This window comes from Collinsella sp. AM38-1BH, from assembly GCF_003467545.1.
Lineage (GTDB): Bacteria > Actinomycetota > Coriobacteriia > Coriobacteriales > Coriobacteriaceae > Collinsella.
Genome location: NZ_QSHC01000016.1, coordinates 1 through 50,508, shown reverse-complemented (window position 1 = coordinate 50,508; position 50,508 = coordinate 1). Strand labels below are relative to the sequence as shown.

Annotated in this window: 42 protein-coding genes and 5 tRNA genes; 30 read left to right on the top strand and 17 right to left on the bottom strand. The window is 59.4% G+C overall.

All coding sequences use genetic code 11. From position 1 onward, the window contains the following. Window positions 1-60 precede the first annotated feature (60 nt). Window positions 61-279: a hypothetical protein gene (locus DW870_RS07830; RefSeq protein ID WP_022094153.1), complete on the bottom strand. Its 219-nt coding sequence runs from the start codon at window positions 277-279 to the stop codon at window positions 61-63. A 21-nt stretch (window positions 280-300) separates the two neighbouring features. Then, window positions 301-3,447 carry a hypothetical protein gene (locus DW870_RS07825; RefSeq protein ID WP_117877327.1) on the bottom strand — a complete coding sequence of 1,049 codons (3,147 nt, stop codon included), beginning with the start codon at window positions 3,445-3,447 and terminating at the stop codon, window positions 301-303. 198 nt (window positions 3,448-3,645) lie between these two features. On the opposite strand from DW870_RS07825, the gene DW870_RS07820 reads away from it, so the two are divergent. Continuing rightward, the gene (locus tag DW870_RS07820; RefSeq protein ID WP_117877326.1) at window positions 3,646-4,668 is read left to right on the top strand and encodes a YafY family protein; all 1,023 of its coding nucleotides are present in this window, start codon (window positions 3,646-3,648) and stop codon (window positions 4,666-4,668) included. Further along, on the top strand, window positions 4,655-5,572 hold the full coding sequence (locus tag DW870_RS07815; protein WP_117877324.1) for a YafY family protein: 918 nt from the start codon (window positions 4,655-4,657) through the stop codon (window positions 5,570-5,572). Before DW870_RS07820 ends, DW870_RS07815 begins: the two co-directional genes overlap by 14 nt. Here the strand turns inward: DW870_RS07815 and DW870_RS07810 are convergent. Further along, entirely contained in the window at window positions 5,569-8,463 is a 2,895-nt protein-coding gene (locus DW870_RS07810) for a helicase C-terminal domain-containing protein (protein ID WP_117877322.1), read from the bottom strand. The two genes, DW870_RS07815 and DW870_RS07810, sit on opposite strands and share 4 nt — an antisense overlap. Continuing rightward, window positions 8,457-9,422, bottom strand: coding sequence for a D-alanine--D-alanine ligase (locus tag DW870_RS07805; RefSeq protein WP_117877320.1), 966 nt, complete (start codon window positions 9,420-9,422; stop codon window positions 8,457-8,459). Before DW870_RS07805 ends, DW870_RS07810 begins: the two co-directional genes overlap by 7 nt. An 85-nt stretch (window positions 9,423-9,507) precedes the next feature. Between DW870_RS07805 and rlmN the strand changes: the two genes are divergently transcribed. After that, complete coding sequence (gene rlmN, locus DW870_RS07800) at window positions 9,508-10,560, top strand: 23S rRNA (adenine(2503)-C(2))-methyltransferase RlmN (protein WP_055251319.1); 1,053 nt, start codon at window positions 9,508-9,510, stop codon at window positions 10,558-10,560. 199 nt (window positions 10,561-10,759) lie between these two features. On the opposite strand, the gene DW870_RS07795 is transcribed toward rlmN, so the two are convergent. The 9 genes from DW870_RS07795 to rpmH all read right to left on the bottom strand — a co-directional run bounded on the left by DW870_RS07795 (window position 10,760) and on the right by rpmH (window position 15,800). Continuing rightward, complete coding sequence (locus DW870_RS07795; RefSeq protein ID WP_117848459.1) at window positions 10,760-11,014, bottom strand: hypothetical protein; 255 nt, start codon at window positions 11,012-11,014, stop codon at window positions 10,760-10,762. Next, window positions 11,004-11,909 carry a ParB/RepB/Spo0J family partition protein gene (locus tag DW870_RS07790; RefSeq protein ID WP_198019880.1) on the bottom strand — a complete coding sequence of 302 codons (906 nt, stop codon included), beginning with the start codon at window positions 11,907-11,909 and terminating at the stop codon, window positions 11,004-11,006. Before DW870_RS07790 ends, DW870_RS07795 begins: the two co-directional genes overlap by 11 nt. Next, entirely contained in the window at window positions 11,902-12,702 is an 801-nt protein-coding gene (locus tag DW870_RS07785) for a ParA family protein (protein ID WP_022093800.1), read from the bottom strand. Before DW870_RS07785 ends, DW870_RS07790 begins: the two co-directional genes overlap by 8 nt. A gap of 134 nt (window positions 12,703-12,836) precedes the next feature. Further along, a complete protein-coding gene (rsmG, locus tag DW870_RS07780) occupies window positions 12,837-13,502 on the bottom strand; it encodes a 16S rRNA (guanine(527)-N(7))-methyltransferase RsmG (protein ID WP_233547406.1) in 666 nt (221 codons plus the stop codon). Window positions 13,503-13,671: 169 nt separating this feature from the next. Continuing rightward, a complete protein-coding gene (locus DW870_RS07775; protein WP_022093802.1) occupies window positions 13,672-14,241 on the bottom strand; it encodes a R3H domain-containing nucleic acid-binding protein in 570 nt (189 codons plus the stop codon). 44 nt (window positions 14,242-14,285) lie between these two features. Continuing rightward, complete coding sequence (locus tag DW870_RS07770) at window positions 14,286-15,056, bottom strand: YidC/Oxa1 family membrane protein insertase (protein WP_055251326.1); 771 nt, start codon at window positions 15,054-15,056, stop codon at window positions 14,286-14,288. 29 nt (window positions 15,057-15,085) lie between these two features. Further along, window positions 15,086-15,310: a membrane protein insertion efficiency factor YidD gene (gene yidD, locus DW870_RS07765; protein WP_022093804.1), complete on the bottom strand. Its 225-nt coding sequence runs from the start codon at window positions 15,308-15,310 to the stop codon at window positions 15,086-15,088. After that, a complete protein-coding gene (gene rnpA, locus DW870_RS07760) occupies window positions 15,307-15,645 on the bottom strand; it encodes a ribonuclease P protein component (RefSeq protein WP_082435526.1) in 339 nt (112 codons plus the stop codon). Before rnpA ends, yidD begins: the two co-directional genes overlap by 4 nt. A gap of 20 nt (window positions 15,646-15,665) precedes the next feature. Next, entirely contained in the window at window positions 15,666-15,800 is a 135-nt protein-coding gene (gene rpmH, locus DW870_RS07755) for a 50S ribosomal protein L34 (protein ID WP_019127408.1), read from the bottom strand. Window positions 15,801-16,145: 345 nt separating this feature from the next. Here rpmH and DW870_RS07750 point away from each other — a divergent pair, with 345 nt between their 5' ends. From DW870_RS07750 to typA, 14 genes are all read left to right on the top strand, one after another. Next, window positions 16,146-17,498: an ATP-binding protein gene (locus tag DW870_RS07750; protein ID WP_117877318.1), complete on the top strand. Its 1,353-nt coding sequence runs from the start codon at window positions 16,146-16,148 to the stop codon at window positions 17,496-17,498. A gap of 15 nt (window positions 17,499-17,513) precedes the next feature. Further along, a complete protein-coding gene (locus tag DW870_RS07745; protein ID WP_117877316.1) occupies window positions 17,514-19,238 on the top strand; it encodes a DnaA ATPase domain-containing protein in 1,725 nt (574 codons plus the stop codon). Between the two features lie 238 nt (window positions 19,239-19,476). Then, window positions 19,477-20,580, top strand: coding sequence for a DNA polymerase III subunit beta (dnaN, locus tag DW870_RS07740; RefSeq protein ID WP_099432409.1), 1,104 nt, complete (start codon window positions 19,477-19,479; stop codon window positions 20,578-20,580). Between the two features lie 9 nt (window positions 20,581-20,589). Further along, the gene (locus DW870_RS07735; RefSeq protein WP_117877314.1) at window positions 20,590-21,696 is read left to right on the top strand and encodes a DNA replication/repair protein RecF; all 1,107 of its coding nucleotides are present in this window, start codon (window positions 20,590-20,592) and stop codon (window positions 21,694-21,696) included. Continuing rightward, window positions 21,683-22,246, top strand: coding sequence for a DciA family protein (locus DW870_RS07730; protein WP_117877312.1), 564 nt, complete (start codon window positions 21,683-21,685; stop codon window positions 22,244-22,246). Before DW870_RS07735 ends, DW870_RS07730 begins: the two co-directional genes overlap by 14 nt. A 105-nt stretch (window positions 22,247-22,351) precedes the next feature. Beyond that, window positions 22,352-24,382, top strand: coding sequence for a DNA topoisomerase (ATP-hydrolyzing) subunit B (gyrB, locus tag DW870_RS07725; RefSeq protein ID WP_117877310.1), 2,031 nt, complete (start codon window positions 22,352-22,354; stop codon window positions 24,380-24,382). 208 nt (window positions 24,383-24,590) lie between these two features. Continuing rightward, complete coding sequence (gene gyrA / locus DW870_RS07720) at window positions 24,591-27,302, top strand: DNA gyrase subunit A (protein WP_199573630.1); 2,712 nt, start codon at window positions 24,591-24,593, stop codon at window positions 27,300-27,302. A gap of 298 nt (window positions 27,303-27,600) precedes the next feature. Further along, window positions 27,601-27,677, top strand: a tRNA-Ile gene (locus DW870_RS07715). A 67-nt stretch (window positions 27,678-27,744) separates the two neighbouring features. Further along, window positions 27,745-27,820 (top strand) — tRNA-Ala (locus DW870_RS07710). Window positions 27,821-27,824: 4 nt separating this feature from the next. Beyond that, window positions 27,825-27,901 (top strand) — tRNA-Ile (locus tag DW870_RS07705). Between the two features lie 182 nt (window positions 27,902-28,083). Continuing rightward, window positions 28,084-28,584, top strand: a complete 501-nt coding sequence (locus DW870_RS07700; protein WP_117877308.1) for a bifunctional nuclease family protein — start codon at window positions 28,084-28,086, stop codon at window positions 28,582-28,584. Further along, window positions 28,585-28,974, top strand: coding sequence for a hypothetical protein (locus tag DW870_RS07695; RefSeq protein WP_117584034.1), 390 nt, complete (start codon window positions 28,585-28,587; stop codon window positions 28,972-28,974). It begins immediately after the preceding gene. A 30-nt stretch (window positions 28,975-29,004) separates the two neighbouring features. Then, window positions 29,005-29,454: a hypothetical protein gene (locus tag DW870_RS07690; RefSeq protein ID WP_089572580.1), complete on the top strand. Its 450-nt coding sequence runs from the start codon at window positions 29,005-29,007 to the stop codon at window positions 29,452-29,454. 117 nt (window positions 29,455-29,571) lie between these two features. After that, window positions 29,572-31,410 carry a translational GTPase TypA gene (gene typA / locus DW870_RS07685; protein WP_055287536.1) on the top strand — a complete coding sequence of 613 codons (1,839 nt, stop codon included), beginning with the start codon at window positions 29,572-29,574 and terminating at the stop codon, window positions 31,408-31,410. A 128-nt stretch (window positions 31,411-31,538) separates the two neighbouring features. Here typA and DW870_RS07680 read toward each other — a convergent pair whose 3' ends face one another. Together DW870_RS07680 and DW870_RS07675 are read right to left on the bottom strand one after the other, a co-directional pair. Then, entirely contained in the window at window positions 31,539-32,684 is a 1,146-nt protein-coding gene (locus tag DW870_RS07680) for a polymer-forming cytoskeletal protein (protein WP_117877307.1), read from the bottom strand. 106 nt (window positions 32,685-32,790) lie between these two features. Then, window positions 32,791-33,480, bottom strand: coding sequence for a trimeric intracellular cation channel family protein (locus tag DW870_RS07675; RefSeq protein WP_233539158.1), 690 nt, complete (start codon window positions 33,478-33,480; stop codon window positions 32,791-32,793). Between the two features lie 304 nt (window positions 33,481-33,784). Here DW870_RS07675 and DW870_RS07670 point away from each other — a divergent pair, with 304 nt between their 5' ends. Then, window positions 33,785-34,792, top strand: coding sequence for a hypothetical protein (locus tag DW870_RS07670; RefSeq protein WP_117877303.1), 1,008 nt, complete (start codon window positions 33,785-33,787; stop codon window positions 34,790-34,792). 160 nt (window positions 34,793-34,952) lie between these two features. Here DW870_RS07670 and DW870_RS07665 read toward each other — a convergent pair. Further along, a tRNA-Ser gene (locus DW870_RS07665) sits at window positions 34,953-35,043 on the bottom strand. A 48-nt stretch (window positions 35,044-35,091) separates the two neighbouring features. Further along, window positions 35,092-35,182, bottom strand: a tRNA-Ser gene (locus tag DW870_RS07660). Between the two features lie 504 nt (window positions 35,183-35,686). Here DW870_RS07660 and rpsF point away from each other — a divergent pair. The 12 genes from rpsF (at window position 35,687) to carB (ending at window position 50,418) form a co-directional block, all read left to right on the top strand. After that, window positions 35,687-35,980 carry a 30S ribosomal protein S6 gene (rpsF, locus tag DW870_RS07655; RefSeq protein ID WP_006235831.1) on the top strand — a complete coding sequence of 98 codons (294 nt, stop codon included), beginning with the start codon at window positions 35,687-35,689 and terminating at the stop codon, window positions 35,978-35,980. Window positions 35,981-36,028: 48 nt separating this feature from the next. Next, window positions 36,029-36,481, top strand: a complete 453-nt coding sequence (locus DW870_RS07650) for a single-stranded DNA-binding protein (protein ID WP_006235830.1) — start codon at window positions 36,029-36,031, stop codon at window positions 36,479-36,481. A 72-nt stretch (window positions 36,482-36,553) separates the two neighbouring features. Continuing rightward, window positions 36,554-36,820 carry a 30S ribosomal protein S18 gene (rpsR, locus tag DW870_RS07645; RefSeq protein WP_006235829.1) on the top strand — a complete coding sequence of 89 codons (267 nt, stop codon included), beginning with the start codon at window positions 36,554-36,556 and terminating at the stop codon, window positions 36,818-36,820. A gap of 15 nt (window positions 36,821-36,835) precedes the next feature. Then, window positions 36,836-37,375, top strand: coding sequence for a 50S ribosomal protein L9 (gene rplI / locus DW870_RS07640; protein ID WP_117877301.1), 540 nt, complete (start codon window positions 36,836-36,838; stop codon window positions 37,373-37,375). 220 nt (window positions 37,376-37,595) lie between these two features. Beyond that, window positions 37,596-38,993 (top strand): replicative DNA helicase, encoded by a 1,398-nt coding sequence (gene dnaB / locus DW870_RS07635; protein ID WP_117634693.1) that lies wholly within the window; start codon window positions 37,596-37,598, stop codon window positions 38,991-38,993. A gap of 93 nt (window positions 38,994-39,086) precedes the next feature. Then, complete coding sequence (locus DW870_RS07630; RefSeq protein WP_117877299.1) at window positions 39,087-40,373, top strand: adenylosuccinate synthase; 1,287 nt, start codon at window positions 39,087-39,089, stop codon at window positions 40,371-40,373. A 118-nt stretch (window positions 40,374-40,491) separates the two neighbouring features. After that, window positions 40,492-41,796, top strand: a complete 1,305-nt coding sequence (gene purD, locus DW870_RS07625) for a phosphoribosylamine--glycine ligase (protein WP_117877297.1) — start codon at window positions 40,492-40,494, stop codon at window positions 41,794-41,796. 21 nt (window positions 41,797-41,817) lie between these two features. Further along, entirely contained in the window at window positions 41,818-42,513 is a 696-nt protein-coding gene (locus DW870_RS07620; RefSeq protein ID WP_199573628.1) for an NUDIX domain-containing protein, read from the top strand. Window positions 42,514-42,697: 184 nt separating this feature from the next. Next, window positions 42,698-44,470, top strand: coding sequence for an ABC transporter ATP-binding protein (locus DW870_RS07615; RefSeq protein ID WP_117877295.1), 1,773 nt, complete (start codon window positions 42,698-42,700; stop codon window positions 44,468-44,470). Between the two features lie 19 nt (window positions 44,471-44,489). Continuing rightward, window positions 44,490-45,455 (top strand): hypothetical protein, encoded by a 966-nt coding sequence (locus DW870_RS07610; RefSeq protein WP_055251358.1) that lies wholly within the window; start codon window positions 44,490-44,492, stop codon window positions 45,453-45,455. 207 nt (window positions 45,456-45,662) lie between these two features. Continuing rightward, window positions 45,663-47,102, top strand: a complete 1,440-nt coding sequence (gene carA, locus DW870_RS07605; RefSeq protein ID WP_117877293.1) for a glutamine-hydrolyzing carbamoyl-phosphate synthase small subunit — start codon at window positions 45,663-45,665, stop codon at window positions 47,100-47,102. A 1-nt stretch (window position 47,103) separates the two neighbouring features. Next, window positions 47,104-50,418 (top strand): carbamoyl-phosphate synthase large subunit, encoded by a 3,315-nt coding sequence (gene carB / locus DW870_RS07600; RefSeq protein ID WP_117877291.1) that lies wholly within the window; start codon window positions 47,104-47,106, stop codon window positions 50,416-50,418. The last annotated feature ends 90 nt before the right edge of the window (window positions 50,419-50,508 follow it).

Sequence of the window (50,508 nt, the reverse complement as noted above, 5' to 3'; positions counted from 1 at the left end):
AAAAAGGGGGGGGAGCCAGTCCCCCGGCTCGCCCGCTTTCAATCATTTAAATCGCTGTATCTACTCTGCAGACGAAGATCCACCATCAACGATTGCTTGCTCGGACTCAGGAATCCCATCGGCACCCGTGCTCTGTTCTTGCTCCACCTCTTCGCTGATTGCGGAGGCGGGGGTCGAGCCCTTCGCGCCCACGATATAGGCGGCTCCAAACCCCAACGCAATGGCAATCAAGGTCAAAATCACGTAGACAGGCCAATGGCGCTTAATATACGAAAACACGTTGACTCCTTAGAGCTCCGTCTACGAACGGCGGATAACCTCGGTCACGACCTCGGATACCGTGGCAATGTTCGTCGGGTTGACATTGTGGGGCAGGTCGTCCTCGGTACGAGCACAAGCCAGGCGCGTGCCGTCCACGCCGGCGATGGTGAGGGCTCGGCGGCTCGCCTCGAGCGCGGCATAGGCATCGGTCTTGGCATAGGGCATCTCGAGCGCGCCACAATCGACATGGAACGACTTGCACACCTTGCTGACCAGGTTCATGATGCGGCGATCGCCCTTGAGCAGCTGCTGTTCGCCCTCAACCGTCACCACCGAAAGCCTACCGGCGCCGACGGATTCAAGATTGATGAAGAATACGCCGCGGAGCTTATCGCGATGCGAAGCCAAGAAGGCCTTCACACCGGCGCCATCACAATCCGAGGCGCCCGTTGCCACAAACCAGATATCGTGACCGAGCAGCTCATCGTCACCCATAGAGGCAACAGCCGAGAGCATATCTTCGGAAGAAGCGCCGTCGGAAGACGTAGCGCCGCCCTTCCAGCCATCGTTATCGTCCTCGAAATTATCCCACGAACCGATGCCGCGACCGGACTTCTTGGCATCGTAATCGTCTTCGACGCCCAGCCAGTCACTCATGCTGTCCTGTTCGTTTTTCTTTTTACGACCGAACAGGCCGCCCAGGCCGCGCTTGCGAGACTTGGGTGCCGCCGGGGCGGGAGCCGAAATGGTCTCGATCGGCTGTGCGCCCGACGCAACGGGCCTAGGAGGCGCAACGGGTGCCGATGTGGGTTCGGGACCCTGAGCGGTAGCAAAGGGGTCGTTGACCTGTGCGGAGGGGTCGGGAAGGTCGAACAGCGACGTGCGAGACGCAACGTTTGCCTGCTTCATCGACGGCAGCGACGGATCGGGGACCGAAGCTAGCGGAGACGAGGAAGGTGCAGGCGACGGAGCCGACGCCGGATCGGGAACATTCACCTGCGGACGCGGTGATGCCTGGGAGGAAATCTGGGCCATAAGGGAATCGACCGTTTCGTCCTGGGTGGGAGCAACATCGGCAACCGTGGCACCGGAACCACTCGGGGTCGGCATGGTGAAAATCTGCGTGGAGTAAGGCCTCGACTCATCTGTCTCGGGAGCCTCGGAAACCGCAGGCACCTCCTCCTGCTCGACCTCGGTCGAATCACCTTGATCGGCTGCCGCGTATTGCTCTTCGTCACAGTTGACCTCGACGGGCTCGTGCCCGGCGACATCTTGGATTTCGGCAGCATCAATAGGCTCGTCATCGTCTGCCGCGTCGCCCTGCTCATCGGAAACAGGAAGGGGCTCGGCAATCGCGGTGCCTTGCTTTTCAAACGTTATCGTGGAATCGAACTGCGCGGCATCAAACGACATGGTGCTATCGACGTGCTGCTGAGCCTCAAAGGACGTCGTAGCTTCGGCGGCGTCGACAGGCACGGACTGCATAGCCTCGTTCTGCTCGAACTCTTGCGCCGCGCGCTCACGTGCCGCCTCGGCTGCCTGCTGCTGAGCGATAGCCTCCTGCTCGGCAGCCTCGCGTGCGGCAGCGCGCTTCCCCTCGAAATCGTCGACAAATTTCCTGCCCTTTGCAAGCGCACCCTTAAAGAAGTTGGAAGCGCTGGCGCCAATCGAAGAGAACGCGGATGCAATATCGGCATGGGGCGTTGCCGCGGGAATCTCGGCCGAGAAATCAGTATCGCTCTCGTAAGACACGCGCCTCGGCTGTTCAGCGTAATCGTCGTCAGGCTCGTCCGTAACGTCTTGCGTCGGCGCGGCGGGAGCCAAAATGTCCAGTCCTGCCGCGGGATCGATCGCGGACACCGCCTCGGGCTCGGCAACGGCAGCGGCAACCGCGGCAGACTCATCATCCACGGCGACAACGGGCGCAGATGCAGTCACGACGGGGGCAGGCTCGGGCTCAAACGTCGGCTCCTCGCCTTCCTCGTAATCGAGCGTGCAGGACTCGGGAAGCATTCCGAGCGCACGGATGGCATCCGAACCAAAGCGGATGTTGCCGGCGGCATTGCGATAGAGCCTGGGCTCGGGCTCGGCCGCGACAGGCTCCTCCGCCGGCTCGGCAGTGGGAACCTCGTCATTGAACTCTTCGGCCTGGACAGCCTGATTCTGATCCTCGGGCACGATGGCGCCAATCAGCGTCTCGTCGGCAGACGCACCCTCAAAGCCCTCGATCTGCTCGTCGAAAGCCTCGCCCTGTTCGGGCTCGGTCTGAGCGTCGGGAGCAATCGGCTGACCGAACTCGTCCTCGGCGTAGGTAGGCTCTTCATACTCGATGGTGTTGCCGTAGTCGTTTTGCTGTTGGGCCGCGGCATACTCCGCTGCTGCGCGCGCCATCTCCTCGGCACGACGCTTCTGCTCCCCAAAATAGGTATCGAACGGAACATCGTCGGGAAACTCGTTTTCGCCCTGGAAGGGAGCAACGTTGTCCATAACGCCGAGCATAGCGGCGACAGAAGACTTGTTGCACACTGCGCCGGACGTATAGGGAAGCACAAAACGGTTAGAAATGATGTTTGCCGCGTTGGCGAGCGCAACGAGGGAAGCGAGGATCGCGACAATCCACAGCAGAACCTTGAGCGCGCCGGGGAGCGGCAGGATACGCAAGATGGCAACGGCAGCAGGGGCAACCGTGGCAACGGGCAACAGCTTGGCGATGAGCGCACGATACGAAGCATAGGGCTCGCGGGCGAGCAGCTCAGCACGGGGAGAGTCGTAGTGTGCGACAACGACCACCGGGCGGTTGCGCGGAGACGCGAGCGGGCCCGAGGCCTTGTGGTAGGCGATGACATTTTGGCTCACGCCCGTCTTGCCCAGGCGCGAAACCACGGGGTGGCCCGTGCGCTCGAGCACGTAAAGAACGGCACCGACAATGGCCAGCAAGGTGCCGACCAAGCCGATGCCGCCGCCGATGCCCATCAGCAGGGCGCCGGCAAACGCAAGAATACCGGTAACGGCAAATGCCAACCTGCTGGGCGCCGGGGCATTGAACTCCTGAACCTCGGGATCAAAGCCGTGGTTGCGGAAGATCTGAGCGATATCCTCGGCAGCCAAGCGCTCTTCTTCGCTGCATGCCGGCGTGATGCCGGTGTTCTGCAGCAGGTGGTTAATATAGTTCTGGGTGTTCGCCATGTGCGCTCCACATCCATAATCCGACAAATAGGCCCAATGCATGCACATTAGAACCGTATATAGTCGAAAGTATACCCCGAGCGAGCGCAAACGACCGAATTCGGGCCATCTTAACGCCCCGAGCGGACAAGGATATAGCCTAATCTCCATATCGGACTAAAATCATGGCAGCAAACCACCTTCTCATGCGAGGACTCTATGACGGCAAGCGACGCGACCGCGACAATTAAAAAGGGGAATTCGGAGCCCAGTTTCGATAAAACGACTCAGCGCATCCTCAATCTTTTCTTTGTGCTCAACAGCTCCCCCAAACCGCTGACGACCGAGCAGATCGTCTTGGATTCTGACCTGGGATATGGCTCGGGCAATATCGACTCGGATAAGCGCAAGTTTCGGCGCGATCGTGACAAACTGCTCGAACGCGGCATCTTAATCAAGGAGGTTCGCCCCGCCGGCGCGCAGGAGACCGAGGAAAGCTCATGGACAATCGACCGCGAGCACACGTTTGCGGCAGGCGGCCTCATCACCGCAGACGACGCCGATATCCTGCTCAACGCTATCGACCAGACAATAGCGGCCGGCTCATCCACTTTTGCCGCGCCGCTTGCCGATATTCGTTCCAAGATTGCCTACCTCACCGGCAGGACGACGGCGGACGAAGCACCGATCCGCCGCTCTCCCACCGTCGATGCGGTATGGAGCGCCTTTGCCGAGCGATGCGCGCTGCGATTTTTATATCAGAACGGACGCGGTGAGCAGAAAGAGCGTACCGTCTGCGTCTACGGCATGTTCGAGCGCGAGGGCGTTGCGTACTTCTGCGGCCTCGACAATGCCACCGACGACATCAGGACATTCCGCTGCGACCGTATCGTTCGCGCTTGGCGTCCTTCGAAGGCCTACGCCATCCCTGCAGACTTCAATCTCAACGACTACCTGTTCTTTGAATTCGATTTTGCCGACCGCCCGCCCGTTGCGGCTACGTTCTCGTTCGCCCCGCAGACGCAGATCGATATGATCAACGGCCTCACGCGCGGGCGAGGTGAGCTCGCACACACCGATGCGGGATGGATCTGGACCGTTGACGTGCGCGACCTTGAAGCCGCCGCCTCATTTTGCATGGCCCGCGCCATGGACGGCATGAGGCCCATGGCCCCCAAATCGCTCAAGCAGGCGTGGAACCGCCTCATTGAAAGGACGGTGCACGAGCATGCCCGTGCGTAAACTCACCAGCGAGCAGAGACTCTCGCGCGCCATCGACATCATGGAGGCCCTCTACGCCTCCGGCGAGAGCGGCATGACACGAACCGAAATTTGCGGCCGCTTTGACATCACGGGAATATCGCTCGACGAGATTCTCGAGATCGTCTCGACGCTCGCGGACCGAGAATCGGGTGCGCGCATCATCTGCGAATGCCACGGCGAGCGTGTGGTCCTCACCGGTGACGCCGGACGTGTGCTACCGCTGCGCCTGAGTGCCGCCGAGGGCGCTGTGCTCAACCACGAACTTGAATCGTTGGGGATCGAGCCGCAGACGGCAGCTCGGATTCGACACGCTCTTCTACCCGAAGAGCTCGGCTATAACCAGTGCGTCTTTGACACCGTCAACCACGGGTCGCACTGGCAGCAGCTGAGCTGCGCCATTCAGGACGGCGTTCGCTGCCTCATCTCGTATCGCTCGATGGACGATGCACGGCCACGCGAGCGTCTGGTCGACCCCTTGCGCATTACGGCAAACGGCGACCAAACATACCTGATTGCCTGGGACATCGCAGTCGATGAGCAGCGCACCTATCGCATGGATAAAATCGAGGGACTCACCTTGACGGAAGACTCCGTCGTGCCTCACGCACCGGACGTCGCATCCCTCCACGATTCCCTTGCCCGGACGCAGCGTAGCGCAAAGCTCTTGATGCCATTCGATATGGCGGAGCATCTGGACTGGGCCGGCATCACCCTCATCGAGCGCAGCGGGGCAGACATGGCAACGGTAACCGTGCATTACGGCTCCGAGCGTTGGCTACTGAGCCAGATAATCGCAGCGGGCGGAGCCATCCGCATCTTGGATGACCCCACCCTGTCAAAGCGTCTGTGCGATATGGCAAAAACTCTCGTCTGTCCGCTTTAGCGCCGCCGCTCGTGGCGTGCGCGCCACAGTTGCAGATAGTGACCGATCTGTGCCGATTCGATGCGCTGGTAGGAGCTCGTGGGCAGCGACGTTAAGAACTTCTTTCCGTAGCCCTTCGTCACCAGGCGAGGATCCGCCAAGATCAGCACACCGCTATCGGTCGACGAGCGAATCAAACGCCCCGCGGCCTGCTTAACCTCGAGCACCGCCTCGGGCAGCGAATAGCGCGCCCATGCGCGGTCTTCGCGCAGGTTGCGCTCGCACGAGAGCGGGTCCGTGGGGCTCGAGAACGGCAACTTGGGAATGATGACGCAGCGCAGCGTCTCGCCGCTGGCATCAAACCCCTCCCAGAAGGCCTTGAGCGCAAAAAGCGACGAGGTCGGTTCGTTGATAAACCGGTCGCGCAGGCGACGAGGAGATGAGTTGCGCTGCTGGCAGTTGAGCTCCAGACCCGCACGGGCCATCTTGGGCTCAACGCGGGCGTATAGGTCCTCCATGTCGCGCCGATTGGTGAACAACGTGAGCACCGATCCGCCCATGGCAAGATGGGCGTCGACCAGTACGCGCTCGAGCGCCGTAAGATAGCTCTCACGATCGCGCGGATCGGGGATATCGCCCGCAACGACTACAGCCATGTTCGAATCGAAGTCGTAGCTCGAATCCAAGTGCAGCGATGACGACGTTGAAGCACCGATGCGATCAAGGCCGACCGCATGGTTAAAGTGCTCAAAGCTTTTGGACACCGTCATGGTCGCCGAGGCAAAGATAGCCGTGTGAACCTCGGGCAGCCACTCGGTTGCCAAGGCCTCGCCAATGTCGATGCGCTCTGCGGTCATTGACTCTCCGCCGGCACGCAGCCTGCGATTGACCTGCAGCGAATACACGTAGTGTTCATCGGTACCATCAATGATGAGTTTTAGGTTCTCGGCCAGCTCGTGCAGGCGGCGCGAGATATCACCCAGGTCGACAACAACCTCTGGCTTGTCGGCGGCGACGGCTTGCACCAGCGCGTCGACGCTCTTGTCAGCTTGTTCCAATGCGTCGATGCCAGTGTAGGCCGACTGTAAGAAATCATGCCAGTCGTCAGATTCGCGCAGCTCGGGGCCAATCCATAGATTGGCATTGTCATAGCCCCCACGGGCACGGCGACCGAGCTCGCGAACGCCATCGAACACGCCGGCGATCGCCATGCTCGCGCGCGCAACCGTCGACGTCGCCTTGGCGGTAAGGCCCAGATAGAGCGTAGAGCCCTCGGAGGTTGCCAAATCACGGGAAACCTGGCTTAGCGCGCCGGTGCTCGAGCCACCCAGACGCTCAAACAGAACGCGTGATTCGTCCGCCGACACCACACGCGCCCACTGACGGCGCGCCTCGCGCTCGATGGAATGGGCCTCGTCGATTACCCAATGACGAATCGGCGGCAAAATCCTGCCCTCGGCCGCGACGTTGCGGAACAGCAGGGAATGGTTGGTGACCACCACATCGGCATGCGCCGCACGACGGCGAGCGCCGTGGACCAAACATTTATCAGGGAAAAACGGGCAGAGGCGACGAGCACACTCGCGCGAGGCCGTCGTAAAGTCGGGACGGTTGACGCTGCGCCACCGAATGCCGAGCGAGTCGAGGTCGCCATCGGCTGATTGGCAGACGTACGCCATAATGACCGCGACCGCCGTGAGCGTGTCCGCCGGATCGCGCTTGGTGGTAATCTCGACCTGGCCGCGGCTCATGCGCTCGAGCTTGCGCAGGCACGGATAGTGGTCATACCCCTTGAGAGCGCAAAATGACAGACCACCGTCCAGTTGCTCGGCAAGTTTTGGCAGCTCATGGTACATGAGCTGGTCGGCAAGATTGTTCGATTTGGTCGCAATACCAACCGTGATGTTGTTACGGCGTGCTGCCTCGGCAAAAGGCACCAGATAGGCCATCGATTTGCCGACGCCTGTGCCTGCCTCAATTACTCGATGAGTGCCCGTGACCAGCGCATCGCGGACCTCGAGCGCCATCGCGATCTGCTCATCACGCGGCTCGTAGGTGGGATACATGCGATTGACCAGGCCACCTGGCGCATAGTCTGCCTCGATCTCCTCACGACTCGGCATCTTGAGAACCGGCAGCTCATCGGCGTCCACCCGATCGTCGGCGCGATCGGCCTTGAGAACGTCAGCACGAGCGGCGCTGAGAGAGAAGATAGAACCAGGGTTCTGCCCTGCCAAGAATGAGAAGATAGGACGATAGGACCAAGGCACGTCCGGATGCATGTCGGCTAGGCGCGCCATGAGGCCCTGGGGCAAGTCGGTGAGCGCCACGAGCAACACGCGCCATACGCCACACAGGGCGTCGACGTCGGCATTGGCACGGTGTGATACCGAGTCGCAGCCAAACAGATCGGCCATAAAAGACAGCTTGTGCGAGGCCAGGCGCGGAAGCGCGATGCGCGACAGCGCCAGCGAATCGATCCAAATATCGCTCACGTTGACGCCGCCTTTGATCGACTCGATAAACGAGCGGTCGAACGTGGCGTTGTGTGCGATCACCGGGCAGCCACCGACAAAATCGGCGAGAGCGGCGACGGCCTCAACCGCCGACGGGGCATCTGCCACATCGGCATTTGTAATGCTCGTGAGCTCGGTAATCTCGGCGGGAATCAGCTGTTTGGGATGCACGAAGGTATCGAAGCGGTCGATGACCTCGCGGCCCGAAAGACGGGCCGCCGAGATCTCGATCAGCTCGTTGTCCTGCACCGAAAGACCCGTGGTCTCGGTATCGAGGACAATCACATCTTCCTCGATAAGGCCGAAGGACTGCGTTTTGGCGCGGTCGGCAAGCGTGGCATAGGAGTCGATGACAAACTGCGGCGTTCCTGACGAAACCGCGTCCTCGATTAGCATGCAATGCCCGCTCGGCGAAGGCCCATACGGATCAGGCTGTCACAGACCTGCGGGAACGTCATGTCGTCGGTGTGGCGGATCTCATCCGGATACAGCGACGTATCGGTCATGCCGGGAATGGTATTGGTCTCGAGGATAACGGGGCCGTCCTCGCTCACAATAAAGTCGCTGCGCGAGATACCCAGGCAACCGAGGGCCTTGTGAGCGGCACAGGCAAGTTCCTGAGCGCGAGCGTAATTCTCGGGTGAAATCTGCGCCGGAATGCGATGGATATCCGTAGGGTCGACATACTTCACGTCCAGATCGTAGAACTCGCAGTCCTCGGGCTTACGAATCTCGACAATCGGCAGGGCGCGTACGTCATCTTCGCCGTATACGCCGACGGTGATCTCGGTACCATCGATGCACTTCTCGACCAGCACTTTGTCGCCGTACTCAAACGCCTTGGCGATTGCCGCGGGCAGCTCGGATGGCTCGTGGACCAGGGAGATGCCATAGCTGGAGCCGTTAACGGCCGGCTTCACAAAGCAGCGCTCGCCACAAACCTCGACAATGTGATCGATATCGACTTCATCGCCCACCTCGAGCGCAAGGCCGGGGGCAATGGGAATGCCCGCCTTGGCGTATAGGAGCTTAGAGACCTCCTTGTCGGCACCGCAGGCGCTCGCGAGCACGCCCGAGGCCGTGTAGGGGATACCCAGGGTCTCCATGGCACCCTGCATGGCACCATCCTCACCGCCGGCGCCGTGCATGGCGATAAATGCCACGTCGAAACCACCGGTCGCCATGGTTACCATAAAATCATCGGCAGCCGTGTCGAGCAGCTTCACCGAAGTGTAGCCAGCCTCCTTCAGGGCCGCCACGACGTTCTTTCCCGAATTGAGCGAGATCTCGCGCTCAGCGGAATGACCGCCCGCCAAGACCGCTACGTGCATGTTCTCTAGGCTTTTACCCGGCATGGGCAGACTCCTCCTCTATAATTTCTGCAGCTGATACCATATTGTAGCGATACCCTCTACGTTTCCCCAAAATCGAAAGGCTTCCATGAATCCCAGGACTAAATCTCAGGACATTCGCGACTTGAGCCAAAACGATATTCGCGAGCTCGTGGCAGAACTCGGCCAGCCCGCCTTCCGCGCGAAGCAGCTCATCGAATGGGTCTTTGAGAAGAACGTTTGTTCGTTTGATGATATGACTAACCTTCCCAAGGCTTTCCGCGAGCAGCTTAAAGAGGCTTTTGCCTTTGACACGCCGACCGAGCTCACCAAGCAGGTTTCCAAAGATGGCTCTCGCAAGTATCTGCTCGAGTACCACGACGGCATTTCCGTCGAGACTGTCGGTATGCCCCGTCGTAACAAGCTTTCCGTCTGCGTTTCCACCCAGGCAGGCTGTGGCATGGGCTGTGCCTTTTGCGCCACCGGCCTTAACGGCCTCAAGCGCTCGCTGACAGCTCAGGAGATCGTCGACCAGGTGCTTCATGTATCCAACGACTTTGGCGAGCGTGCCACGAGCGTTGTGTTCATGGGCCAGGGCGAGCCGTTTGCCAACTACGACGAGGTTCTCAAGGCACTGCGTATCCTCAACGACCCCGATGGCATCGGTATCGGCGCCCGTCACCTCACCGTCTCTACCAGCGGCGTTATTCCTGGAATTCGCAAATTTGCCGACATCCCCGAGCAGTTCACGCTTGCCGTGTCGCTGCATTCCGCCATCCAGTCGACGCGCAATAAGCTTATGCCCGGTGTTAAGAAGTACACGCTGCTCCGCCTGCACGAGGCGCTTCAGCTCTACACCGAGAAGACTGGCCGCCGCCCGACCTATGAGTATGCCATGATCGAAGGCGTCAACGATACGAATCCCGAGATGCAGGCGCTCTGCGACTTCTGCGAGGGAACGCTGTGCCACGTTAACCTGATTCAGCTTAACGACATCGAGGGCAGCCCGCTCAAGCCGTCGCCGATTCATAAGGTTGAGGATCTTCAGCGTCGTCTTGAGTCCCGTGGCATCGAGACCACGATTCGTAACTCCCGTGGTAACGATATTGACGCCGCTTGCGGACAGCTGAAGCAGCGCTTCAAAGTTCAGAAGAACGCATAGGGGAGTCGCACCCCAAAACGTTTCATGTGAAACATCGAACGGCCCCGGTTACAGGAGATGCAACCGGGGCCGTTTTATTTATTGACCTTAATTTTGAATCAGCTGCTACCTGTCCCATTTTTTACGGCCAAAATAAGGGGTCCTTGCCTCGTGAATCAGACAAGGACCCCTCAAAATATGCTAAGTAATTGTTAGGTACCTAATAGCCTACATTTTCCCATTGGTTACTAACCCAACCTTGATTAATCTTGGGATTCTTCGTTACCTGAGCCGTACGCATGGCAACATCTTCTGTCATAACATCCATTTTCTTCTTGGATGTATCGACAATATCTTGCGCACTACGAAGCAAACGACCTCGAAGTTCATCGTCTGTCGCGATCTTATAGCCAGCAAAGGCACCAGCCGCGACAGTCGTCGCCAATGCAATCGCAGTTATAATCCTATTCCTCATCTTGGCCTCCTTGATCAAACTGAATCATTTCGCCAAGAATACGAGAGAGCTCTTCCTCGTCTTTAAACTCAATCTCAATCTTATTCTTTCCACGCGAGCTCTTAACACGCACGTTGGTATTAAAAACCTGACGAAGCACGCGGGCAGCCTTTTTAAAAGACTGAGGCGTTGCAGGCCTCGGCGTCTTAGGTGTCTCTCCGGCAGAAAACAACGGAGCAAGATTTTCTGTCGCTCTTACGGAAAGGCCCTCTGCAACAACCTTCTCTGCAAGTCGAATTCGAGCGTCCTCATAGGGAACTGCAAGAATCGCACGTGCATGACCAGCAGTAAGTTTGCCCTCAAAAATCATCTGCTGAACAACTTCAGGGAGATCGAGAAGGCGCAGCGAGTTTGTAATTGCAGAGCGTGATTTGCTTACTGCCTTCGACAATGCCTCCTGGGTCATACCGCTGGCATCGATAAGCTGGCGATAGCCCTTAGCCTCTTCGACGGGATTCAGATCAGAACGCTGAAGGTTTTCGATCAGAGCAAGAGCCAGCATCTCTTCATCATTAACATCTTTAATGATGACAGGCAGCTCCTCAAGACCAGCAAGCTTTGACGCTTGGTAACGACGCTCACCAGCGATGATCTCATAGCCGTTTCCATGCTTGCGAACCAAAAGCGGCTGCAAGACGCCATGTTCTTGGATTGATTCGCTCAACTCACGAAGTTCAGTTTCGTTAAAGTGAATTCGCGGCTGATTAGGGTTGGGAACGATATCCTCAATAGGTAGTTTTGTTTCAGATGCGGCATTCGAAGCCGATGCAGCCGAACCACCGGTCTCATACTCGGCCTCTGAGACCAAAGCATTGAGTCCACGTCCCAATCCGCCACGTTTCTTTACACTAGGCACGCTTGATCACCTCTTTTGCAAGGTTCATATATGCTTTTGCACCCTTATTTTGAGGTGCATAGGTAATTACCGGTTCCCCAAAAGACGGAGCTTCGGAGATTTTAACCGTACGGGGGATCAACGTCTTAAATGCCTTATCACCAAAGTACGATTGAACCTCCTCAACAACCTGATTCGATAGAGAAGTACGCGAGTCATACATGGTCATAAGCACACCGTAGGTGTCTAAGCCCTTGTTCAGACGAGATTTGACCATCTTCATTGACTCAAGCAGTTTCGTAACGCCCTCGAGTGCGTAATACTCGCACTGGATCGGAATCAAAACGCTGTCTGCTGCGGTCAAAGCGTTGATAGTAAGCAGGCCGAGCGAAGGAGGGCAGTCAATGAAAATAAAATCGAACTCGTCCTGAATCGGCTCAAGCAAATCTTTGAGGCGGGTTTCACGAGCAATTGCGCTTACGAGTTCAATTTCCGCGCCTGCAAGCTGAATTGTAGCCGGAATTACGAATACCTTTTTGCAATTTGTATCAAGAACAAGCGATTCTGCCGGCACATCATTCAACAATGCATCATAGATGCAGTGATCAAGGTCTTCTTTTTCAATTCCGAATCCACTGGTGCTGTTTCCCTGCGGATCAAAATCGACAATCAGTGTCTTACGACCCTGCTCACCCAGTGCTGCTGCAAGGTTTACAGCCGTCGTTGACTTACCGACGCCGCCTTTTTGATTGATGATTGCAATGATACGCGTGTCTTTTGCGCTCTTAGAACGCTTAACGTCGCGAAATCCCACGGTCCCTCCTGGTGTGTATTAAAGCTGTCAAACGGAGGATGTTTCACGTGAAACATTCCGATTCGATATCAACCGCCATGTTTCACGTGAAACACTGCAAGTTGTTAGTATCCATTATGTTTCACGTGAAACATCTAGGCAAGCGGATTCTTCTTTGCCATGCCATTTGCACGAGGCAATGAAACGGATGCCGGATGACTCTTTTTAAGAACAATGAACTCCCTGTGGCCCAAGCCCTCAGGCAAATCGATTGCGTCATTCAGAAGCAAAGTGAAGCCGCAAATTTTAGCTGCTGACATGCCGGAAGCAAGCTCCTCATCCGAAGGATTACCCTTGGTGATAACAAATAGCCCTCCGTCTTTGAGGAACGGAGCAGCATACTCAACAAGAATCGGTAGAGGGGCAAGTGCGCGGGCGGTTACGACAGAAAACTGCTTCTTATGGCTTCGAGCATATTCTTCAAGGCGATCATGAACCGCATGAGCATGTTTCAATCCAAGAACATCAACAAAAGAATTGACAGCATCAACCTTCTTACCAACAGAGTCAATATAAGTAGCTTTACGATGCATGGTTATGGTTAACGGAATACCAGGGAAGCCCGCACCTGTTCCCATATCGAGCAAAGCTCCCTCAGGAGCCTTATTGATATAGGGGAGCAAAACAAGTGAGTCGAGGATATGAAGTACCGCAGCATCTTCTATGTTAAGAATACGGGTGAGATTGGTTGTCTTATTTGTTTCCAGAACCAAATCCAAATGTTGAATACATTTCCTCAGCTCAGTATCAGTTACGCTCAAGGAATACTCTTTGCAATAGGAAGTTAGACGACTCAACATCTCGTCAGCCCGCTGATCAGTAAGTACTAACAACGAAAGCTCCTTTCTGACAAAAATCAGTGTATCGAGAACTTTTGACAAAAAAAAGGGGACGTGGAAACCACGTCCCCTTAGCATAAGCTCGAGTAGATTATCGAGCAACAATCACCACATGGCGATCGGGGTCAGAACCCTCAGAATGAGTATCGACGGCGTCATTGCCACGAAGTGCAATGTGAACCAGTCGGCGCTCGTAGGCATTCATGGGCGGAAGCGAAACACTCTTATGAGTGCGGATGGCACGCTCGGCAGCAGACTGAGCCATGGAGGCAACCTTGTCCTGACGGCGGCTCTTGTATCCCTCGACGTCCACTACAACCGGATACCTAAAGCCGAGCTTGCGGCTCACCAGCAATGAGAACATAACCTGAAGGGCATCAAGGGTGCGACCATGACGGCCAATGAGAACAGCAAGATCAGGAGCGGTAACATCCAAAATCAGCTCGCCCTCGTCGCCCTCATACTCATCGATAGGAGAGTTGGCGGCATCGAAGTGCGAAAGGATGGAACGCAGGATGGAAATCGCGACATCGGCAATGGTGTCGAGCTCCTCGTCGGTCAGCTCTTCACCAGCCTTGTAGCGCTGTGCAATCTCGGGATAATCGCCCGCGACCTGCGGGGCAACCTCCTCAAGCATATCCTCGATGATCTCTTCAGACATAACGTACTCCAAAAGTTAGGTACCTAAATAAGATTGATATCCCACTACTTCTTCTTGTGCGGGCGCGGCTTCTTCTCGCGACGAGTAACCTCAACCTGCAGCGGCGCGTTCTTAAGGCGCTCCTCCTCATCGGCCTTCGCCTTGTCGATGACCTTCTGCGTCACAAAAATCTGCTGGATAACCTGCCAAGCAGACGAGACGTCGTAGTACAGCAGAACACCAACGGGAAGGCTCCAGCCCATCCAAAGCATCATGACCGTCATGACAACGGCCATCATACGCATGCTCTGAGCCTGCTGGCCGGTCTGGTTGCGCGACATATAGAGCTGCGGAATCAGGGTCAGGACAGCGAACAGGATCAGGCAGACCAGCGCAGGCAGCGCGACCATAAAGCCATCGGCAAAGGAGGCACTCGGCGTGGTGGTCAGGTCGGGCAGAATATTAAAGAACGAGAACGTGCCGTCGTTAAAGTAGTCCGGCAGGTTACGCAGCAGCGTAAATAGGGCGAACAGGACAGGCATCTGAATCAACAGCGGCAGACAACCAGCCATCGGGTTGAACTTGTTCTCGCTGTAGAACTTCTGCATTTCCTCGGCCTGACGCTGGGGATCGTCGGCATAGCGCTCCTGGATCTCGAGCATCTTGGGCTGCAGCACCTGCATGCGTGCCGTCGACTTAGTCGACTTGAGCATAAGCGGCGTCAGCAGCAGACGGATGATGACCACCAGGATGATGATGGACAGGCCCCAGTCGACCGCAAAGGTCTGGATGAGCTTGAGCAGCTCGAAAAGGATGTTAACGATCCAATCCCACATGTAAGTTTTCCTCCGATAGCGAGTGCCCGCTAGGGCACAGGGTCATAACCGCCGACGTGCAGGGGATTGCAGCGAGCGATGCGCCTCACGGCAAGCCAGCAGCCTCTCAAAACACCGTACTTCTCAATCGCCTGGACGGCGTATTGCGAGCACGTTGGGTAATAAATGCAGGCGTCAGGCAATAAGGGCGAAATAACCTGTTGATATATGCGAATAGGAGCGATGGCAACACGTCGCAAAACGTGATTGCTCATCGCTCCTCCCCGGCAACGCCGGCGCGTTTCATAAGCGAACGCAATGCATTGTCCATCTCCTGAGGCGAAGAAACCCTCGTCTTGGGAGTTGCGAACAAGATGATGTCATAACCCGCAACGGGAAATCCACAGCTGCGGGCGGCCTCGCGCATCACACGCTTAGAACGGTTGCGCACGACAGCACAACCGAGCCGTTTAGCACCAACGAAGGCGACCCTTCCGGAGTCGCCTTCGCCAACCGATTCACATATGGTCATTCGAATCAGAGGGTGATTGAAACGACGCCCCTGACTGAACACATGCTCGAAATCTTGCCGAGACTTAATAGTCTTCATGCGAGATGTGTGTATCGCTGCTAGACAGTGAGACGCTTGCGGCCCTTGGCGCGACGACGGGCGAGCACGGCACGACCACCCTTAGTGGCCATACGGGCACGGAAGCCATGGGTCTTGGCACGCTTACGCTTATTAGGCTGATACGTACGCTTCATCTTAAGTTCCTCCTGCTGCATTTCGAGTGTCCGCGGGGGCGCGGACGCAGATATAGACACGTGAGCTTGAAGATTGTAGGGAAATCAATGTTCAAATGTCAAGAAATCAAAGGTAAAAGGTTACGCAGTTCACACGGTTCCCCCATAAGCCGAGCTCGATTTAGCGGTGCATGGCAACTTTTCACGATATTTCATCGAGTTTTCAACAGGTCATGTTGGCAATGTTGAGAACTTTTCGTCCGTTTTCCAAAGTTTTCAACAGGTTTTGAAAAGTTGTCGAAAGATGAGAAACATTGCACAGTGAGCTACTATTTGTTCGAAACCTTTTGAAAGATTGCGAGCGGCATGTCTGACGACTTTTACACCATGGTCGATTCCGGAGACCCGGCACCCGACAACGAGCACATCACCGGCGTGCGCGAAGAGCGTGAGGAAGGCGAGCAGACGACCACGCAGGCGCCAAAAGCCATGTACGCCGCGCGCATCGCCGTCTATGACGACATGCTGTCGACACCGCGTGTGATCGTCATTGATCCGCAAGATGTCCGCACGTATTTGGAAGAGACGACCAACACCGTCTACCAGTGCATGAAAGAACAAGGTGGCCATATCTCGCTCATGGTCATCCGCGAGATTGTCGAAAACTTTATCCACGCGCACTTTGCCGAGCCCATCATCTCGATTCTGGACGGCGGAGACACCATCCGCTTTGCTGATCAAGGACCCGGCATCGACGACAAGGAGCGCGCTTTCGACTTTGGCGTTACCAGCGCAAACAGCAAGATGAAGCGCTATATCCGTGGAACCGGAGCAGGGTTTCCCATGGTGCAGGAGTATTTGGAAAACGCCGGCGGGGCCGTGTCCATCGAGGACAACATGGGCAACGGCACCGTGGTTACGGTAAGCCTGGATCCTAAACGCGTGCAGGAAATCGAACGCGCCGGCGGGCGCGGTGCTGCCGTGCGGCCCGAGACGGAGCAGTCCGCATATCCCCTGCCGGGAGCTTTTGCGCAGCAGCCCATGGCAACGCAACAGATGCAGCCCCGCGTGGGACAGATGCAGCAGCCCGGAATGCTTCCTACACAAGAGTCCCAGGCGGCGTCGATGTCGATGCCGCCAAACGCGCCAGAGGCCATGCCGCTGGCGGATCAGGATGCAGCAGCAATGCAGCAGGCGACGGGGGCACCGGGTGGCCAGCAAATGGGATATCAGCCGTACCAACAGGGATATCCATATCAGCAGATGCCGCCACTGGGGTATGGCCAGCAGTTCCCACAGCAGTACCAGCAGGGATATCAGCAGCCGTACCAGCAGATGCCGCAGCAGCAGTACAACCCCTGGGCCCAGCAGATGACTCCGCAGCCTTACCAACAGTGGCCTCAAAGTTTTCAACAGCAAATGCCGCCGATGCAGAGTTCTCAACAATCAGCAGCTCAAATGATGTATCCTAATGCAGCAAATCAGTATGCGCAGCCACAGCCGGACGTGTTCGTAAGCGATCGCGGCAACGCCGCGCTGGGCTATCTGGCGCAAAATCAAGCGTGCGGTGCAACCGATCTGGCGAGGGCGTTTGGAAACTCGGCCCCCACTTGGTCACGCACGCTCAATGACTTGGCGCAGGCCGGCTTGGTCATCAAGCATGGCCAGAAATACCATCTGACCGAACTCGGCGCCGCTCGCGTGCGAGCTCAGAGCTAAAGAACGGGAGAGACAGTGGACGAGGAAGCAAGCATCATCCTGGGGGATGCCATCGCCTTTTGCCAGCGCGACGGCCAAGATGCACGCCTCATCAACATGCTGGGGCAATCGCGCGCCATAAGCCTGACCGAAGATACGCTCACGATCGAGGCCCCCTCGCGCTTTGCCATCGCGCAGCTCAAAAAGCATCAGCCGACTATTGAGGCCTATCTGGAAGAAATCGCCTTTGCTCCGATCGCGCTCGACATCGTGGCACCGCAAGGCGCAACGGCCGAATCTGCTGCCGCGACGGTGCCCGCCACGGCTCCCGCTGCTTCCCCTGCGGCGCCAGCCTCCGCAGGCGACGTGCCGACAATCGAGCACCAGCACAGCGATGTTTCCCGTGAAACCATGGCACCGTTGCCGACCGCCGCTGCGACGTCAACGAACGCACCCGTCACGCACATGCCCATCGCTCATGACGCAGCGGCGGGCGCGGATTCGGGCATTGCAATCAAGAACACGCTCTCGGCCGATGATTTTCGTCGCATGATGAACCAGATGAAGGGCGGAGCGCCGACTAAGTCCACGCAAGCCGCGACCCCCGCTTCACCCATGCCAGCACCGACCGTGCCGGCCGAGCAGAATACGGATGGAGCCCCACTCGTCGCGAACTCAAAATTTACCTTTGAGAACTTTGTCTACGGCCCCGAGAACAGCCATGCCTATCGCTCGGCACTCAAGTTTGCCGCCCTCGCGGACGAGCGCGGCACGTGCACATCACTGTTCATCTACGGCAAATCGGGCCTGGGCAAGACGCACCTGCTGCTTGCCATCAAAAACGAGCTCGCCGAGAAGTCGCCCGAGATCAAGGTCAAGTATGCCAACTCCCAGGCATATCTGGACGACCTGATGACCGAGTTCGACCGCCAAAAGAAGAGCAACGCCCCTATCATGCAGGCATACCACGGCGTGGACGTGCTCATCATCGATGACATCCAAAACATCATCGGCAAGCGCGCGAGCGTGGACTACTTTTTCCAGCTCATGGACGAGTTCATCCGCAACAACAAGAAGGTCGTCATCGCGGCAGACCGCGCCCCCAAGGACCTGAGCATGGACGAGCGTCTGACCAGCCGCTTCAACGCCGGCATGCTCTGCCTGGTCGCAGAGCCCAGCTACGAGATGAAATACAAGATCTTGCAGCGCTATTACGAGAACACCATCGTCGCCGCTCCCGAGGCAGGCGACGACTCGCTGCTGGCGGCCTATGGGGGCGACGGCGGGCACCTGACCGACGAGCACTTTAAACACATGGCCGAGGTCTCGGGCACCAACATCCGCGAACTCGAGAGCTTCTGCGAGCGCTGCGCCGGCGAGGCGGGCGACCGCGAGCGCGAGGGCGGGGAGCTCACCTTTGACGATATCGACGCCATCGCCAGCCAGTACTTCGACACATCGGCCAAAAAGATCAACGTCCAGACGGTTCAGTCCGTCATCGAAGAGCAGTACGGCGTGACGCACGAGGAGCTCATCGGCCCGCGTCGCAACGCCAATATCGCCAAAGCACGCCATATCGCTATCTACTTGGCCATCGAGATGTGCGAGATGACGACCACGGCGGTGGGCGCCGAATTTGGCAACCGCAACCACTCGACCGTCAGTACGAGCTACAAAAAGGTCCAGAAGATGATCCAGGAAGACCGCACCGTCACCGAAGACCTCAAGTCGCTGCGCGATAAAATTACACTGCGCTCGTAGGGAAATAGAGACACCTGTTGAAAACTTGTCGAAACCACGGGCATAAGGTGTCTAAAACCCAACCTGCGGTGATGAAAAGTTTTGCGCAGGTTTTGAACGTGGAAAACCACCCCTGTTGCACACAGGTTGCTGTCGATTCTCTTTCTGGGTCTGACCTGCGTCTTTGGGAGTAATCAACAGTTTCGTCAGTGCTATTACTATTATTAAGATATTTATATCTATAGAAAGGTATTAAAAGATGAAGTTCACCGTCAGCCAGAGCTCGCTTACACAAGCCATCGGCGTCGTTATGAAGGGTGTCGCTTCGGCATCCACCCTCCCCATCCTGTCGGGCGTGCTCGTTAAGGCCCAAGACGGCATCTTGGAATTCCAGACCTCTAACTACACCATCTCGATTCGTCATCGCATCGCGGCGCATGTCGAAGAAGAGGGCGAGATGGTTATTCCCTGTAAGATGCTCTCCAATATCACCAAGACCCTCCCCGATGCCCCGGTTACCTTTGAGCTGTCCGAGCGCCAGGTGCTGATTGGTTGCGAGAAGAGCTCTTTTAGGCTGAATACGCTCGATGCCAATGACTTCCCCGAGTTTCCGGCCTATGCCATCGAGAGTGCCGTGGAGCTGCCGACCGATGTCTTGTCCGAAATGGTCGGCCGCGTGTGGCGCGTCACCTCGACCGACAAGGCTCGCCCCATCCTGGGCGGCGTGCACATGAAGGTCGAGAACAACACCGTACGCCTGGTGGCGACCGATTCCTTCCGCTTGGCCGTGTGCGATACGCAGGTCGAGACCTCGACCCTCGAGGGCTCCTTTGAGCTCAACGTTCCGGCTGACGCCTTTAACGACGCGCTGAACATCATGGCCAGCCAGGCGACCATCATGATCGGGGCTACCGACACCCAGGTCGTCTTCGAGGCCGGCAACACCACCTACGTGTCGCGTCGTATCGAGGGCGTGTACCCCAACTACAAGCAGCTCATCCCCGATTCGTGCGTGACGAGCGTCAAGATCGACGTCGCCGCCTTTAACGCCGCCCTCAAGCGCGTGGCCGTTATTGCGAGCGCCAACCCCGCCGTCAAGTTCGAGATCGATGTCGAGAACGGGCAGATGGGCCTGTCCTCCATTTCCAATGACCAGGACCTTGCGCAGGAGACGATCGATGTCGAGGCCGAGGGCGAGTCAGGTACCATCGCCTTCAACTACCACTACATCTTCGGCTGCCTCAATGCCCTGTCCAAGGAGAAGGAGATCACGCTGGAGCTCAAGAGCTACTCGCAGGCGGGCATCTTTAAGTCCTACGATAAGATCAACTACCTGTACCTGGTCATGCCGGTCCGCATCTAGCGCTGCGCTATGACCATGTTCGCCCGCGATCTTTCCGTCGCGCACTACCGCAGCTTCGATAGCTATCGCCTTGCCCTGGACGAGGGCGTGACGATACTTGCGGGACCCAACGCGGCGGGAAAGACCAATCTCATAGAGGCCCTGCAGCTGCTGACGAGCGGCGCCTCGTTTAGGCATCCGACCGCAGCGGAGCTCGTCCATGACGGCGTGGGCTCGTGCAAGATCGAGCTGAGGCTCGAGGGCGACGGCCGCGTGCTTGATATGGGATTGAGCGCGGAGGACGGTAAGCGCTCGTTTAGCCGCAACGGCAAGAGATGCTCTGCCGCTGGTGTGCGCGGGGTTCTGCCGAGTGTGCTGTTTTGCCCCGACCATCTGGACATGGTTAAGCGAGGCGCCAGTGTGCGCCGCGCCGCCCTCGATGACTTTGGCATGCAGCTGAGCGCACGCTATGCCGATCTTGCGAGCACCTATGGGCGCTGCGTGACCCAGCGTAACGCCTTGCTCAAGGAGACCTGGTGCTGCCGCGAGATGCTCGGCGCGTGGAACGATTCGATTGCCCGCGCGGGCTCGGCCCTGCTCGTGCACCGGTTGGCCCTGCTCGACCGGCTGGCGGGCCATGTGCACACTGCCTACGGGCAAGTGGCGTCAGGTGAGGCCGCCAACGTGTCCTATGCGTCCACGCTGGGGGATTTACCCCAGGTCGAGGATCGCGAAGAGCTGAAGGGCTGGGCGTACGAGCGCATGCTGGCTGCCCTTGATGAGCACGCCGACGAGGAAATTCGCCGCGGCGTGACGCTGGTGGGACCGCATCGCGACGAGATTGAATTTACCGTGGCGGGTCGCTCCGCCCGTTCATTTGCCAGTCAAGGACAGCAGCGAACGTTGGTGCTGTCCTGGAAGGTGGCCGAGGTGGCCGTGGCTCGCGATGTCCTGGGCACCGCCCCACTGCTGCTTTTGGACGACGTGATGAGCGAGCTCGACGGCGAGCGTCGCGGCGCTTTCCTGCGGCTGATCGGCGATGATATCCAGACGGTCATAACCACGACCAACCTGGGGTATTTTACCGATGACCTGCTTGATCGAGCCAAGGTGGTGAGCATGGGTGAGACGTGCTAATTACGAGCGCGAGAGCGAGACGGTCGCCTTCAGTGGGTTTTTGAACGCAGAGCGCCAGCGTATCCTGGCGGCTGCGACCCCTGAGCGCCGTGCGCAGATGGAGGCCGCCGAGGAGTCGCGCGCGGTCTATCGCGCGTGGAACGCGGTGTGCTCGGGCACGCGCGAGGGGCGGCATGTGACGGGCCTGCGCTACCTGCCCGAGTCCAATGAGCTGCTGGTATATCTCGACTCGCCCTCGTGGACGCAGGAAATGACGCTGTTGCGCGAGATCATCCGCGCGCGCATGGAGCGCGCCGGTGCGCATGTGGACGGCCTGGTGTTCAAAACCACCGCGCCCGGTCACACGCCACCCGCCGCCAAGGAGCGCCTGCGCCCGGCCGTGACCGAGTGCCCGCCGGCCCCGCACGCCGATCTAAGTGAGGCCGAGCGCACCGAGATTGAGCGCCAGGTGGCGCCCATCGAAGACCAAAAACTGCGCGAGGCCCTCGAGAATGCCATGAGAGCCAGTGCCGAGTGGGCCAAGGGCGTGCAAAGCAAAAAAGAGCCTTAAATCGCATCTGGTGGCCTTGTAGAGCCAAATACCCTCGTTCCCGAGGGTATTTTTTTACGATAAACTGGTAAGGCTGTACACATTTTCTTGACTGAAGGAGGACGTGTGGCAAACGAAAACGATTACGATGGCGGCGAGATTAAGATTCTCGAAGGTCTCGAGGCCGTTCGTAAGCGCCCGGGCATGTATATCGGCTCGACGAGCGCCAGCGGTCTGCATCACCTGGTGTGGGAGATCGTTGACAACTCCGTCGACGAGGCCATGGCCGGTTTCTGCACCGAGATCCAGGTGACGGTCCACGCCGACAACTCCATCACGGTCGTCGACAACGGGCGCGGCATCCCCGTCGACGAGCACCCTGTTAAAAAGATCCCGACGCTCGAGGTCGTCATGACGATCCTGCACGCCGGCGGTAAGTTCGATAACTCGGCCTATAAGGTCTCGGGCGGCCTGCACGGCGTGGGCATCTCCGTCGTCAACGCACTGTCCAAGCGCGTGGTCGTTCAGGTTCGCCGCGATGGCAACACCTACGAGATGGAGTTCTCGCGCGGCAAGACCGTCAAGAAGATGGAGGTCGTGGGCACCTCGAATTCGACGGGCACCACCGTCACCTTCTGGCCCGACGATGAGATCTTCGAGACCTGCATCTACGATTTCGATACGCTGCACAACCGTCTGCAGGAGACGGCGTTCCTCAATAAGAACCTCAAAATCGTGCTGACCGACGAGCGCGAGCCGACTCCCCACGTGGAGGAGTTTTGCTACGAGGGCGGCATCATCGACTTCGTCAAGTTCCTCAACGAGGGCAAGGACGTCCCCGAGGCCTTTAAGGAGCCCATCTACATCGAGGGCAAATCGGACCCGGACGCGCCTGTGGCCAAGATGGGCGAGGTCGAGGTTTCCCTGCAGTGGAATAGCGGCTACGGCGAGAACGTCATGTCGTTTGCCAACGACATCTACACTCCCGAGGGCGGCATGCACCTTGAGGGCTTTCGCACCGCGCTCACCCGCGTGATCAACGACTACGCGCGCAAGCAGAACCTGCTCAAGGAAAAAGACGCCAATCTGACCGGCGACGATGTGCGCGAGGGCCTTTCGGCCGTTATCTCGGTCAAGCTGCCCGATCCGCAGTTTGAGGGCCAGACCAAGGCCAAGCTCGGCAGCTCCTATATGCGCGCGCTGACGCTCAAGATCGTGACCGACGGCCTTGCCGATTACTTGGAGGAGCATCCCAAGCCTGCCCGCGAGATCGTCAAGAAGGCGCAACAGGCCTGCAAGGCGCGCAATGCCGCCCGCAAGGCGCGCGAGGCGACCCGCCGCAAGAGCCTGCTCGAGACGGCGTCCCTGCCCGGTAAGCTCGCTGACTGCTCGGTGCGCGATGCCGAGCTGACCGAGCTCTTCATCGTAGAGGGCGACTCGGCAGGCGGTTCGGCCAAGGACGGCCGTCGCCGAGACATTCAGGCGATTCTGCCCCTGCGCGGCAAGATTCTGAACGTCGAACGCGTTGGTGACCATCGCGCGTTCTCGAGTGACACCATCCAGTCGCTGATTACCGCGATCGGCTGCGGCGTCACGACGAGTGCCGGCGACGGCGGCGACTTCGATATCACCAAGGCGCGCTACCACAAGATCATCATCATGACCGATGCAGACGTCGACGGTGCGCACATCCGCATCCTGCTGCTGACGTTCTTCTACAAGTACATGCGTCCGCTGATCGATGCCGGCTACGTCTATGTTGCCTGTCCGCCCATCTTTGGCATTAAGGTGCGCAACAAGATCCACTACGTGTATCCCAACGGCCGCCAGCCCGAAGACGAGATCCTGCGCGACACCATCCAGAGTCTGGGCCTGAACCCCGACGATAACGACGAGGACGGCAAGGCCAAGGATGGCAAGATCACCAAGAAGCGCAAGGGCTATACCGTCCAGCGCTACAAGGGTCTGGGCGAGATGGACCCCAAGCAGCTCGCCTCGACGACGATGGATCCCAAGACCCGCATCCTGCAGCGCGTGTCGATCGAGGATGCCGTGGTGGCAGACCGCGCCGTGCGCGAACTGATGGGTTCCGAGGTCGGCTATCGCCGTGAGTACATCGAGAAGCACGCCCACGACGCGCGTTTCCTTGACGCCTAGCTTTCCCAGGCACCCCATCTTGCCCTTCAGGATTTCGGGCGCCGCACGCAAGGCGTGCGCCCTCATCCTTCAGGGCAACCTGGGGCACCTGGAAAACCTAGGAGGGTTATCCGGCATTCCCGGTAATCCGTCTCCGTGGTAGGGAACTAATGGACCACGCAAACCATGAGGAGGTAACGTGGCAGACGATATCAACAACAACGAGGGTATGGGCGAGGCCGGCGATGCCGGCATGCCCGACGATCTGAAGCGCCTGCTTGCCCGTGCTGAGCAGGGCGAGGACGGCGATCCGGACGCCTATAACCCCGATGCCGATGATGATGAGGAAGAAGACGACGACGGCGAGCTCGAGGAGAGCTTTGGCGAAGTCGACCGTGGCGCCTCGGCCGGCGAGGATATCAATGGCGGCCAGCTCCAGATTTCGGAGTTCGGCCGTGAGATGAAACAGTCGTTCATCGAGTATTCGATGTCGGTCATCACGGCGCGCGCCCTGCCGGACGTGCGCGACGGCCTAAAGCCGGTGCACCGCCGCATCCTGTACGCGATGAACGAGAGCGGCATCTACCCCAACCGCCCGCACAAGAAGTCGGCCTGGACGGTCGGCGAAGTTATCGGTAAGTACCACCCGCACGGCGATTTCGCGGTCTACGAGGCAATGGTTCGCCTGGCGCAGTGGTTCTCCATGCGCACGCCGCTCATTGACGGTCACGGCAACTTCGGTAACATCGACGGCGACGGCGCCGCTGCCATGCGTTACACCGAGAGCCGCCTGGCAAAGCCCGCCATGGAGCTGCTGCGTGACCTGCAGAAGGATACCGTCGACTGGCAGCCCAACTACGACGAATCGCTCGCCGAGCCTCAGGCGCTGCCTGCGCGCTTCCCCAACCTGCTGGTCAACGGCAGCCAGGGCATCGCCGTCGGCATGGCCACCAACATCGCCCCGCATAACCTCACCGAGGCGATCGAGGCCACCTGCTACCTGATCGACAATCCGGACGCCACCGTCGACGAGCTCATGCAGATCATGCCCGGCCCGGACTTCCCCACCGGCGCCATCATCATGGGCAGCGCCGGCATTAAGCAGAGCTACGAGACCGGCCGCGGCTCCATTACCGTGCGCGCCAAGGCTCACGTGGAGTCCACCAAGACCGGCCGCAGCCGCCTGGTCTTTACCGAGATTCCCTACATGGTCAACAAGGGCACCCTGCAGGAGAAGATCGCCCAGCTCGTCAACGACAAGCGCATCGAGGGCATCTCGGATATGCGCGATGAGTCCAACCAGAAGGGCATCCGTCTGGTCATCGAGCTCAAGAAGGGCGTCATCCCGCAGGTCGTGCTCAACAACCTGTACAAGTACACCTCGCTGCAGACGACCTTCGGCGCCAACAACCTGGCGCTCGTCAACGGCGTTCCCAAATGCCTGAGCCTGCGCGAGATGCTGCAGCACTACATCGACCACCAGGTCGACGTCGTCACCCGACGCACCCGCTTCGACCTTAAGAAGGCCCAGGCCCGCGCGCATATCCTCGAGGGCTACCTGATGGCCCTTGACCATATCGACGAGGTCATTAGCATCATCCGTTCCTCGCAGACCGACTCCGAGGCCAGCAGCCGCCTGATCGAGCGCTTTGGCTTTACGCCCGAGCAGACCACGGCCATCCTCGAGATGAAGCTGCGCCGCCTGACCGGCCTGGAGCGCGACAAGATTCAGGAAGAGCTGGACGGCCTGCGCCGCGCCATCGCCTACTACGAGGACCTGCTGGCGCACCAGGGGAAGATCCTGGGCGTCATTAAGGAAGAGATGCGCGAGATCTCCAAGAAGTTCGGCGATAAGCGCCGCACCGAGATCAGCCATGTCGAGAAGGACCTGGACGTCGAGGACCTCATTGCCGACGAGGACATGGTCGTGACCATCACCCACACCGGCTATGTCAAGCGTATCCCGGTGGCCGCCTACCGCGCCCAGAAGCGCGGCGGCAAGGGCGTCTCGGGCGTCAACCTCAAAGAGGACGACGTCATCGACGAGATGTTCATCGCGTCCACGCACGAGTACGTGCTGTTCTTCTCGAGCAAGGGCAAGGTCTATCGCCTGAAGGTGCACGAGCTGCCGGTTGGCACGCGCCAGGCCCGCGGCACCGCGATCGTCAACCTGCTGCCTTTCGAAGAGGGCGAGAAGATCGCGAGCGTCATCAGCTGCCGCGAGTTCCCCGCCGACGAGTACCTGATGTTTGCCACCAAGAGCGGCATGGTCAAGAAGACCGTGATGAGCGCCTACGACCGTAGCCGCCGCGACGGCCTGATCGCCATCAACCTGAGGGACGACGACGCACTGCTCGCTGTACGTCGCGTGCGCGAGGGTGACAAGATCATCATGGCAACCACCGCGGGCAAGGCGATTATGTTCCCCGAGGACCAGGTGCGCGCTACCGGCCGCGATACCAGCGGCGTTCGCGGCATTGGCATGAAGGAAGGCGTGTGCGTTCTTGGTATGGAGATTACCAACGGTAACGGCGACCTGTTCGTCATTACCGAGCGCGGCTACGGCAAACGCACGCCGGTCTCGGATTACCCGGAGCAGAACCGCGGCGGTCAGGGTGTCTACACCATCCAGATGACCGAGCGCAAGGGTAACCTCGCAGCCATGAAGACGGTGGGCCCGCAGCATGAGCTGTTCATCGTGACGGAGGGCGCGACGGTCATTCGCGTCAAGACCGACGAGATCAGCCAAACCGGTCGCGCCACCCAGGGCGTCAAGATGATGACCGTCGACGACAACGACCGTGTATGCGCTGTCGCCCGCATGACGGCCGCCAAGGAGAAGCCCGAAGCCGAAGCCACAGAAGACGGCTCTGCCTCCGAAGAAACCCCTGTCGATCTAGGCGACGGCAACGACATGCCAGAAGATCTCCTCGACGAGTAAGAGGCCCTAGCTGATAGAAAATATCAGACCCCATATATCGGCGGTCGGCGCCCCTGCGCGCCGACCGCTTTTTTGAAAACCTTGGGACCCCATGGTCGCCGGGCTGACGAGATGGTTTTGGTTTGTCGCGAGTTCCGCACGCAAAGAAGGCCACTTAATGTGGCCTTCGTCTTGCGCAGGACTGTCCGAGCAGCAAACCAAAACCATCTCGTCAGCCCGGCGACCACCCCTCTCAAAGATTTTCAAAAAAGTTGTTGACGCGCGCGTAACGACTCGTCTAATATATCCCTTGCGCGATGGACCTGTAGCTCAGTTGGTTAGAGCGTCCGGCTGATAACCGGGAGGTCACAAGTTCGAATCTTGTCAGGTCCACCACTTTCTTTCGCAATAAACACCCCAGCGAGAGCCGAGTCGCCGCTGGGGTGTTTATTACTGTCTCCGTGGGGGTTTAGCTCAGCTGGGAGAGCGCGGGCTTTGCAAGCCTGAGGTCAGGGGTTCGATCCCCCTAACCTCCACCATGATGGACCTGTAGCTCAGTTGGTTAGAGCGTCCGGCTGATAACCGGGAGGTCACAAGTTCGAATCTTGTCAGGTCCACCATCAAAATTGTGAAGAGCCTCGAGGGTTTCCTCGGGGCTTTTTTCTTACCTGCTGGAGTAGTCAAAAGAGCCCCGTCCCAAAAAGACTACTTTGATTTTGTGTGCTGTGCGAAAGTTTGGGTAGTATAGCTATTCAATGCGGCGGGCTGCCGCGTGTTAACCGCTACGTACCGGAGGTGTTCCATGGTTCGTGTCGACATAGAGACCATCGTCATGGCCGCCGGTCCCGTGCCATCGCTTATCGTGCTTCGCGAGCGCTGCAGCAAATCGGACTCGCCCGCGCCGCTGCGTTCCCTTTCCATTCAGACTGGTTCGTTTGAAGCTGCTGCCATCAGCCGCGGCATCGATAGCGGTCGCGCCGAGCGCCCGATTACCCATGACCTGTTGCTCGATACCGTTGACGCCTTGGGCGCCAAGCTCGAGCGCATCGAGATCGTTCGCGCCGAGCCGCCGGTGTTTTACGCGACGATTGTCGTACTGGCCGATGGTGACGAGCGCAAGATCGATGCCCGCCCCAGCGATGCCATCGCCCTTGCCGTGCGCAGCAATGCTCCCATGTTTGTGGAGGACGACATCATGAATCGCCTGGGCACCGTTTCTACCCATGCCGAGGAAGTCGACGACGAGCAGGAGTTCGAGAAGTTCGACGAGTTCGTCCATACGCTCTCCCCCGATGACTTCTAAATGCGGGGCGTCCAGGTTGCGGAGCGTTCGCTGATGGCCGGTGGCATGTCGGCTGAGGCGGCCGCCATCGCGCGTGAAGCCCAGATGCGCTCGGAAGCATCCGAGGCGGCCCGCCTCGCCTATGTGACACAGGCCCGTACGCTTCGCGAGCGCCGCGGCTCGTTTATCAAGATGGTTGTCATCTCCGCCCTTGTCGCGGCAATCTGCTCGCGCCTTCGTGGTACAGTTGGTGCGCTTGGGTTTTCGATCTCTACGGGCCTGGTGATCTGGGGCGTGGTCGACGCGGTAATGCTGACCAGTCAGATCAAGGTGCTCGACAAGCGTGCGGTGGATATGATGCACGCCCGCGACGCTGCCGCCAAGATCGCTGCTGAGGCACAAGAACTGTAACGACGCCGGACTCGATGGGAAGGTCTAAAGATGGCACAGGATATGCAGGACGCCGGTAACGTCTCCGCCGAGCTCGACGCCATGGTGTGCGATCTGATTGGCGCCTTCTTGGACGACCTGGCCGCGGGCGAGAACCCGGGCGTGGTTGTGGCAATTGAGGACGCCGCTTCCAACCGTTATCTGGCCGCACTCGACGAAGATGGCGAGGAGGCATGCCTGGAGGCTGCCACCAACTTTATCTCCGAGCACAAGATGGGTCTTAAGGACGAGGGCCTGGGCCGTATCGCCCGCTATGCCATCGGCTACACCGGCTGCGTCGAGATTGACGGCGGCTATCACGATGCTCTGCTCGTGAGCTTCTTCGAAACCACGCTCGAGAGCGGTTTTTCGGCATACGTGCTGTATGAGGGCATGGGTGCCGGCGATGGTTTTATGTGGAGCGACCCTGAACCTGCAGGTGAGGAAACCCCTCTTATCTAAAATCGCTAAAATAAACGAGTTTTCGGTAAAAGGCTCAATATTCCCGCTGAGCGTTGTATCGCTGGGCGGGTCGCATACGCGTGCCGTTTGTATATGGATAGAAGATAGGGGAACTACATGCGCGTAGACAATCTGAGGAACATCGCCATCATCGCCCACGTCGACCACGGCAAGACGACGATGGTCGACAAGCTCCTGCGTGCCACGGACGCCTTCCGTGCCAACCAGCAGGTCGAGGACCGCGTCCTGGACTCTAACGACCAGGAGCGCGAGCGCGGCATTACGATTCTCGCCAAGAACATCTCTATCGAGTACAAGGACGTTAAGATCAACGTCATCGACACCCCGGGCCACGCCGACTTTGGCGGCGAGGTCGAGCGCGTGCTGCGTATGGCCGACGGCGCCCTGCTGCTGGTCGACGCTTTTGAGGGCCCCATGCCCCAGACCCGCTTCGTGCTGCGTCACGCTATCGACACCGGCCTTAAGATCATGATCGTTATCAACAAGATCGATCGTCCGGGCGCCAACCCCGAGAAGGCCTACAACGACTGCCTGGACCTCATGGCCGACTTAGGCGCCACCGACGACCAGCTCGAGTTCGCCATGGAGCACGTCGTCTACGCCAGCGCCATGAACGGCTTTGCCCGCCTTGACCCCAACGACGGCAACATGGACATGTATCCGCTGCTCGACATGATCATCGACGACATGCCCGCGCCCGAGGTTGACGAGAACGCCCCGCTGGCCATGCAGTGCGTGACCATCGACCACTCCAACTTCGTTGGCCGCATCGGCATCGGTCGCGTGTATTCCGGCGCCATTCACCAGGGCGACCAGATTCTGGTTGTGAAGAACGATGGCTCCAGCGCCACCGCTACCGTCAAGCAGCTCTTTACCTTCGACTACCTGGGCCGCACCGAATGCCAGGAAGTCGGCGCCGGCGACATCGCCGCCGTCGTGGGCATCGACCGCACCGATATCGGCGATGTCTACACCGATCCCGAGAACCCCGTCGAGCTCGAGCCCATCGAGATCGACCCGCCGACCCTGTCCATCGTCTTTGAGGCTTCGACCTCCCCGCTCGTCGGTCGCGACGGCGACATCGTGGGCGCCCGTCAGCTCAAGGAGCGCCTGTTCAACGAGGCCGAGAACAACGTAACCATGAAGATCGAGGAGCTCGAGGACAAGAGCGGCGTCGAGGTCTCGGGTCGCGGCATCCTGCACCTGTCCGTTCTGATGGAGTCCATGCGTCGCGAGGGCTTTGAGTTCCAGGTTGGCCGTCCTCGCGTTCTGTTTAAGAAGGACGAGAACGGCAACAAGATGGAGCCCGTCGAGCAGGCCGTCGTCGAGTGCCCGGACGAGTACTCGGGCAAGGTCGTTGAGGTCTTCGGTACCTCCGGCGGCATCATGACGAGCATGGATACCTCGGGCATCGTGACGCACCTTGAGTTTAAGATCCCGACCCGCGGCATCATGGGTCTTAAGAACCGCATCATGAACGTCACCCACGGCGAGGGCGTGTTCTACCACACCTTCCTGGAGTATGGTCCCTACGCCGGCGAGATCGGCAACCGTCAGAACGGCGCCATGATCTCCATGACCACCGAGAAGGCCGTTGCCTACGCCCTGGGCACGCTGCAGGAGCGCGGCCAGCTCTTCGTTGAGCCGGGCACCGAGTGCTACGAGGGCATGATCGTGGGCGAGCGCAGCAAGGCCGGCGACATGGTCGTCAACATCGCCCGTACCAAGAACCTGGGCAACCAGCGTTCCTCGACCTCCGATATCTCCGTTCAGCTGGTGCCGCCCCGCACCTTCTCGCTGGAGGAGGCGCTGGAGTACATCGCCGACGACGAGCTGGTGGAGATCACTCCCAAGAACATCCGCCTGCGCAAGCGTCTGCTCAACGCCACCGACCGCAAGAAGGCCGCCGTCCGCGCCGGCCAGGTCAACAAATAAGCGCTGGGGCTTATAACCGCCAATAAGAAAGGGCGTCGACCGCGATGGTCGACGCCCTTTTTGTGCACGGGGATTGAGGCGGCCTACGCCACCACAAAGGTGCCTGTCCCCTTTGTGGTGGTTGGTGGTTAGGCGGTGGGAAGGCCTGGCGTGTTAGCCGGCTGCTGCGGCTTGAGGTGGGCGTTGTGCCAAATGATTTGGATGACGTAGCCGAGCGTGAAGACGAAGGCTACGCCGCTGACAAAGTTGCCCATAAGAGGAAGTGCCGTGAGTGCGCCCGCGACGATACCGCCCGCGGCGGCCATGGCGAAGCGGTTTTGGTTGTGTCCGACCATGCGTGCGATCGCGGTACCCGTAAATGCCGCCGAGACCAAAGCGATGCCGATGATGCTGCACATGAGGGCTCCGGCGAGCGACAGGCCTGCAATCGAGATGATAAGCAGCAGGACGGCGGGAGCGATGGCGACCGTGCCCAGAAGGCCACTTACCCACAGTGGCATGGGATGCTGATGGAGCATGCCGGCGGCGCTGGCGGTTGCGCGCGGAAAGACAAGCTCAAGCAGGATAGCGACAAAGCAGGTGGAAAGCGCTGCGGCAACGATGCCGCCGATCATGTCGTTGACCGTAGAGGTGTTCTCGTTCTCGGTCCGGTCGATCTTGAGGGCTCCAACCTGGGCGCCCTCGGCCCGCTCGGGGTCCTGTGAGACGTGGGCGTTCACCGTGCCGGTGATGCGGGCGTTTTTACCCAGGATGAGCTTGTCGGCCCAGACTTCAACATTGCCATCGACGGTGCCGTCGATGGTAACGGTGTCGCCGGCAAGCGCCGCCGATTTGGCGGAGCCGCGCAGGGCGACCGTTTCGCCCGCCGCGTAAAAACAGTTAGCGGTGCTGCCGGTGTTGAGCACGACGTGCTGGCCGGCCACCGTGACGCTGCCATCGATTGCGGTTTTGGCGATATCGATGGTGCGTGCCGCCAGACGAACGGCGCCGCCTACGGTGCAATCGCGAATCGACAGGCTCTCACCCGCCGCGATAATATCGCGGCCGATGGAGGCGTCGTCTAGGTTGAGACTTTGGCCGGCCCAGTACAGGTCGCCTTCGATACCGGACGGAGTTGAGTCAACTTCGGTTGCGAGCACGTTTCCCGCGGTGTCGGTGCCGGCGAACGACACCGTAGGAAGTGCGGTGAGCGCGAGCGCAATCAGCGCGAATAGGATGGTGATGCGGGCCTGCGTTTTGTGGCGCCGGATCGACGGTACTTGGTTGCAAGGCATAGTGAATCCTTCGTTAGATACTCGACAGGTATCTAACAGGGTACCCAACGCGCGGGCGCTCTAAAAGAATCTCTCGGTTGCATTTCGAGGGGTTGTGCTGTGCTACCTACTTTTTACGGTGCAAAAAGCGCGCGATGTCTTCCTCGGTAGGGCTTTTGATGTCAAAGCGCAGTGATAGCCAGCGCAGCCCCATGGTCACCACAACGCATACGACCAGCGCGGCAACATTGCTCATGAGGCCGCTCATGACGAGGGCTACATAGCTTGCTGATCCGGCGATGGCCGCGATGGCATAGAAGTTGGTGCGTTGGAAAATGCCCGGGACCACGCCCATAAAGCCGTCGCGCAGCATGCCGCCGCCCACGGCGGTGAAAAAGCCCATCATGATGCACACGGCGGGTGCAAATCCGTAGACCAGCGCCTTGTCCGCGCCGGTGGCCGCATAGATGCCGACCGAGATGATGTCGAGCAGGGGAATGAGTTTTTCGGGCTTATCGACGATTGCCGGGAAGATATAGATGATGGCGGCTGTGGCGATGGAGAGCGGTAGTGCCATGGGCTGGTTGAGGATGTAGACGTTGCCGACCTGGAGCGTCATATCGCGCAAAAGACCGCCGCCCAGACCGCAGACCACCGCGAGCGCGACCGCGCCCACCAGGTCGAGCTTGTGCTCGCGAGCGACCAGCACGCCCGAGATCGATGCCGCGACAACGGCGAACATCTCGAGCCAAAATGGGATAGCGACCATGGCATCCGAGGCGTGTGAAGTAACAGTCATAGCGGCGACGACGGGCAAGATGAGGTCCTTTGATTCTCGGGTTTGAACAATGCCCGTACATAGTACATGGTTGGAGGCGATTGAGACCCTATTGCTCGGCAAACGGTAGGGACTGGGCGCGGGCGTGGCGTTACTGGAATGCCAGGGGTCCAAAACATGTACGTCAGCCTCCAAAAACGACATTTTTCGACATCTTTGGAGGCTGACGTACATGTTTGGATTGGGTTCACAGCATGAGTGAGTTGATTTACTCACATCCGGTATATTTCCCCACTTCAACGGACATAAGAGTTGGATACCGGCTCAGAGCGAGAGGCCCTCAATGGATACCCCTGTTCTCATTTCGCATAAAACCGCATGGCTTGTTCATCATGCACCCCAGAATTTGGTTCAGTCTCTTGCGCGGCACGACTACCAGATAGGCGCACAAGGCATCTCCACCCAACAACGCGCTGCGCGCATACGACAGGCACTTATCGACTGCGGCATTCCGTCCGATATGCTCAAGACTATCGATATCTCGGTTGTATTCGAATTCGAGCGAATTCGCACCAAAGGCGTCATTTGCCACATTCTTGGACAAAATCTTCCCTACGAGCATATTAACGAGTTGACGCCCGGCATCTTTATCACCGACGAAGCCTTCACCTTCGTGCTCGCAGCCGAATGGATGGATAGGATCGAATATCTCGAATATGGCTATGAAGTTTGCGGCGATTATCGCATGAGGCTCAATCCCGCCGACCCTTATACCGAGCAACCAGCCACTTCCTCCAAGGATGAAATAACCGAACTGCTCGATCGGCACCCCGGCAAACCCGGTGCCACGCGTGCACGGCTCGCGCTCAGGCACATCTACGATCACTCGGCCTCGCCTATGGAGACCGCTTCGGCAATCGCCCTCTCGCTCCCAACAAGCGAAGGCGGCGTTGGCATCCGAGGTATCGAACTCAACAAACCGCTCGAGATCCCTCAACGTCTCTGGCATTGCGCCAAAGCTCGAACACTCAAAATCGATGCGATCGTTACCTACAAGCGCAGGGAGCTCGGTATCGAATATAAGGGCGGCTTTCACGATGAGTTCGAGCGCAAAGGAGCAGATGCGGAGCGAGAGGCCGTTCTCTCCCAAATGGGATATCGAATCGTTACGCTCACTTCGGCTCAGTTCGGCAGCCAGCTCGCCTTTCACCGCGCCATGAACAACATTCGCGAAGCACTCGGCATGCCTCGCTGTACCGATACCGGGCACCAGCGAGAGCAAAACGAACTACGCAAGGCGCTTATCCGCAACTGGAAAAGCATGCGAGACGAAGAGGTGCCTTCCGAATAGTGCCACTCCCGTGAGCTCAATCCAAACGTGTACGTCAGCCTCCAAAGATGTCGAAATATGTCGGTTTTGGAGGGTGACGTACATGTTTGGGGAAGCGTGGGATCGAGACGTATTTCGATAACAAAAAAGCCCCCGTTGCCGGGAGCTCTCTCAACCTAAATGGCGGAGGAGGAGGGATTCGAACCCTCGTGACCTTATACAGGCCAAACGGTTTTCGAGACCGCCGCATTCAACCACTCTGCCACCCCTCCGCGTGGGGTAAAAACAAAGCAGGCTCGAAGGCCTGCTTTGGAATTAACTGGCGGAGAGTCAGGGATTTGAACCCTGGAGACGCTTTTGACGCCTACACGATTTCCAATCGTGCTCCTTCGGCCACTCGGACAACTCTCCGTTAAATGCGAAAGTCAGTATACACGAGGAATCGCAAAGTGCAAACAGAAAAGTTGGCATTTTTTAAAACGCTTGGCCGCGCTTGTCGTTGCAGTGGGGTTTGAGGTGCCAAAAAACGGCTTCCGACCAGCGTGGTTGATTAACTCAATTGTTCAAAAGGGGTATTCATAAGCGACTTGGCAATGAATTTAAAAATCTTTGGGTGGCGCTGTGGACCACTGGTATGCATTTTGCGACCACGGCCTTGTGCCCGTTAACCTGCGGCTTGGCTCAGCTTGTCCCCGCGGCATCGTATCTTGTCCACAGATCCGTCAAGCTTTTGGTCAGCATTTGGTTGGAATGTGCATGAAACGCCGTGCGAGTATGGACATATGTGGAGGTCATGAGGTTGTAGCTGCATATTCTTGCAGCCTGGGAGGTTGAAAGATATTATTACCAAGTCTTTTCCTGCTTCAGGCGCACCTTCACGACCTGAAGCCACATTTGCCCAGAGGAGGTGACAATATGAAGGCTTATGAACTGCTGTTCTTTGTTGACCCGTCGCTCGACCCCGAGACTCGTCTCGCTGTTATGAAGCGTATCGATACCACGATCGCTGAGGGCGCTGGCAAGGTCGACTCCGTTGACGAGTGGGGCAAGCGCAAGCTCGCCTACGAGATCAACGACCTCACCGATGGTGACTACACCCTCATCAACTTCCACGCAGATCCTACCCAGATCGCCGAGCTTGATCGCGTCCTGCGCATCACCGACGCTGTGGTCCGCCACATGATCGTCCGTCGCGACGACCAGGAGTAAGACTGTCGTTTTGGACTGGGCTTGTGCCCCAAGAGGAAGTAGTGAGTAATGAGCATCAATCGAGTGAACATCACCGGTAACCTCACCCGCGATCCCGAGCTGCGCGCCACCGCCGGCGGAACCCAGGTTCTGTCCTTTGGCGTCGCCGTGAACGATCGTCGCCGTAATGCGCAGACTGGCGAGTGGGAGGACTATCCCAACTTTGTCGACTGCACCATGTTCGGCACCCGCGCCGAGGCCGTGAGCCGTTTCCTGGCAAAGGGAAACAAGGTCGCGATCGAGGGCAAGCTGCGCTACAGCTCTTGGGAGCGCGACGGCCAGCGCCGGAGCAAGCTTGAGGTCATCGTCGATGAGATCGAGTTTATGAGCTCCCGTGGTGGCCAGGGTGGCTACGATCAGGGCGGTTACGCCCCCGCAGCTCCCGCGCCCGCAGCACGTCCTGCCGCACCGGTGGCTACGCCGCCCGCGGTCGACGTCTACGATGAGGACATCCCGTTCTAAGGGTTGTTCACCTATTTTTGAGTGAGAGGCGGCTTCGGTTCGCCGAAGTTGCCAAACGAAAGGTATTTTGACATGGCTAATGATTTTTCTGCACGTCAGCCGCGTCGTAAGTACTGCCAGTTCTGCAAGGAGAACACTGAGTTCATCGACTATAAGGACACTCAGCTTCTCCGTAAGTACATGACCGACCGTGGCAAGATCAAGCCCCGTCGCGTCACTGGCGCTTGCACGCAGCATCAGCATGACATCGCCAACGCCATCAAGCGCGCCCGCGAGATGGCTCTCCTGCCGTACACCGTCCCCGTGGTTTCCTCTCGTGGCAACCGCGACCGCGGCTAAGAAGGGAGACGCATCATGAAGGTTATTCTTCTCGATGAGATCAAGGGCAAGGGCGGCGAGGGTGACGTCGTAGAGGTCGCTCAGGGTTACGCTGAGAACTTCCTGTTCCCCAAGAAGCTCGCTGTTGCCGCCACCAAGGGCAACCTCAAGCAGCTTGACGAGCGTCGCAACAACATCGCCAAGCGCGAGGCCGTCCGTCTGGCTACCGCCAACGAGACCAAGGCTGCCTTCGAGGGCAAGACGGTCACCGTTGACGTCAAGGTCGGCGACGAGGGCATCCTCTTTGGCTCCGTTACCGCCGCTATGATCGCTGACGCCATCAAGGCTCAGCTCGGTATGGACATCGACCGCAAGCGCGTCGAGCTCGGTAAGCCCATCAAGGTTGCCGGTGCCCACACCGTTGCCATCTCGCTGTACCGCGAGATCAAGGCCGAGGTTGTCGTTCTCGTCGGCGTTACCGCCGAGGAGCTCGCTGCCGAGGCTGAGGTCGAGGAGGCCGCTGAGGTCGCCGAGGCCGAGCCCGCCGAGGTCGAGACTGAGGCTGCTGCCGAGTAGCATTTGCTGCAACGCAACAATCTTGTTCTAAGAAGGGCGCTCTGGGAAACCGGGGCGCCCTTTTTGTTTTTTTGCGCTGAGTGAGTGTCATGGCGAACGTTGCGTCGAAGTCCTATATACGGGACCGTTCATCCGTTTCGTTCGGTGATGATTGGCGGCGTGCGGCCCGTTTTGGGACCGTGGCTGATACTATGGATGCTCGCAAGCGATATGAATGAGGATGCTCATGGCATACGACGATAGGGAGACGGGGCTGACGGTCGAGGACCGTGGCTCCAAGTTGGGTCTTCCCCAAAACCAAGATGCAGAGGCCAACGTACTGGCCGCTATGCTGCTATCGCCCGAGGTGGTCGAGGAGGCCCAGGTCGAGCTGCAGCCCGATGACTTCTACCGGCCTATTCATAAGACCATCTACACCGCGATGGTCGATATGTACAACAGCCGCATTCCCATCGACTCTATCTCGCTGATCGATTACCTGCGCAGCATCAACAAGCTCGATGCCGTGGGCGGCGAGGCCTACATTTTGGAGCTGATGGGTCAGACCCTGTCGCTCGTGAACTGGCAGCACCATGCCGCCATCGTCCGTCGCGACTCGATGCTGCGCGAGCTGATCGGTGCCACCAACGAGATCAACGCGCTGGCCTATAACGCCCCTACCGACACCAAAGAGGTCGTGGAGCTGGCCGAGAGCAAGCTGCTCAAGGTCACGGCACGCGAGGTCAAGTCGAGCTACAAGACGTTGACCGAGTTTATGGTCGAGGCCTATAACGAGGCCGAGGAAGTGTGCCAGGCCGGTGGCCAGGCTGCGGGCGTGCCCACGGGCTTCCCGTCGCTCGACCGCATGCTCATGGGTTTCCGCGAGGGTCAGCTCATCATTATCGGCGCTCGCCCTGCTGTGGGTAAGACGTCGTTCGCCCTGAATCTGGCGCTCAACGCTGCCGCTGCCGGTTATACCGTCGGCTTCTTCTCGCTGGAGATGTCGGGTAAGGAAATTGCCCAGCGTCTGATTTGCGCCTATGCCATGATCTCGATCAGTGACTTCCGCATGGGCCGCATTAGCCCCGAGCAGTGGGCCAATATCAACGAGGCCACGCAGACCTTGTCTAAGCTCGACATTTTGATCGACGATACGCCCGGCACCACAGTGACTGAGATCCGCGCAAAGAGCCGCCGCATGCTCCACAACAAGGAGAAGGCCATCATCATCCTGGACTACCTGCAGCTGGTGAGTCCTCCGCCGGGACGTCGTTCCGAGAGCCGCACCGTCGAGGTCTCCGAGATGTCGCGAGGTCTGAAGATTATGGCCAAGGAGCTCAAGATTCCGCTGATCGCGCTGTCGCAGCTGTCGCGTCAGGTTGAATCCCGTACCGGCAAGCGCCCGCAGCTGTCCGACCTGCGTGAATCGGGCTCCATCGAGCAGGACGCCGATATCGTTATGTTCTTGGACCGATCCGCCGACGAGGCCGAGGCCTCGCGTGACGATCGACCCGACGAGGGCGTTACGCGTATCGTCGTGGCCAAGAACCGTTCGGGCCCGATCGGTGACGTCGACCTGATGTTCCTGCCGGCATCCACCAAGTTCTATGAGCTTGATGGGGCGCATACCGAGGAGTAGGACAGGCGCCCGTTACACGGGTATACTGGGAATGTTTTGTGCTTCTGCGTGCCGGCGTGGCACGTAGACAGTCCATGAATGTAAGGAGTAAACATGCCGTCAACCGTTTTGGTCGGTGCCCAGTGGGGCGATGAGGGCAAGGGTAAGATTTGCGACCTGGTCGCCGGCGACTTTGATGCCGTCGTGCGCTACTCGGGCGGCAACAACGCCGGCCACACCATCGTCGTCAACGGCAAGAAGTACGGCCTGCACCAGGTGCCCTCCGGCATCATGTATTCCGACCATGTGTCGGTGATCGGTAACGGCTGCGTCGTCAACCCCAAGGTTGTCCTTGAAGAGATTGACATGTTCGAGGCCGACGGCATCACCACCAAGAACCTCAAGATCAGTGGCAACGCGCACATCATCATGCCGTACCACATCGATCTGGATGGTGCTTTTGAGCAGAAGCTCGGCAAGAAGAACATCGGTACCACCAAGCGCGGTATCGGTCCGTGCTATCAGGACAAGATGGCCCGCATTGGCCTGCGCATGCAGGATATGCTGGACGAGACGCTGTTCCGCGACAAGCTGGAGACCGCTCTCGCCCGCGTGAACCCCGAGCTCGAGCTCATCTACAACCTGCCCACCTACACCGTGGACCAGATTTGCGACGAGTACCTGCCGATGGCCGAGCGCCTGCGCCCCTACATCACCGAGACGAGCCTGCTGCTCAACAACATGATCGATGAGGGCAAGGACCTGCTGTTTGAGGGCGCCCAGGCGACGCTGCTCGACATCGACCACGGCACCTATCCGTACGTGACGTCTTCCAACTGCACCGCCGGCGGCGCCATCACCGGTTCCGGCGTGGGCATGAAGAACGTCGACCGCGTGCTGGGCGTCATGAAGGCCTATATCACCCGCGTCGGTTCGGGCCCCATGCCCACCGAGCTTTCCTATGAGTCCGAGGCCGGCCACACGCTGACCGAGGAGGGCTATGAGTACGGTGTGACCACCGGTCGCCGTCGTCGCTGCGGCTGGTTCGACGGCCCCATCGCCAACTACGCCTCACGCGTCAACGGCCTCACCGATATCGCCCTGACTAAGCTCGACGTGCTTTCGGCCTTCGACACCATCAAGGTGTGCGTGGCCTACGACGTCGATGGCGAGCGCTACACCAGCGTGCCCGAGCATCAGGTGCGCTTTGAGCATGCCAAGCCCATCTACGAGGAGCTCCCCGGCTGGAAGTGCGACATCACCGGTTGCCGCAGCTTTGATGAGCTGCCGCAGGAGGCTCAGGACTACGTGGCGTTTATCGAGGATCTGGCACACACCCGCGTGACGTTCATTGGCGTCGGCGCCGGTCGCGAGCAGATCATCAACCGATTCTGGAAGTAATCGGGACTATTTGGTTATTGCGATATACCCCTTTGCAGCCCAAGCGGGCGGCCGAGGGGTATATTTGCTTGCAAAGGGCTCGCACGGAGCGGGCCATTCATCCATAGAGGAGGCACCCTTGAAGGCGGACACTCAAACCATCGACATCCTGTTGTTGGGCAGCGGCGGCCGTGAGCATGCTTTGGCAGCTAAGCTCGCAGCATCACCGCGCGCCGGCAAGCTCTACATCGCGCCGGGCAACGGCGGCACCGCGAGCTGCGGCGAGAACGTTGTTCTCGACGACTGCGATCCTGCGGCCGTGGCGGCGTTTGCGCAGAGCCACGGATGCGGACTCGTGGTAATTGGCCCCGAGGCTCCGCTCGTGGCGGGCGTGGCCGACGCCGTGCGCGCGGCGGGTATTCCCTGCTTTGGCCCGGGTGCCGAGGGCGCCCAGATGGAGGGCTCTAAGCTGTTCTCCAAGCAGCTCATGGAGCGCGCCGGTATTCCGACGGCAGCCTACGGCTCGTTTACCGACGAGGCTTCGGCTCTTGCTTATGTGCGTGAGCAGGGCGCTCCGCTGGTCGTCAAGGCCGACGGCCTTGCCGCGGGCAAGGGCGTTATCGTGGCGACCGAACTTGAGCAGGCCGAGGAGGCCGTGCGCGAGTGCTTTGGCGGCACCTTTGGCGATGCCGGCAACACCGTGGTTATCGAGGAGATGCTGACCGGCCCCGAGTGCTCGCTTTTGGCCTTTACCGACGGCAAGACCGTGCGTCCCATGGCCACCTCGCAGGATCACAAGCGCGCGCTCGAGGGCGACAAGGGCCCCAACACCGGCGGCATGGGTGTCTACAGCCCGGTGCCCATCGTGACCGACGAGGAGCACGCCACCATGGTGGCGGTCATGGAGCAGACCGTTGCCGAGCTTGCTGCCGAGGGCATCGACTACCGCGGCTGCCTGTACGGCGGCTTTATGCTCACGCCCGCCGGCCCCAAGGTGCTGGAGTTCAATGCCCGCTTTGGCGACCCCGAGACTCAGGTCGTGCTGCCGCGCCTTAAGAATGACCTGGTCGAGGTCATGCTGGCTTGTGCCAACTGCGAGCTCGATCAGATTGAGCTCGACTGGCGTGACGAGTGGGCCGTGGCCGTTGTCCTGACGAGCGCGGGCTATCCCGGCAGCTACGAGAAGGGCAAGGTCATCACCGGTATCGCCGACGCCGAGGCCATGGAGAACGTGACCGTGTACCACGCGGGCACTGCCGTGGTGGACGGCCAGCTCGTGACCAATGGTGGCCGCGTGCTTGCCGTGACCGCGCTGGGCGACACGTTCGAGAACGCTCGCAACCTTGCCTACGAGGCCTGCGAGAAGATTGATTTTGAGGGCAAGACCCTGCGTCACGACATCGGCCTGCGCGCGCTGCGCGGCCGCGACGCCTGGGATGCCTAAAATCCGAGAGGAATGAGACGGATGGACGAGAAGAACGAAGAACTCGTGGACGCGCAGATCGTCGAGGAGGACAGCCGCATGTATGGGCACGCCGAGGGCGAGCCTGGTGGCGAGGTCGCTGACGAGCCGGCGCTGGTGCTGGGCGACGACGACCCGCACGATGCCGAGCTGCACGAGAAGATTCTTTCGGAGGAGTGCGCCTGGAAGGGCAAGATCCTCGACGTCCACCGTCTTGAGGTTGAGCTGCCCAACGGTCGCCGCAGCGCCCGCGATATCGTTCGCCATCCGGGTGCGGCGGCCGTTGTGGCACTGACCGAGAGCGGCAAGATCGTACTGGTGCGTCAGTACCGCACCGCCATCGACCGCGTGACGGTCGAGATTCCCGCCGGCAAGCTCGACCCGGGCGAGGACCCGCTCGATTGCGCCAAACGCGAGCTGCATGAGGAAACGGGCTTTAGGGCCGGTCGCATTCGCTTTTTGACGTCGATTGTCACGTCCTGCGGTTTTTGCGATGAGATCATTCATGTCTACCTGGCCACCAAGCTCGAGTTCGACGCGCCCAACCCCGACGATGACGAGTTTGTCAACGTGGACCTGGTGCCGCTGCACGAGCTGATCGACGCCGTACTCGACGGCAAGATCGAAGACGCCAAGACCGTCGTGGGCGCGCTTGCTTGCGACAGCATCGCGCACCGACTAGGCGGGGCCGATCTTTAACGAGCGGGAATGATCCCGCAGGTTTGTGTAAGTCAGCGAAAGTGCTCCATTTGAGACAAGGTGGCCTAAAAGAGGAGGGAAGCGTATGGATATACGCGACCGACGATTGAAGGCCAGATTGTCCAAATGGAGCACTTGTAGCGTCGAGACGAAACGCGGTTTGGTAAAACCGCGTAAGGTGATTATGCTGAAGCGTTTTCTGTCTTATTACAAGCCCCAGATGGGGCTTTTTGTTGCTGATACTGTTTGCGCTCTGGTGCTTGCCGCCATTGACCTGGCGTTCCCCATTATCCTGCGCAATTTGACCGGTGGGCTGTTTACTCAGGGTCAGGCTGCCATTATGCAGGCGCTCGGCATGATCGCGGTGGGCTTGGTGTTGATGTATGCCGTCCGCTGCGCCTGCCGCTACTTTGTGAGCTATTGGGGTCACGTGATGGGCGCGCGCATGGAGTCCAAGATGCGCGAGGACCTGTTTGACCAGTACGAGCGCTTTAGCTTTGCGTACTTCGACCGTAACAGCTCGGGCGACATGATGAGTCGCGTGGTCAACGACCTGTTCGATATCTGCGAGGCGGCGCATCACGTGCCCGAGTGGATCATCATCTGCGGCATCGAGATTATCGGCTCGTTTGTGATCCTCTTTACCATCGCCCCGGTGCTGGCGCTTGCCATGGCTGTGGTGACAGCAGCGTTTGCGGTCATCATGTTTTGGCAGAACATGCGCATGCGCGAGGTCTTTAGCGACAACCGCAAAAAGATCAGCGGCATCAATGCGCAGCTGCAGGATTCGCTGGCGGGCATGCGCGTGGTCAAGAGCTTTGCCAATGAGGAGACCGAACGCTTCAAGTTCCGCGCCTCAAACAATCGCTATCTTTCGTCCAAGGAGAACATGTATCACGCCATGGGTGTCTATACCGCGACATATGGCCTGCTTTCGGGTGTGCTCTATGTGATCGTGGTGCTGCTGGGCGGCTGGCTGGTCGCCCAGGGGCAGCTGCAGGCGGTCGATATGGCGACCTTTGCACTCTATATTTCGCTGTTCTGCACGCCGCTCGAGACACTCGTCAATTCGGCCGAAACGTATCAGAAGGCCATCGCCGGCTTTAAGCGCATGGACGAGGTACTCTCGACCGCGCCGGATATCCAGGACAAGCCGGGCGCCACGGATCTGCAGGTGACCGCCGGCGCCGTGGAGTATCACGACGTGTGCTTTAACTACGAGGACGTTGAGCTGGGCGAGGGCGATGCCGAAGAGCGTCCCGTTATCGACCATATGAATCTGTCCATCAAGCCCGGGCAGACCATCGCTTTGGTTGGTCCTTCGGGCGGTGGCAAGTCCACGACCTGTTCGCTGCTGCCGCGCTTTTATGACGTGGCTGCCGGATCCATTAGCATCGACGGCCAGGACGTGCGCGATGTGACGCAGCAGAGCCTGCGCCGCGCCATCGGCCTGGTGCAGCAGGATGTCTACCTGTTTGACGGAACAATCGGCGAGAACATCGCCTACGGCAAGCCGGGCGCTACGGCAGAAGAGATCGCCGAGGCCGCCCGTCGCGCCAACATCGATGCCTTTATCGAGTCGCTTCCACAGGGCTATGACACGGTCGTGGGCGAGCGCGGCAGCCGTCTTTCGGGCGGCCAAAAGCAGCGCGTTGCCATTGCGCGTGTGTTTCTCAAGAACCCCAAGATCCTGATTTTGGACGAGGCGACGAGTGCTTTGGATAACGAGAGCGAGGAGGCGGTGCAGGAGTCACTCGAAGAGCTGGCACGCGGCCGCACCACGATTATCATCGCCCATCGTCTTTCGACCATTAAGCATGCCGATGAGATTGCGACCGTTGAGCATGGTCGCGTTGTGGAGCGTGGCACGCACGAGGAGCTTCTCGCCCGTGGCGGCACCTATGCCCGTTACTATCGAATGCAGTTCGAAGGTGCGCGTGCGCACGAGCTCGACTGATTGATATGACAGGAAGTTTATGGCTGACAAGAACCCTTTGACTCCGGAAGAAGTGACGGAGTTATTCTCCGAAATCGATGCATCCGGCGTCTTGGATCCCACGCTTGCCAAAAAGCGAACCGAGCGCATGCGTGAGAAGGAGGCTGCGGCCAAGCGCGGTGACAAAGCGGCGCTAGCGCAGCTGCGCAGCGAGGACCGCGCGAGCCAGGCAAAACATATCGACCCGCTGTCCGAGGACGATCCTTCGGGCTCGCAGGTGAGCCATACCATTACGAAGACCGCGATGGCCGTAGTCATTGGTATTTTGGTGCTGATCGTGGGCATGCAGATCGGCTACGGCGTGATGCGCCGTCTGAATACCGCCAACCTGTCCGAGAGCGTTTCGGTGGATACCGTCTCGACCGCGCTCAAGGGTGGACTCGAATGGGGCAACGGCTTTACGCAGTTCCCGCTCGATTTTTCTGTCGACGAGGCCGATGAGCGTACGGGCACGGTTGAGGTGACGGTGTTGGACACGTCGTCTGCCAATGAGCTCGAGCTGCTGTCCAACGGGCAGATCCAGGCCGCGGCGCTTGCGACCAACGCCCTGCTCAACGACAAGATTGACCGCGTGGTGTATAACGTTCACGCCTATATCGACGAGGATAGCAACATTCAGCACGATTCCTTTTTTGGCATGTTCCCCGCGCGGGGTCATCAGAGCGCCATTTTGACGTTTGTGTGGACCAAGAGCTCATCCAACGCCACGAGCATCGACTGGAAGATGCGCATCGTAAGCATGGACGACACCATTGCCGAGCGCATTCAAAAACAGGTGAACTCGGTTTCGTCGCTGATCGAGGACCCGGTGGTGAGCCAGACCAAGATTGACGAGGAAAAGGCCGAACGTGACCTGGAGCATCGTCTGCATGGCCGCGAGATTTTCCGCGGCGGCAAGCCCGATCGCTCACCGTCCGATCTGCTGGAACAGGACAAGAAAAAGTAAGACGCCATCATCCCGCGTGAGCCACAAGCCCCGCGGGATGATTTTTCTGGGACGGGGATTAAATAATCATTATGCATAGAAAGTCATAATTATCATTTCGTAAACAATTTGATGAAATTAACGCCATGAGGCATGCTTGCGGTTACAATACCGCGAGGCCTAACTACACACCTTTAAGCCGGTCCTGTGAGACCGGGAAGGAGAATTATGGCGAACAACCATACCGCGGGCGCTGCCGCCCGCACCTTCGCGCCCAGCGAGCTTTGCCAGCATATGCTGGCCAAAACCAGCAAGGGCACCTGCGGTCCCTGTATCCTGTATCTTGAGGATGGGACCATTTTTTATGGACGTGCATGCGGCGCCGAGGGCACCGCGACCGGCGAAGTCTGCTTCAACACCTCGCTCGAGGGCTACTTTGAGGTCATGACCGACCCGAGTTATGCCGGCCAAATTGTAACCATGACCTATCCGCAGATCGGCAATTACGGTATCGACGAGACCGATGTCCAGTCGGCCTTCCCTGGCGACGCCGTGCGCCCTGCGAGCGCTCCGGCTATGCGCGGCATGATCGTTCGCGACATGTGCGCCACGCCTTCTAACTGGCGCTCGGCCGTCAGCGTGCCGGAGTACCTGCGCGCTCACGGCATCGTCGCTATCGAGGGTGTCGACACCCGCGCTCTGGTGCGCCATCTGCGCGACAATGGTTCCAAAATGGGCATTATCTCGACCGAGATCTTCGACGTCGACGAGCTTGCCGAGCGTCTGGCCGCAGCGCCCACGCTGGTAGGCGAGAACCTGGTCAAGACCGTAAGTTGCCCCGCACCTCACGAGTTTGTGGCCGCCGACCTGCCTGCCACGCATGACTTTGCGCTTGCGGTTGCCGCTCCTGCCCGTCACAAAGTGGTCGCCTACGACTGCGGTGTGAAGCGCGGCATTCTGGAGGGGCTGGTCCGCGCCGACTGCGACCTTACTGTCGTGCCGTGGGATACGCCCGCGAGTGAGGTGCTCGACATGAATCCCGACGGCGTCTTTTTATCCAACGGCCCCGGCGACCCCGATGCCGTGGTGGAGACCTACGAGCAGGTGCAGCAGCTGATCGGCAAGGTGCCGGTCTTTGGCATTTGCCTTGGTCACCAGATGATCAGCTTGGCGTGCGGCGCCCAAATGGAAAAGCTTAAATTCGGTCACCGCGGTGGCAACCAGCCGGTCATGAACCTGGTAAGCCGTCGCGTGGAGATCACCGCACAAAACCATGGCTTTGGCCTGCTGTTCCCCAGCTTGGGCAAGCTTGTCCCCGAGCTTTCCGGCGGCGAGACCGAGCATGCGGCCGATGGAGATCTGCGCGTTTGGGTGCGCCGCGGAATCGCGCCGGTCGTGATGAATGAGCACTTTGGCCGCATTCGCCTAACACATGTGAACCTCAACGACGGCACCGCCGAGGGCGTCCAGCTGCTCGACGCCCCGTGCTTCTCGGTCCAGTACCACCCCGAGGCCTCGCCTGGCCCCACTGATGCCCACTATCTCTTTACCGCCTTTACGCGACTCATGGACGGCGAGGAGAACTACCTGGACATCGACACCGCGAAGGACCGTCTGGCTGGCTGGAATTTCGCCGAGACCGCCGCGACCGAGACCGAGGAGAACTAACATGCCGAAACGTACTGACATCAAGCGCATCCTCGTCATTGGTTCGGGCCCCATCGTTATCGGTCAGGCCTGTGAGTTTGACTACTCCGGCGCCCAGGCCTGCAAGGTGCTCAAGGAGGATGGCTTTGAGGTCATCCTGGTCAACTCCAACCCGGCGACCATCATGACCGACCCGGGTCTTGCCGACCGTACCTATGTCGAGCCCATCACCGCCGAGTTTATCGAGCGCGTAATCAAGAAAGAGCGCCCGGACGCGCTGCTGCCCACGCTGGGCGGCCAGACCGGCCTGAACGCCGCCGTCGAGCTGGCGAAGGACGGCACGCTCGACAAGTACGGCGTCGAGATGATCGGCTGCGACCTTGCCGCTATCGAGCGTGGCGAGGACCGCAAACTCTTTAACGAGGCCATGGCCGAGATTGGCCTGGAGGTCGCGCGCTCGGGCTATGCCTACAGCGTGGCCGACGCCGAGGCTATCGCCGAGCGCGTGGGCTATCCCTGCGTACTGCGCCCGAGCTTTACCCTCGGCGGCGCCGGCGGCGGCATCGCTCACACCCACGAGGAGCTCGTCTCCATCGTGAGCCAGGGCCTGGAACTCTCGCCCGCCCACGAGGTGCTGGTCGAGGAGTCCATCGAGGGTTGGAAAGAGTACGAGATGGAGGTCATGCGTGACCACGTCGGCAACGGCATCATCGTGTGCTCCATCGAGAACCTCGACCCCATGGGCGTGCATACCGGCGACTCCATCACCGTCGCGCCGGCGCAGACGCTCTCTGACCTTGAGTATCAGCGCATGCGCGTGGCCTCGCTCGCCATTCTGGAGAAGATCGGCGTCGAGACCGGCGGCTCCAACGTGCAGTTTGCTGTGAACCCCAACACCGGCCGCCTGATCGTCATCGAGATGAACCCGCGCGTGAGCCGTTCGTCCGCACTGGCCTCCAAGGCCACGGGTTTCCCTATCGCCAAGGCCGCCGCGCGCCTGGCCGTGGGCTACACGCTCGACGAGATCGTCAACGACATCACCAAGGCCACGCCCGCCTGCTTTGAGCCCACGATCGACTACTGCGTGGTCAAGGTGCCGCGCTTTGCCTTCGAGAAGTTCAAGGGCACCGACCCCACGCTCACCACGCGCATGAAGGCCGTGGGCGAGATTATGGCGATCGGCCGCACCTTTGAGGAGGCCTTCGGCAAGGCCATGCGCTCACTGGAGGACGGTCACCAGGGCATCTGCGCCGGTGGCAAGGAGGGTGCCGACAAGCTGAGCGACGATGAGCTCGCTCAGGCCGCGGCAACCCCGACCGAGCACCGCATCTTCTTTGTGGTCGAGGCCCTGCGCCGTGGCTGGGACATCGCCCGCATCCATGCCATCTGCGGTATCGATCCGTGGTACCTCAATCGTATCAACGACATGGTGCAGGTCCAGGAGAGCATCCGCGGCCTGCGTGTGGAGGATATCGACGCCGACGCGATGCGCCTGCTCAAGCAATACGGCACGAGCGACGCCGAGATTGCCGCGCTGACCGGCTCGGACGAGCGCTTTGTGCGCGCTTACCGCAAGGGCCTGGGCGTGGTTCCCAGCATGAAGACGGTCGATACCTGCGCCGCCGAGTTCTCGAGCGCCACGGAATATCACTACAAGACGTACGAGAACATCTACCGCACGAGCCCGGATGCCAAGAAGTGCGTGGCTCCCGACGAGACCACGCCGGCGGACAAGCCCAAGGCGATGATCCTGGGCGCCGGCCCCAACCGCATTGGCCAGGGTATCGAGTTCGATTACTGCTGTGTGCACGCGAGCTACGCGCTGGCGGCCCGCGGCTTCGAGACCATCATGGTCAACTGCAATCCCGAGACCGTCTCGACCGACTATGACACGTCCGACCGTCTGTACTTTGAGCCGCTCACCTACGAGGACGTCATGGACGTTATCGATGTCGAGCGCCCCGACGGCGTCGTGGTGACGCTCGGCGGCCAGACCCCGCTTAAACTGGCGCGCATGCTCGAGGAGAGCGGCGTCAACATCATGGGTACCAAGCCCGACGCCATCGACTTTGCCGAGGACCGCGAGCGCTTTGCCGCCCTACTCGACAAGCTGGGCATTATGTATCCGCCGGCGGGTCAGGCAACCTCGTTTGAGGAGGCCGAGACCGTGGCCGCGCACATCGGCTACCCGCTGCTGGTGCGTCCGAGCTACGTGCTGGGTGGCCGCGGCATGATGATCGCCTACGATGCCGAGCATCTGCGCGATTACATGGCCGAGGCTGCGCGCATTAGCCCCGACTACCCGGTGTATCTGGATCGCTTCCTGGAGGGTGCGATCGAGTCCGATGTCGACGCCCTGTGCGATGGCGAAGAGGTCTACATCGGCGGCATCCTGGAGCATATCGAGGAGGCCGGTATTCACTCCGGCGACTCTGCGACCTGCATCCCGCCGTTCAGCTTTAGCGAGAGCCTGCAGGAGAAGCTCCGTGAGACCACGCGCCGCATCGCGATGGCGCTGGGCGTGCGCGGCCTGGTCAACGTGCAGTACGCCATTAAGGGCGAGACCGTTTACGTGATCGAGGCCAACCCGCGCGCAAGCCGTACTGTGCCGTTTATCTCCAAGGCCACCGGCGTGCCGCTGGCCAAGTGCGCGGCGCGTATCATGGCGGGCGATTCCATCGCGAGCCTGGGCCTGCCGAGCGACGAGCGTCAGCTGGACTGGTTCTGCATGAAGGAAGCCGTTATGCCCTGGGGCCGTTTCCCGGGAGCCGACGTTATCCTGGGGCCCGAGATGAAGTCGACGGGCGAGGTCATGGGTATCGCCAAGAGCTATCCCGAGGCATACGCCAAGACGCAGCTGGCGATCGACTACAACCTGCCCGACCCGAGCGCCGGCAAAGTGTTCATTAGCGTGTGCGACCGCGATAAGCGGCATATTCTTTCGGTCGCCCGCATCCTGCGCTACCTGGGCTTTGATATCTGCTCCACCGAAGGTACGGCGCGCGTGCTGCGCGGCGGCAACGTGACCTGCGAGATCGTGGAAAAGATCAGCGGCCCACATGATGGCGAGCGCCCCAACATCGGCGACCTCATCGCCGATGGCAAGATCGCGGTGATTATCAACACGCCGTACGGTCCGGGTTCGCGCGGCGACGGCTATCTGTTGCGTACCGAGGCGGTGCGCCGCGGCGTAACCTGCGTGACCGCGATGTCCGCTGCCAACACGTACGTGAGTGCCATCGAGGCGGTGCGCGAGGACCAGCAGGGTCACGGCAGCGCCAACGACATGGGCATGGACGTCATCGCCCTGCAGGACCTGCCGCAGCACACGGTGTAGATTGAGCTGTCCGGCCGGGGCGGAGGGGGCTGAGTTTCCCCCTTCGCTCCGGCTGCAAGCAGAGTCGCTCAGTGGGAAACTCAGCCCCCT

Coding starts and splice junctions, on each gene's coding strand:
- DW870_RS07825 (WP_117877327.1), bottom strand. CDS start 3,447: ATGGCGAACACCCAGAACTATATTAACCACCTGCTGCAGAACACCGGC.
- DW870_RS07820 (WP_117877326.1), top strand. CDS start 3,646: ATGACGGCAAGCGACGCGACCGCGACAATTAAAAAGGGGAATTCGGAG.
- DW870_RS07815 (WP_117877324.1), top strand. CDS start 4,655: ATGCCCGTGCGTAAACTCACCAGCGAGCAGAGACTCTCGCGCGCCATC.
- DW870_RS07810 (WP_117877322.1), bottom strand. CDS start 8,463: ATGCTAATCGAGGACGCGGTTTCGTCAGGAACGCCGCAGTTTGTCATC.
- DW870_RS07805 (WP_117877320.1), bottom strand. CDS start 9,422: ATGCCGGGTAAAAGCCTAGAGAACATGCACGTAGCGGTCTTGGCGGGC.
- rlmN (WP_055251319.1), top strand. CDS start 9,508: ATGAATCCCAGGACTAAATCTCAGGACATTCGCGACTTGAGCCAAAAC.
- DW870_RS07795 (WP_117848459.1), bottom strand. CDS start 11,014: ATGAGGAATAGGATTATAACTGCGATTGCATTGGCGACGACTGTCGCG.
- DW870_RS07775 (WP_022093802.1), bottom strand. CDS start 14,241: ATGTCTGAAGAGATCATCGAGGATATGCTTGAGGAGGTTGCCCCGCAG.
- DW870_RS07770 (WP_055251326.1), bottom strand. CDS start 15,056: ATGTGGGATTGGATCGTTAACATCCTTTTCGAGCTGCTCAAGCTCATC.
- yidD (WP_022093804.1), bottom strand. CDS start 15,310: ATGAGCAATCACGTTTTGCGACGTGTTGCCATCGCTCCTATTCGCATA.
- rnpA (WP_082435526.1), bottom strand. CDS start 15,645: ATGAAGACTATTAAGTCTCGGCAAGATTTCGAGCATGTGTTCAGTCAG.
- rpmH (WP_019127408.1), bottom strand. CDS start 15,800: ATGAAGCGTACGTATCAGCCTAATAAGCGTAAGCGTGCCAAGACCCAT.
- DW870_RS07750 (WP_117877318.1), top strand. CDS start 16,146: ATGTCTGACGACTTTTACACCATGGTCGATTCCGGAGACCCGGCACCC.
- dnaN (WP_099432409.1), top strand. CDS start 19,477: ATGAAGTTCACCGTCAGCCAGAGCTCGCTTACACAAGCCATCGGCGTC.
- DW870_RS07735 (WP_117877314.1), top strand. CDS start 20,590: ATGACCATGTTCGCCCGCGATCTTTCCGTCGCGCACTACCGCAGCTTC.
- gyrA (WP_199573630.1), top strand. CDS start 24,591: ATGGGCGAGGCCGGCGATGCCGGCATGCCCGACGATCTGAAGCGCCTG.
- DW870_RS07700 (WP_117877308.1), top strand. CDS start 28,084: ATGGTTCGTGTCGACATAGAGACCATCGTCATGGCCGCCGGTCCCGTG.
- DW870_RS07695 (WP_117584034.1), top strand. CDS start 28,585: ATGCGGGGCGTCCAGGTTGCGGAGCGTTCGCTGATGGCCGGTGGCATG.
- DW870_RS07690 (WP_089572580.1), top strand. CDS start 29,005: ATGGCACAGGATATGCAGGACGCCGGTAACGTCTCCGCCGAGCTCGAC.
- typA (WP_055287536.1), top strand. CDS start 29,572: ATGCGCGTAGACAATCTGAGGAACATCGCCATCATCGCCCACGTCGAC.
- DW870_RS07680 (WP_117877307.1), bottom strand. CDS start 32,684: ATGCCTTGCAACCAAGTACCGTCGATCCGGCGCCACAAAACGCAGGCC.
- DW870_RS07670 (WP_117877303.1), top strand. CDS start 33,785: ATGGATACCCCTGTTCTCATTTCGCATAAAACCGCATGGCTTGTTCAT.
- rpsF (WP_006235831.1), top strand. CDS start 35,687: ATGAAGGCTTATGAACTGCTGTTCTTTGTTGACCCGTCGCTCGACCCC.
- DW870_RS07650 (WP_006235830.1), top strand. CDS start 36,029: ATGAGCATCAATCGAGTGAACATCACCGGTAACCTCACCCGCGATCCC.
- rpsR (WP_006235829.1), top strand. CDS start 36,554: ATGGCTAATGATTTTTCTGCACGTCAGCCGCGTCGTAAGTACTGCCAG.
- rplI (WP_117877301.1), top strand. CDS start 36,836: ATGAAGGTTATTCTTCTCGATGAGATCAAGGGCAAGGGCGGCGAGGGT.
- dnaB (WP_117634693.1), top strand. CDS start 37,596: ATGCTCATGGCATACGACGATAGGGAGACGGGGCTGACGGTCGAGGAC.
- DW870_RS07630 (WP_117877299.1), top strand. CDS start 39,087: ATGCCGTCAACCGTTTTGGTCGGTGCCCAGTGGGGCGATGAGGGCAAG.
- DW870_RS07620 (WP_199573628.1), top strand. CDS start 41,818: ATGGACGAGAAGAACGAAGAACTCGTGGACGCGCAGATCGTCGAGGAG.
- DW870_RS07615 (WP_117877295.1), top strand. CDS start 42,698: ATGCTGAAGCGTTTTCTGTCTTATTACAAGCCCCAGATGGGGCTTTTT.
- DW870_RS07610 (WP_055251358.1), top strand. CDS start 44,490: ATGGCTGACAAGAACCCTTTGACTCCGGAAGAAGTGACGGAGTTATTC.
- carA (WP_117877293.1), top strand. CDS start 45,663: ATGGCGAACAACCATACCGCGGGCGCTGCCGCCCGCACCTTCGCGCCC.
- carB (WP_117877291.1), top strand. CDS start 47,104: ATGCCGAAACGTACTGACATCAAGCGCATCCTCGTCATTGGTTCGGGC.